At 60.8% G+C, this 57671-nt stretch carries 48 protein-coding genes (2 of these 48 running past the window's edge); 22 read left to right on the forward strand and 26 right to left on the reverse strand.

Annotation, left to right across the window (positions count from 1 at the left end; genetic code table 11):
• A protein-coding gene (locus ACODTD_RS24400; RefSeq protein WP_011334995.1) for a substrate-binding domain-containing protein crosses the window boundary here: on the reverse strand, positions 1-1026 show its 5' portion. It extends 309 nt beyond the left edge of the window; only the first 1026 of its 1335 coding nucleotides appear in the window; the start codon lies at positions 1024-1026; its stop codon lies off the left edge, out of view.
• 115 nt (positions 1027-1141) lie between these two features.
• Positions 1142-1954 (reverse strand): exodeoxyribonuclease III, encoded by an 813-nt coding sequence (gene xthA / locus ACODTD_RS24405; protein WP_011334994.1) that lies wholly within the window; start codon positions 1952-1954, stop codon positions 1142-1144.
• A gap of 174 nt (positions 1955-2128) precedes the next feature.
• On the opposite strand from xthA, the gene ACODTD_RS24410 reads away from it, so the two are divergent.
• From ACODTD_RS24410 to ACODTD_RS24440, 7 genes are all read left to right on the forward strand, one after another.
• Positions 2129-2779 (forward strand): GNAT family N-acetyltransferase, encoded by a 651-nt coding sequence (locus tag ACODTD_RS24410; protein ID WP_011334993.1) that lies wholly within the window; start codon positions 2129-2131, stop codon positions 2777-2779.
• Positions 2780-2845: 66 nt separating this feature from the next.
• Positions 2846-4573, forward strand: a complete 1728-nt coding sequence (locus ACODTD_RS24415; protein ID WP_011334992.1) for an autotransporter assembly complex protein TamA — start codon at positions 2846-2848, stop codon at positions 4571-4573.
• On the forward strand, positions 4570-8244 hold the full coding sequence (locus tag ACODTD_RS24420) for a translocation/assembly module TamB domain-containing protein (RefSeq protein WP_489105318.1): 3675 nt from the start codon (positions 4570-4572) through the stop codon (positions 8242-8244). Before ACODTD_RS24415 ends, ACODTD_RS24420 begins: the two co-directional genes overlap by 4 nt.
• A gap of 244 nt (positions 8245-8488) precedes the next feature.
• Complete coding sequence (locus ACODTD_RS24425) at positions 8489-8971, forward strand: MarR family winged helix-turn-helix transcriptional regulator (protein ID WP_011334990.1); 483 nt, start codon at positions 8489-8491, stop codon at positions 8969-8971.
• Positions 8961-10430, forward strand: a complete 1470-nt coding sequence (locus ACODTD_RS24430; protein ID WP_102687171.1) for an efflux transporter outer membrane subunit — start codon at positions 8961-8963, stop codon at positions 10428-10430. Before ACODTD_RS24425 ends, ACODTD_RS24430 begins: the two co-directional genes overlap by 11 nt.
• A 15-nt stretch (positions 10431-10445) precedes the next feature.
• Positions 10446-11648 (forward strand): HlyD/EmrA/EmrK family protein, encoded by a 1203-nt coding sequence (locus ACODTD_RS24435; RefSeq protein WP_201820069.1) that lies wholly within the window; start codon positions 10446-10448, stop codon positions 11646-11648.
• A gap of 92 nt (positions 11649-11740) precedes the next feature.
• Positions 11741-13270, forward strand: a complete 1530-nt coding sequence (locus ACODTD_RS24440) for a DHA2 family efflux MFS transporter permease subunit (RefSeq protein ID WP_011334987.1) — start codon at positions 11741-11743, stop codon at positions 13268-13270.
• 222 nt (positions 13271-13492) lie between these two features.
• Here the strand turns inward: ACODTD_RS24440 and lpxH are convergent, their stop codons facing one another.
• Entirely contained in the window at positions 13493-14239 is a 747-nt protein-coding gene (gene lpxH, locus ACODTD_RS24445; protein WP_085745960.1) for a UDP-2,3-diacylglucosamine diphosphatase, read from the reverse strand.
• Positions 14236-14742 carry a peptidylprolyl isomerase gene (locus ACODTD_RS24450; protein ID WP_011334985.1) on the reverse strand — a complete coding sequence of 169 codons (507 nt, stop codon included), beginning with the start codon at positions 14740-14742 and terminating at the stop codon, positions 14236-14238. Before ACODTD_RS24450 ends, lpxH begins: the two co-directional genes overlap by 4 nt.
• Positions 14743-14992: 250 nt before the next feature.
• Between ACODTD_RS24450 and ACODTD_RS24455 the strand changes: the two genes are divergently transcribed.
• The 3 genes from ACODTD_RS24455 to ACODTD_RS24465 all read left to right on the forward strand — a co-directional run bounded on the left by ACODTD_RS24455 (position 14993) and on the right by ACODTD_RS24465 (position 19609).
• A complete protein-coding gene (locus ACODTD_RS24455; protein WP_039767474.1) occupies positions 14993-16693 on the forward strand; it encodes a glutamine--tRNA ligase/YqeY domain fusion protein in 1701 nt (566 codons plus the stop codon).
• A 20-nt stretch (positions 16694-16713) separates the two neighbouring features.
• The gene (cysS, locus tag ACODTD_RS24460) at positions 16714-18096 is read left to right on the forward strand and encodes a cysteine--tRNA ligase (protein ID WP_011334983.1); all 1383 of its coding nucleotides are present in this window, start codon (positions 16714-16716) and stop codon (positions 18094-18096) included.
• A gap of 301 nt (positions 18097-18397) precedes the next feature.
• Positions 18398-19609: an MFS transporter gene (locus ACODTD_RS24465; RefSeq protein ID WP_221614381.1), complete on the forward strand. Its 1212-nt coding sequence runs from the start codon at positions 18398-18400 to the stop codon at positions 19607-19609.
• A 16-nt stretch (positions 19610-19625) separates the two neighbouring features.
• Here the strand turns inward: ACODTD_RS24465 and ACODTD_RS24470 are convergent, their stop codons facing one another.
• Entirely contained in the window at positions 19626-21476 is a 1851-nt protein-coding gene (locus tag ACODTD_RS24470; protein ID WP_489105319.1) for a sigma-54-dependent Fis family transcriptional regulator, read from the reverse strand.
• A gap of 270 nt (positions 21477-21746) precedes the next feature.
• On the opposite strand from ACODTD_RS24470, the gene ACODTD_RS24475 reads away from it, so the two are divergent.
• From ACODTD_RS24475 to ACODTD_RS24500, 6 genes are read left to right on the forward strand one after another with little or no spacing between them, the layout of a single operon-like run.
• Positions 21747-22841 carry an ABC transporter ATP-binding protein gene (locus ACODTD_RS24475; RefSeq protein WP_007951489.1) on the forward strand — a complete coding sequence of 365 codons (1095 nt, stop codon included), beginning with the start codon at positions 21747-21749 and terminating at the stop codon, positions 22839-22841.
• Positions 22841-23953: an ABC transporter ATP-binding protein gene (locus ACODTD_RS24480; RefSeq protein ID WP_007951488.1), complete on the forward strand. Its 1113-nt coding sequence runs from the start codon at positions 22841-22843 to the stop codon at positions 23951-23953. The genes ACODTD_RS24475 and ACODTD_RS24480 overlap by 1 nt, the downstream gene beginning before the upstream one ends.
• Positions 23950-24816 (forward strand): carbohydrate ABC transporter permease, encoded by an 867-nt coding sequence (locus ACODTD_RS24485; protein ID WP_007951487.1) that lies wholly within the window; start codon positions 23950-23952, stop codon positions 24814-24816. The genes ACODTD_RS24480 and ACODTD_RS24485 overlap by 4 nt, the downstream gene beginning before the upstream one ends.
• Before the next feature lie 9 nt (positions 24817-24825).
• Positions 24826-25626: a carbohydrate ABC transporter permease gene (locus ACODTD_RS24490; protein WP_011334979.1), complete on the forward strand. Its 801-nt coding sequence runs from the start codon at positions 24826-24828 to the stop codon at positions 25624-25626.
• A gap of 10 nt (positions 25627-25636) precedes the next feature.
• A complete protein-coding gene (locus ACODTD_RS24495) occupies positions 25637-25909 on the forward strand; it encodes a DUF2160 domain-containing protein (protein WP_039767461.1) in 273 nt (90 codons plus the stop codon).
• Positions 25910-25956: 47 nt separating this feature from the next.
• Positions 25957-27699, forward strand: coding sequence for an ABC transporter substrate-binding protein (locus ACODTD_RS24500; protein WP_007951484.1), 1743 nt, complete (start codon positions 25957-25959; stop codon positions 27697-27699).
• A gap of 43 nt (positions 27700-27742) precedes the next feature.
• On the opposite strand, the gene ACODTD_RS24505 is transcribed toward ACODTD_RS24500, so the two are convergent.
• From ACODTD_RS24505 to ACODTD_RS24530, 6 genes are all read right to left on the reverse strand, one after another.
• On the reverse strand, positions 27743-28621 hold the full coding sequence (locus tag ACODTD_RS24505) for an alpha/beta fold hydrolase (RefSeq protein ID WP_285354404.1): 879 nt from the start codon (positions 28619-28621) through the stop codon (positions 27743-27745).
• The gene (locus ACODTD_RS24510; protein ID WP_285354403.1) at positions 28618-29568 is read right to left on the reverse strand and encodes a class I SAM-dependent methyltransferase; all 951 of its coding nucleotides are present in this window, start codon (positions 29566-29568) and stop codon (positions 28618-28620) included. Before ACODTD_RS24510 ends, ACODTD_RS24505 begins: the two co-directional genes overlap by 4 nt.
• Positions 29565-30788, reverse strand: coding sequence for a YcaO-like family protein (locus tag ACODTD_RS24515; RefSeq protein WP_285354401.1), 1224 nt, complete (start codon positions 30786-30788; stop codon positions 29565-29567). The genes ACODTD_RS24510 and ACODTD_RS24515 overlap by 4 nt, the downstream gene beginning before the upstream one ends.
• 49 nt (positions 30789-30837) lie before the next feature.
• Entirely contained in the window at positions 30838-31170 is a 333-nt protein-coding gene (locus ACODTD_RS24520) for a hypothetical protein (protein WP_285354400.1), read from the reverse strand.
• 169 nt (positions 31171-31339) lie between these two features.
• On the reverse strand, positions 31340-32749 hold the full coding sequence (locus tag ACODTD_RS24525) for a heavy metal sensor histidine kinase (RefSeq protein WP_221614384.1): 1410 nt from the start codon (positions 32747-32749) through the stop codon (positions 31340-31342).
• Positions 32746-33420, reverse strand: coding sequence for a heavy metal response regulator transcription factor (locus tag ACODTD_RS24530; RefSeq protein WP_007951475.1), 675 nt, complete (start codon positions 33418-33420; stop codon positions 32746-32748). Before ACODTD_RS24530 ends, ACODTD_RS24525 begins: the two co-directional genes overlap by 4 nt.
• Positions 33421-33829: 409 nt before the next feature.
• On the opposite strand from ACODTD_RS24530, the gene ACODTD_RS24535 reads away from it, so the two are divergent.
• From ACODTD_RS24535 to ACODTD_RS24555, 5 genes are all read left to right on the forward strand, one after another.
• Positions 33830-35077 carry a TolC family protein gene (locus ACODTD_RS24535; protein WP_221614385.1) on the forward strand — a complete coding sequence of 416 codons (1248 nt, stop codon included), beginning with the start codon at positions 33830-33832 and terminating at the stop codon, positions 35075-35077.
• Between the two features lie 49 nt (positions 35078-35126).
• Positions 35127-36320: an efflux RND transporter periplasmic adaptor subunit gene (locus ACODTD_RS24540; protein WP_489105320.1), complete on the forward strand. Its 1194-nt coding sequence runs from the start codon at positions 35127-35129 to the stop codon at positions 36318-36320.
• 15 nt (positions 36321-36335) lie between these two features.
• Positions 36336-39488, forward strand: coding sequence for an efflux RND transporter permease subunit (locus ACODTD_RS24545; protein ID WP_285354399.1), 3153 nt, complete (start codon positions 36336-36338; stop codon positions 39486-39488).
• Between the two features lie 134 nt (positions 39489-39622).
• Positions 39623-39823: a co-regulatory protein PtrA N-terminal domain-containing protein gene (locus tag ACODTD_RS24550; RefSeq protein ID WP_201820100.1), complete on the forward strand. Its 201-nt coding sequence runs from the start codon at positions 39623-39625 to the stop codon at positions 39821-39823.
• Between the two features lie 79 nt (positions 39824-39902).
• Entirely contained in the window at positions 39903-40235 is a 333-nt protein-coding gene (locus ACODTD_RS24555; protein ID WP_285354398.1) for a DUF2790 domain-containing protein, read from the forward strand.
• 149 nt (positions 40236-40384) lie between these two features.
• Here ACODTD_RS24555 and ACODTD_RS24560 read toward each other — a convergent pair whose 3' ends face one another.
• From ACODTD_RS24560 to ACODTD_RS24570, 3 genes are all read right to left on the reverse strand, one after another.
• Positions 40385-41710, reverse strand: a complete 1326-nt coding sequence (locus ACODTD_RS24560) for an OprD family porin (RefSeq protein WP_201820102.1) — start codon at positions 41708-41710, stop codon at positions 40385-40387.
• Between the two features lie 161 nt (positions 41711-41871).
• On the reverse strand, positions 41872-42186 hold the full coding sequence (locus ACODTD_RS24565; RefSeq protein WP_007951468.1) for a helix-turn-helix domain-containing protein: 315 nt from the start codon (positions 42184-42186) through the stop codon (positions 41872-41874).
• Positions 42183-42527 carry a toxin gene (locus ACODTD_RS24570; protein WP_096822369.1) on the reverse strand — a complete coding sequence of 115 codons (345 nt, stop codon included), beginning with the start codon at positions 42525-42527 and terminating at the stop codon, positions 42183-42185. Before ACODTD_RS24570 ends, ACODTD_RS24565 begins: the two co-directional genes overlap by 4 nt.
• 368 nt (positions 42528-42895) lie before the next feature.
• On the opposite strand from ACODTD_RS24570, the gene ACODTD_RS24575 reads away from it, so the two are divergent.
• Entirely contained in the window at positions 42896-43369 is a 474-nt protein-coding gene (locus tag ACODTD_RS24575; RefSeq protein WP_201820103.1) for a GNAT family N-acetyltransferase, read from the forward strand.
• A 58-nt stretch (positions 43370-43427) separates the two neighbouring features.
• Here the strand turns inward: ACODTD_RS24575 and nuoN are convergent, their stop codons facing one another.
• The 12 genes from nuoN to ACODTD_RS24635 all read right to left on the reverse strand — a co-directional run.
• Positions 43428-44891 (reverse strand): NADH-quinone oxidoreductase subunit NuoN, encoded by a 1464-nt coding sequence (gene nuoN, locus ACODTD_RS24580; RefSeq protein WP_011334964.1) that lies wholly within the window; start codon positions 44889-44891, stop codon positions 43428-43430.
• Positions 44892-44898: 7 nt separating this feature from the next.
• Positions 44899-46431 (reverse strand): NADH-quinone oxidoreductase subunit M, encoded by a 1533-nt coding sequence (gene nuoM, locus ACODTD_RS24585; RefSeq protein ID WP_011334963.1) that lies wholly within the window; start codon positions 46429-46431, stop codon positions 44899-44901.
• Between the two features lie 39 nt (positions 46432-46470).
• Positions 46471-48324, reverse strand: coding sequence for an NADH-quinone oxidoreductase subunit L (gene nuoL / locus ACODTD_RS24590; RefSeq protein ID WP_221614391.1), 1854 nt, complete (start codon positions 48322-48324; stop codon positions 46471-46473).
• Positions 48321-48629, reverse strand: a complete 309-nt coding sequence (gene nuoK, locus ACODTD_RS24595; RefSeq protein WP_003180046.1) for an NADH-quinone oxidoreductase subunit NuoK — start codon at positions 48627-48629, stop codon at positions 48321-48323. Before nuoK ends, nuoL begins: the two co-directional genes overlap by 4 nt.
• Before the next feature lie 3 nt (positions 48630-48632).
• The gene (gene nuoJ / locus ACODTD_RS24600; protein WP_085690004.1) at positions 48633-49133 is read right to left on the reverse strand and encodes an NADH-quinone oxidoreductase subunit J; all 501 of its coding nucleotides are present in this window, start codon (positions 49131-49133) and stop codon (positions 48633-48635) included.
• A 9-nt stretch (positions 49134-49142) separates the two neighbouring features.
• On the reverse strand, positions 49143-49691 hold the full coding sequence (gene nuoI / locus ACODTD_RS24605; protein ID WP_011334960.1) for an NADH-quinone oxidoreductase subunit NuoI: 549 nt from the start codon (positions 49689-49691) through the stop codon (positions 49143-49145).
• 11 nt (positions 49692-49702) lie between these two features.
• The gene (gene nuoH / locus ACODTD_RS24610; protein ID WP_007951460.1) at positions 49703-50710 is read right to left on the reverse strand and encodes an NADH-quinone oxidoreductase subunit NuoH; all 1008 of its coding nucleotides are present in this window, start codon (positions 50708-50710) and stop codon (positions 49703-49705) included.
• Complete coding sequence (nuoG, locus tag ACODTD_RS24615; protein WP_011334958.1) at positions 50707-53421, reverse strand: NADH-quinone oxidoreductase subunit NuoG; 2715 nt, start codon at positions 53419-53421, stop codon at positions 50707-50709. The genes nuoH and nuoG overlap by 4 nt, the downstream gene beginning before the upstream one ends.
• Before the next feature lie 136 nt (positions 53422-53557).
• The gene (gene nuoF, locus ACODTD_RS24620) at positions 53558-54913 is read right to left on the reverse strand and encodes an NADH-quinone oxidoreductase subunit NuoF (RefSeq protein WP_007951458.1); all 1356 of its coding nucleotides are present in this window, start codon (positions 54911-54913) and stop codon (positions 53558-53560) included.
• On the reverse strand, positions 54910-55407 hold the full coding sequence (gene nuoE, locus ACODTD_RS24625; RefSeq protein ID WP_003223804.1) for an NADH-quinone oxidoreductase subunit NuoE: 498 nt from the start codon (positions 55405-55407) through the stop codon (positions 54910-54912). Before nuoE ends, nuoF begins: the two co-directional genes overlap by 4 nt.
• Positions 55408-55409: 2 nt before the next feature.
• Positions 55410-57194, reverse strand: coding sequence for an NADH-quinone oxidoreductase subunit C/D (gene nuoC, locus ACODTD_RS24630; protein WP_011334957.1), 1785 nt, complete (start codon positions 57192-57194; stop codon positions 55410-55412).
• Positions 57195-57263: 69 nt separating this feature from the next.
• On the reverse strand, positions 57264-57671 hold the 3' portion of the coding sequence (locus tag ACODTD_RS24635) for a NuoB/complex I 20 kDa subunit family protein (RefSeq protein ID WP_007951456.1). The gene runs 267 nt beyond the window's last position; the window shows 408 of its 675 coding nt (coding positions 268-675); the start codon falls outside the window, past its right edge — the gene reads right to left on this strand; it ends in the stop codon at positions 57264-57266.

Here is a 57671-nt window from a genome sequence, read left to right on the forward strand (position 1 = left end):
GCGGAAGTTCACCGTCAGACGCTGGGCGTGGCGGCTGAGGGATTGATAACCCTCGGGCATCAGCGCATTCGGCGTGACGGCGATAGCCTGCACGGTCTGGGCGATAAAACCGTTGGCCGCGACAATCGCCTGACCCTGGCGGCTCTGCGCAAACTCCACCAACGCCCTGGCCCAGGGATTGTTGCTGTCGGGCGGCAGATAGAAGAACAGCCGCCGCGACAGTGGATAGTCTTCGGTGGCGATCAGGCTGGCGAGCGGCAGCATTGCCTGGGACTGCCCGTCGACAATCGCCACGGCTTTGGCCTGACGCACATAGGGCAGGCCGATGAAACCGATGGCCTGCGGATCGGCACTGACTGCGTCGGACAACTGCTCGCTGGATTCAAACCGTTTCGCGGCATTGCTCAGGGATTTCCCACGACGACTGAGGACAAGTTCCTTGAACGTGTCGTACGTACCGGACTGATCATCCCGCGCATATAAATGAATCGTCCCACCCTTGCCGCCGACGTCTTCCCACGTCTTCGCCTCGCCGCTGAAGATTCGCGCCAGTTGTTCGGTGTTCAGTTGATTCAGCGAATTGTCGGGGTGAAGGATGATCGCCAGACCATCGATGGCGATGACTTGCTCGGCACCGGGGCTTTTCAGATCGCCCCGGGCTTGCAGGTTCAGCAGTTCGCTGTCCTTGATCGGGCGCGACGAGGCGGCCAGATCGGCGCTGGCGTTCTTGAGTGCAGTGAAACCGGTGCTCGAACCGTGGGCGGCGATCTCCACCACGACCCTTTGGCCTTGGGCCGTCAGGCCGACGATCCGTTGTTCGTTGGCGGTGTCCGGGGTTTCGCTGTGGACTTTCAACAGTCCCTGATCTTGCAACAGGCCTTCCACCAACGCCGGGCCGAGCGCCGCGCCAATGGTGTTGGAACCCTGGATGCGCAATACCGGGCCGTTCTCGGGAATGGGCAATGCCGCGGCCGAAACCTGCAGCCAGGCGCTCAGGAGAAAGACGAACAGAACACGCAGGGTCATGCCGGCACCGATTGCAGCCAAGGGGATTGCCGGGGAGATTAAGTCAGTGAGGTTGCTGAAAGATGACAGGACAGAAGATCACAACCGCCGGCTGTGATCTTCTGCTTCAAGCGGGTCAGCTCAATTCCAGCCAGATCGGCGCATGGTCCGAAGGCTTTTCCATCCCGCGCAGTTCATAGTCGACACCGGCGGCTTTCACACGCGGCAGCAAGCCATGAGACGCCAGAATCACATCAATCCGCAGACCACGCTTCGGCTCGTCTTCAAAACCACGGCTGCGGTAGTCGAACCAGCTGAACGTGTCGGTCACGTCCGGGTTCAGATGGCGGAAGCTGTCGGTCAGGCCCCAGTTTTTCAGGCGGGCCATCCACTCGCGCTCTTCCGGCAGGAAGCTGCATTTGCCGGTTTTCAGCCAGCGCTTCATGTTGTCCGGGCCGATGCCGATGTCGCAGTCTTCCGGGGAAATGTTGACGTCGCCCATCACCACCAGCGGCTGTTCGTTGTGGAACTGGCTTTCCAGCAGCGCTTGCAGATCGCTGTAGAAGCGCTGCTTGGCCGGGAATTTGGTCGGATGGTCGCGGCTTTCACCCTGTGGGAAATAGCCGTTCATGATCGTCACCGGCACGCCGTTGGCGTCGGCGAACGTGCCCCAGATAAAGCGCCGCTGTGCGTCTTCTTCATCGGTGGCAAAACCTTTGTGTACGGCAATCGGTTCCTGGCGCGAGAGCAGGGCAACGCCGTAATGACCTTTCTGACCGTGGAAATACACGTGATAACCCAGGGCCCGCACTTCTTCCAGCGGGAACTGGTCGTCGTGGACCTTGGTTTCCTGCAGGCCGATCACGTCCGGCTGATGCTTCTCGATCAGCGCCGCCAGCTGATGCGGACGGGCCCGCAGTCCGTTGATGTTGAAGGAAACGATCTTCATGGTCGGCAGTCCTGGCAAAAGGGCGATGCTAGCTGACATGTAGGATCTGGGCCAGCGTGGCGGTAGTCCATATGCGCTGCTAATGTCTTTCGGGTGTGGGAACGATCCCTTCAGCCCAAGGCTCGTATAACAAGAACGGGGCCTCTTGAGTCCCGTCCAGGGAGAATCACCGTCATGCCTGAAACCCAATCCGCCATCGCCGACATTCATATGCTCGACCGCGGCTATTCCCGCGAAGCGCGATCCCTTCTTTATCAGGCCTATCGTCACGAGCCGACCTTCGCCTACCTGTTCGAAGCAGAGCGTCCGGGTTATGAACAAAGGGTACGGGCCACGGTGCGGGAGTTGGTCAAACAGCATTTCCTGCAGGATCTGCCGGCCATCGGCCTGTTGGTCAACGATCGCCTGATCGGTATCGCCCTGATTGCACCGCCGCAACGGCGCCTGGGTGTTACCGAGAGTTGGGCCTGGCGTTTGCGCATGGTGCTGAGCACCGGTTTTCGCTGCACCCGGCGTTATCTGGAGTATCACGCTGCCGTTGAAGCTTGCGTGCCGACCGACTCGGTGCACATGCTGCCGCTGCTCGGCGTGCATCCACAATTTCAGGGCAAGCATTTCGGCGAGCAACTGCTGCAAGCGGTGCACAACTGGTGCGCGGTGGACGAAACCTCCCAAGGCGTGATCCTCGACACCGGCAACCCGCGTTACCTGGAGTTCTACAAGCGTCAGGGTTACGAGGAAATCGGTGAAGTGGCGGTCGGCCCGGTGCGCGAGCACGTGTTTTTCCACGCCAACCCGCAGGTGTTACAAACAGCAACGGGATGACCGTCGAACTTTTGGGGGAATTTCCTGTTCTATCACGCTCCCAAGCCCGTGATAGCATCCGCGCCTATGAAGTTTCCAGGAAGATTTACCAGTGGCGTGCTCATGCTGTTAACCAGCTGCGCGGCGCTGGCGCAAAGTGAATTGGATGTGCGGATCAAACCGTCCAACGATGAACTGAAAGCCAATATAGAAGGCTATATCGGCAGCCTCGGCGATCGTGACGAAGAAGCCTTGCAGCGCTTCAGTCGCGGCGCCGAAGAACAGGCGCGCAAGGCCGCCCAGGCCTTGGGTTATTACCAGCCGCAGATCGAAAGTGACGTCAAGGGCGGTGAAAAACCGCGTCTGGTGCTGAACATCGATCCCGGCGAGCCGATCCGCCTGCGCAACGTAACCGTGCGGGTCGACGGCCCGGCGGCCTCTCTCAAATCCTTTCGAGTCCCGAAAAGTGACGTGCTCAAGCCCGGCGCGGTGCTCAACCATGGGCGTTATGAAGACGCCAAGCGCCTGATCCAGAACCAGGCTTCGCGCTATGGGTTCTTCAGTGGCCGCTTCACCAGCCAGAAATTGATGGTCGATCCACGCGCCGGGGTCGCCGACGTCGAATTGATCTACGAAAGCGGTCCGCGTTATGCGCTGGGCAAAGTCAGTTTCGAGGGCGACACACCGTTCGACGAAGACCTGCTGCAACGCATGGTGCCGTTCAAGGCCGGCGAGCCGTATGACTCCGAGCTGATCGCCGAACTCAACCGCGACCTGCAATCGAGCGGCTATTTCGAGGGCGTGCGGGTCGACGCCGCACCGACCGCCGCAAATAACGACGTGATCCCGGTGGACGTCAAACTCGACACCCGCAAGCCGCGCACCATGGGCCTGGGTCTGGGTTATTCCACCGACGTCGGCCCGCGCATCAAGGCCAACTGGACCCGTCACTGGGTCAACCCGCAGGGCGACAGTTATGGCTGGGAGGCCGAACTGTCGGCGCCACGGCAGAACGTCGGTCTGTTCTACGACATCCCGCTGGACCCGCCGCTGACCGACAAACTGCGCTGGGCCGGCGGTTATCAATACGAGGACATCGACGGTTCCGACACCTTGAGCAAGCTGTTGACCTTCGGCCCGGAATGGCACAGCAAATTGCCCAGCGGCTGGCAGCGGGTGATCTCGCTGAAATGGCAGCGCGAGGAATACCAGCTCGGCGACGACTCCGGTCTGAGCACCTTGCTGATGCCCGGCGTCAGCTATTCCTACCTCAAGAGTGACAACCGCATCGACCCGCACAATGGCTATCGCCTGACCTTCGAAAGCAAAGTGGCGAAAGAAGGCCTCGGCTCGGACAACAACCTGCTTTATGGCACGGCGCTGATCAAGGGCCTGACCACCGTGTTCGACAAGCACCGTTTGCTCGGTCGGGTCCAGGTCGGCGGCAGCGCCACCAACGGCTACAAATCGGTGCCGCCGTCGCTGCGTTTCTTCGCCGGTGGCGATCAGAGCGTGCGCGGCTATGACTATCAGAGCCTGTCCCCGGAGAACTCCGAGGGCGACCGCATCGGCGGGCGCTACATGGTGGCCGGCAGCGTCGAGTATCAATACTCGATTGCCGAGAAGTGGCGCGTGGCGACTTTCGTCGATCAGGGCAACTCCTTCAACAAACTCGAACTGCCGAACCTCAAGACCGGGGTCGGTATCGGTGTGCGCTGGGTCTCACCGGTGGGGCCGATCCGCCTCGACCTGGCCCACGCGCTGGACGACGATGGCGGCATCCGGCTGCACTTTTCCATGGGGCCTGAGCTGTGAAGCGTGGTTTGAAAATATCGGCGCTGGCGTTGTTGTCGCTGGTGCTGCTGATTGTATTGAGCATTACCGCTGTGCTCGGAACTCAGGCCGGCAGCCGTTGGGTGCTGGGTCTGGTACCGGGCCTGAGCGTCGACAATTTCCAGGGTCGCCTCGGCGGGCAGTGGAGCGCCGATCATCTGCTGTGGCAGCAGGACAGCAGCCGCGTCGAACTGAGCAAACCGATCTTCGAGTGGTCGCCGCTGTGCCTGACGCGCATGACGTTGTGCATCGAACAGCTCAAGGCCGATACCGTCAGCCTGCAATTTCCGCCGAGCGAGGACGTCACCGAAAGCGGTCCGATCACACTTCCTGATCTGCAATTGCCCGTGGCCATCGAGCTGGGCGACGTTCAGGTCGGCAACCTGTTGTTCAACGGCAGTGAAGAGTTGAAAGGCCTGCAACTGGCGGCGCATTGGACCGCCAAGGGCCTGCAGATCGACAGTGTGAAACTGCAGCGCGACGAGTTGAGCCTGAACCTGTCCGGCCTGTTGCAACCGACCGGCAACTGGCCGCTGAACATCGCCGGTGATCTGACCTTGCCGTCGCCGGCACCCGAACCGTGGACGCTGGCGCTGAAAGTCGACGGCGACCTGCTGAAAACCCTCAACCTGCACGCCGACAGCCGTGGCTACCTCGACGGCCAGTTGAGCGGCGAGCTGCAACCGCTGGTAGAAGACCTGCCGGCCAAAGTGCGGATCACCTCGGAGGCTTTCAAGCCGAGCGCCGATCTGCCGGATACCCTGCAATTCAATCAACTGGTATTGACCGGCGAAGGCGACCTGAAGAACGGTTACCAATTGCTCGGCAATGCGACACTGCCTGCCGAAAAAGGCCCGGTGGCGTTGCTGCTCAAAGGCAAGGTCGACGCCAAAGGCGCGCAGATTGCCGGCCTCGATCTGACGGCCAACGACAAGCAAAGCCTCAAGCTCACCGGCAATGTCGACTGGAGCAAAGGCCTCAGTGCCCAGGCCAATATCAACTGGCTGGATTTTCCGTGGCACCGGCTCTATCCGGAGATCGACGAGCCGCAGATCACGTTGCGTACCTTCACCGGCGAAGTCTCCTACACCGACGGTCAGTACATCGGTAATTTCGCCGCCGCTGCAGATGGTCCGGCGGGGGCGTTCACCCTGAGCAGTCCGTTCAGCGGCAATCTCAAGCAGATCTTCCTGCCACAACTGAAACTCGAAGCCGGGCAGGGCAAGGCCGAAGGCCATGTGAACGTGCAGTTCGCCGATGGCATCGCCTGGGACACCGCGCTGGAATTGTCGGCGCTCAACCCGGCGTATTGGGTCGCGGAGCTGCCGGGCACCCTGGCCGGTCCGTTAAAGAGCAAGGGCGAAATGAAAAACGAGCGCCTGAGCCTGAACGCCGACCTCGATCTGAAGGGCAAATTGCGCGGGCAACCGGCGATCCTGCAAGCCAAGGCCGACGGCGCGGGCGAGCAGTGGAATCTGAATGCCCTGCAAATCCGCCTCGGCGACAACAGCATCAACGGCAAGGGCAGCCTGCAACAGAAACTCACGGGACAGATCGACATCAAACTGGCGCGTCTGGCCCAGCTTTGGCCGCAACTGCGCGGGCAGATCAATGGTCGGGTCGATGTCGCCGGCACGCTCAAGGCGCCGCAAGGCAAGCTCGGCCTGCAAGGTTCGCAACTGGCGTTCCAGGACAATCGCCTGCAAAGCCTCAACCTCGACGCCACCCTCGACAGCGCGCAACGGGCGAAAATCGACCTCAAGGGCAGTGGCATCCAGGCTGGCGATACGTCGCTGGGCACCCTGACCGCCAGCGCTCAGGGCGATATCAAAAACCAGAAACTCAACCTCGACCTGCTCGGGCCGAAGCTGAAACTGGCGCTGGGCCTGGACGGCAATCTGGACAAAGGCAACTGGCGCGGGCGTCTGGCCAGTGGTGATATTCAGGCCGGCGGCCAGGACTGGAAACTGCAGAACCCGGCCAAGCTCGAGCGTCTGGCCGACGGCAAGATCAACTTCGGCGCCCATTGCTGGATGTCCGGCAATGCCAGCCTGTGTGGCGAAGACCAGCGCCTGATGCCGGAGCCGAAGCTGCGTTATCACCTCAAGCAATTCCCGATCGAAAGCCTGGCGCAATGGCTGCCGAAGGATTTCGCCTGGCAGGGCAAGCTCAACGCCGACCTGCAACTGGATCTGCCGGCCAGCGGCCCGAACGGCGTGGTCAGCATCGATGCCAGCGGCGGCACCTTGCGCATGAAGGAAAAGGATCAGTGGGTCGACTTCCCGTACCAGACCCTCAAGCTCACCAGCAAACTCACGCCCAAGCGCATCGACACCGACCTCAACTTCGTCGGTGGCAAGCTCGGTGAATTGATGGTGCAGGCGCAGCTCAACCCGCTGCCGAAGAACAAGCCACTCAGCGGTACATTCCGCCTCAGCGGACTGGATCTGTCGGTGGCGCGGCCGTTTGTGCCGATGGTCGAGAAACTCACCGGGCGGCTGAACGGCAGCGGCACGATTTCCGGTGGTCTGCTCGCGCCGCTGGTCAACGGTACGGTGCAACTCAGCGACGGCGAAGTGTCCGGGCCAGAGTTGCCGATCGAACTGCAAGCGTTGCAACTGCAAGCGGTGATCGCCGGTGAAGCCGTGCAATTGAACGGCGCCTGGAAAAGCGGCAAGAGCGGGCAGGGCAGCCTGAACGGCAACATCGCCTGGGGCCAGGCGCTGGTGGTGGATCTGGCGCTCAAGGGCACGCAATTGCCAGTGACGGTCGAACCCTACGCCAAACTGGAAGTGGCGCCGGACCTGAAGATTTCCATGGCCGGCGATGAGCTGGCGATTGCCGGCAAGGTGCTGGTGCCGACAGGCGAAATCACAGTGCGCGAACTGCCGCCATCGACGGTGAAAGTCTCCGATGACACGATCATCGTCGGCGCGCAGACCGAAGAGGGCAAGCCGCCGCTGGCGATGAAAATGGACATCGACGTGGTGGTCGGCCAGGACAAGTTGAGCTTCGCCGGATTCGGCCTGACCGCCAACCTGCAAGGCCACGTGCACATCGGCGACAACATGGACACCCGTGGCGAACTGTGGCTCAACGACGGGCGTTATCGCGCCTACGGCCAGCGCCTGACGGTGCGTCGCGCGCGTCTGCTGTTTGCCGGGCCGATCGATCAGCCGTATCTGGACATCGAAGCGATTCGCCAGACCGATGACGTGATCGCCGGCATTCGCTTGAGCGGCAGCGCCGAGCAGCCGACCACGCAGATCTTCTCGGAGCCGGCGATGAGTCAGGAACAGGCGCTGTCCTATCTGGTGCTGGGGCGTCCGCTGAGCACTACCGGCGAAGACAACAACATGCTCGCGCAGGCGGCGCTCGGTCTGGGCCTGATGGGCAGTTCCGGGGTCACCAGCAGTCTGGCCAGTGATTTGGGCATTCAGGACTTCCAGCTCGACACCCAAGGCAGCGGCAACACCACCAGCGTGGTGGCCAGCGGCAACATCTCGGAAAAACTCAGCCTGCGTTACGGCGTCGGCGTGTTTGAACCGGCCAACACCATCGCCTTGCGTTACAAACTGAGCAAGAAGGTCTACCTCGAAGCCGCCAGCGGCGTGGCCAGTTCGCTGGACATCTTCTACAAGCGGGATTTCTAGCCCGCTTTTCCCTCCCTTATACCGAGCTGGTTCAATCGCCAGCAGGCTGACTCCCACAGGGTTTTGTGATGTTCACAACTCTGAGGGAGCGAGCCCGCTCGCGATGGCGTCTGCATGGACAACAGAAAACCCAGCCCACTGGTCAACTAATTACAAAGCAACCTAACTATTACGTTGACATTCGCTGCCTAGGCAGTAACATCTCGACATACATTCACTGCCTAGGCAGTTATTAGGTGAGCACATGAAGCATTTCACCCCCGACGAATTCCAGCATTGCCATCTCGGCCTGTTGCTCGGCCGTGCCGCCTTGCTCAAGGACAAGATCATCGACACCCACATGGAACCCCACGGCATCACCGCCGCGCAGTTCAAGGTGTTGATCATCATGGCCCAGTTCGGCGTCGACACCCCGGCCGAGCTGTGCCGGCATCTGTCGCTGGACAGCGGTTCGATGACTCGCATGCTCGACCGTCTGGAGCAGAAAGGTTTCCTGGTTCGCCAACGCAGCGAAGGCGATCGCCGTCAGGTGCAACTCAAACTCACCGAGCAGGGCCAGCAACTGGCCGATCGCCTGCCGCACATCGGCGCCGACGCCATGAATGAGCTGGCCGGCGCCGTGACCCCGGACGAGTTGAAAACCCTGGAATACATCCTCAAGAAAATTTTGCTGGCAGCCGGTGACCCGATCACCATCCAGCGGTTAGGTGAACACAATGAGCGGTAAAACCTTGCGCAGCAGCCTGACACTGGTGCTGTCGGCGATGATTCTCGCCGGTTGCGCCAACTACAGCGGCCTCGATACCCAGGGCACCAGTCTCGATGCGAAAACCCTGCAGACCGGGCAATCGCTCAACGGCGTGACCCTTTCCCAGGCCGCGTGGCCGAAGAGCGACTGGTGGACCAGCCTCGGCGATCCGCAGCTCGACGGTCTGATCCGCGAAGCGCTGAAAGACAGCCCGGACATGCAGATCGCCGACGCCCGCGCCCATCAGGCCAGCGCCGCCGCGTACGCCGCCGATGCCGAGCGCTATCCGACCCTCGACGCCAGCGCCGGCATCAGCCGTTCGCGTCTGGCCCGGGATCAGGATCCGTTGGGGCAGGGTGGGGCTTACTCCACCGTGCGCAACATCAGCGCCGGCTTCAATTACAACTTCGACCTGTGGGGCGGTCAGCGTGACGCCTGGGAAGCCGCACTCGGTCAGGCCCGCGCCGCCGAGGTCGACCGTCAGGCCGCACAGTTGACCCTGGCTGCTGACGTGGCCCGGGCCTACAGCGATCTGGGTCAGGCGCACATCGTTTATGACCTGGCCAACGAAGACCTCAAGCGCACCAAACAGATGCTCGACCTGAGCCAGCGCCGCCTGAGTTCCGGGATCGACAGCCAGTATCAGTTCCAGCAGACCCAAAGTCTGGAAGCCAGCTCCGAAGCCAGCCTGATCGACGCTGAAAAGCGCCTGAACAGCGCGAAAATCGCCCTGGCCGTATTGCTCGGCAAAGGCCCGGATCGCGGTAACGAAATCGCTCGGCCGAAAGTCCTGCAAGCCAGCGCTGTCGCACTGCCATCGGTGCTTCCCGCCGAACTGCTGGGCCGTCGTCCGGATCTGGTCGCCGCGCGCTGGCGTGTCGAGGCGGCGAGCAAGGACATCGACTCGGCCAAGACCCGCTTCTATCCCAACCTGAACCTGTCGGCTTCCGCTGGTGCCGAATCCTTGTTGGGGGACGCGATGTTCGGTTCCGCCAGTCGCTTCTTCAACATTGCCCCGACGATTTCGGTGCCGATCTTCGATGGCGGACGCCTGCGCGCCAACCTCGATGCCCGCGACGCCGATTACGACCTCGCCGTGGCGCAGTACAACAAAAGTCTGGTGAAAGCCCTGGGCGATGTCAGCGACACCATTAACCAGCTGCGTGACATCGGCCGGCAGATCGGCGCCCAGCAGCACGCAACCGAGATTGCCCAGGATTCTTACAACACCGTCGTCCAGCGTTACGGTTCCGGCATCGGCAACTACCTGGACGTGCTCAGCATCGAGCAGCAATTGCTGCAGGCCCAGCGTCAGCTGGCCAACCTGAATGCCGAGCAGATCGACCTGTCGATTCAACTGATGCAAGCGCTGGGCGGCGGCTTCCAGGGGCAAACCCTGACCGCAGCCAACGCCACCCCAGCCACGCCGCACAACTAATTCAAGGTACTTGTCATGGCCACTGCCGAAAACACACAAGCTCAAGACAACGCCCAGGACACTGGCAATCCGCGCAAACGCAAGGTGATGCTGCTGGTGCTGGCCGTTGTGGTTGCCCTCGCCGGTGCCGGCGTCTGGGCGTATCACGAATTCATCGGGCGCTGGAGCGAAAGCACCGACGACGCCTACGTCAACGGCAACGTGGTGGAAATCACCCCGCTGGTGACCGGCACCGTGGTCAGCATCGGTGCTGACGATGGCGATCTGGTGCATGAAGGCCAGGTGCTGATCAACTTCGACCCGAATGACGCCGAAGTCGGCCTGCAAAGTGCCAAGGCCAATCTGGCCCGCACCGTGCGTCAGGTGCGCGGCCTGTACAGCAACGTCGACGGCATGAAGGCCCAGGTCAATGCGCAACAGGCCGAAGTGCAGAAAGCCCAGGACAACTTCAACCGCCGGAAAAACCTCGCGGCCGGCGGGGCGATTTCCCAGGAAGAACTGTCCCACGCCCGCGATGACCTGACCTCGGCGCAGAACGCCCTGGCCAACGCCAAACAGCAACTGAAAACCACCAGCGCGCTGGTCGATGACACCGTGGTGTCCTCGCACCCGGACGTGATGGCCGCCGCCGCGCAACTGCGTCAGGCCTACCTGACCAACGCTCGCAGCACCTTGATTGCGCCGGTCACCGGTTATGTCGCCAAACGCACCGTGCAACTTGGCCAGCGTGTGCAGCCGGGCACCGCGCTGATGGCGGTGATTCCGCTGGATCAGCTGTGGATCGACGCCAACTTCAAGGAAACCCAGCTGCGTGACATGCGCATTGGCCAACCGGTGGAGATCGAGTCGGACATCTACGGCAGTGACGTCAAGTTCAACGGCACCGTCGACAGCCTCGGCGCGGGCACCGGCAGCGCGTTCGCCCTGTTGCCGGCGCAGAACGCCACCGGTAACTGGATCAAGATCGTGCAGCGTGTGCCGGTACGGATTCACGTCAACGCCGAAGAGCTGGCCAAACACCCGCTTCGCGTCGGCCTGTCGACCAATGTCGAGGTCAATCTGCACGACCAGAGCGGCCCGGTACTGGCCCAGCAACCGCCGCAAAAGGCCTCGTTCAGCACCAACGTCTACGATCGCCAACTGGCCGAAGCCGACGCGATGATCACCCAGTTGATCCACGACAACAGCGCGGCGGTCAGCAAGACTGCGCAACGCTGATCTCTTTCCCCCTGTGGGAGCGGGCTTGCTCCCACAAAGGGCAGCTGTGTCCGTAACAGACACGGCGCCAACCCGGCTTCATAGGATTCGCGATGAGCAATAACGCCTCTTTCACGCCGCCCAGCCTGTTGCTCAGCACCATCGGCCTGTCGCTGGCGACCTTCATGCAGGTGCTCGACACCACGATCGCCAACGTGGCGCTGCCGACCATTTCCGGCAACCTCGGCGTGAGTTCGGAGCAGGGCACCTGGGTCATCACCTCGTTCGCCGTGAGCAACGCCATTGCGCTGCCGCTCACCGGCTGGCTGAGCCGTCGCTTCGGCGAGGTGAAGCTGTTTCTGTGGGCGACCATTCTGTTTGTGCTGGCTTCGTTCCTCTGCGGTATTTCCACATCGATGCCGGAACTGATCGGCTTCCGCGTGCTGCAAGGCCTGGTGGCCGGGCCGTTGTACCCGATGACCCAGACGCTGCTGATCGCGGTCTATCCACCGGCGAGGAGGGGCATGGCCCTGGCGTTGCTGGCGATGGTTACGGTGGTGGCGCCGATTGCCGGGCCGATCCTCGGCGGCTGGATCACCGACAGTTACAGCTGGCCGTGGATCTTCTTCATCAACGTGCCGATCGGAATTTTCGCGGTGATGGTGGTGCGCCAGCAGCTGGCCAAACGCCCGGTGGTCACCAGCCGTCAGCCGATGGATTACGTCGGGCTGATCACGCTGATCATCGGCGTGGGTGCGTTGCAGGTGATCCTCGACAAGGGCAATGACCTGGACTGGTTCGAGTCAAACTTCATCATCATCGGCGCGGCGATTTCGGTGATCGCGCTGGCGGTATTCGTGATATGGGAAATGACCGACCAGCATCCGGTAGTCAATTTGCGCCTGTTCGCCTATCGCAACTTCCGCATCGGTACGCTGGTGCTGGTGTTGGGTTACGCCGGGTTCTTCGGCATCAACCTGATCCTGCCGCAGTGGTTGCAGACCCAGATGGGCTACACCGCGACCTGGGCCGGACTGGCGGTGGCACCGATCGGTATTCTGCCGGTGCTGCTGTCACCGTTTGTCGGCAAGTACGCGCACAAGTTCGACCTGCGTCTGCTCGCCGGGCTGGCGTTCCTGGCGATCGGCCTGAGCTGCTTCATGCGTGCGGAGTTCACCAACGAGGTGGACTTCCAGCACATCGCTCTGGTGCAGTTGTTCATGGGGATTGGCGTGGCGCTGTTCTTCATGCCGACCCTGAGCATTCTGATGTCGGACTTGCCGCCGAACCAGATTGCCGATGGTGCGGGTCTGGCGACGTTCCTGCGGACATTGGGTGGCAGTTTTGCGGCGTCGTTGACCACGTGGATCTGGATTCGCCGGGCGGATCAGCATCATGCCTACATGAGCGAGAGTATCAGCACCTTCGAACCAGCGACTCGCGAGACCTTGCATTCGCTGGGTGGCGCGAGCCAATCGGCCTATGCGCAGATGGATCAGATCCTCACCAGTCAGGCGTACATGCTCTCCACCGTGGATTACTTCACGCTGCTGGGATGGGGGTTTATGGGGTTGATTCTGATTGTGTGGCTGGCCAAGCCGCCATTCGCAGCCAAGGCAGGGCCGGCGGCTTCCGGGCACTAAGATCAAGAGCTTTCCCTCACCCTAACCCTCTCCCGGAGGGAGAGGGGACTGACCGAGGTGGATATTCGGGTTACACCGACCTGAAAGTCCGAGTTGAACTCAGGCCTTGAAGTGCAGACTTGCGAAACAGAGTCGAGCTCAGATTCTGAAAACTACGAATATCGGCTCCCTTTCCCCCTCGCCCCCTTGGGGGAGAGGGCTGGGGTGAGGGGGTAGCGATCTTCAGCCGTGCGGCAATGCCAACGGTGGCGCAAAATCAAACGGCGCTAACGCAAACCCGTTCTCATCCACCTGCAACGCCCAACCCTGACGATCCCAATCCCCCAGCACAATCCGCTTCGCCGCCTGATCGCCGATCTGCAACTTGTGGATCGCCGGGCGATGGGTGTGCCCGTGAACCAGGGTTTTCACCCCGTATTCCTGCATGATCCGCGGAATTTCCTCCGGCGTGACATCGACGATGTCATTGGCCTTCATCCGCGTCTGCGCCCGGCTTTCGCTGCGCAGTTTGCGCGCCAGTTTGTGGCGGGTGCGCAAGGGCAGGTGGCGCAGGATGAACAGGCTCAGCGGGTTGCGCAGGTAGCGGCGCAGCTTCATATAGGCTTCGTCGCGGGTGCACAGGCTGTCGCCGTGCATCAGCAGCACCGGTTCGCCGTAAAACTGCACGACACTCGGGTCCTTCAACAGCGTGCAGCCGGCCTGCTTGCAGAAGGCCTTGCCGAGCATGAAGTCGCGATTGCCGTGCATCAGAAAAATGGCCGTGCCGCTGTCGCTGAGTTCGCGCAGGGCCTGGCAGATGGAACGCTGGAAGGGGGTCATGGCGTCGTCGCCAATCCACGCCTCGAAAAAGTCGCCCAGAATGTACAACGCACTCGCCGAGCGGGCGCGTCCGGCGAGCAAATCCAGAAACGCCCGGGTAATGTCCGGGCGCTCCTCTTCCAGATGCAAGTCTGAAATCAGCAATATCACGCTTCGATGATCTCGGCTTTCTCGATGATCACGTCGTCTGCGGGTACGTCCTGGTGGCCTGCCTTGGACGTGGTGGAAACGCCTTCGATCTTGTCGACAACGTCGGTGCCCGCAACCACTTTACCGAACACGGCATAACCCCAGCCCTGGGCGGTCTTGGCGGTGTGGTTCAGGAAGCTGTTGTCGGAGGCGTTGATGAAGAACTGCGCCGAAGCCGAATGCGGGTCCATGGTACGGGCCATGGCGATGGTGTACTTGTCGTTCTTCAGACCGTTGTCGGCTTCGTTCTGGATGCTCGGGCTCTTGTCTTTCTTTTCTTTCATGCCTGGCTCGAAACCGCCGCCCTGGATCATGAAGCCTTTGATGACGCGGTGGAACACGACGTTCTCGTAGTGACCTTTCTTGACGTATTCGATGAAGTTGGCGGTGGTGAGAGGCGCCTTTTCAGCGTTCAGTTCGATGACGATGTCACCGAAGTTGGTGGTCAATTTAACTTGAGTCATGATCGATGCTCTTTATAAGGAATTCGTGGGTATTGGGACATTTGGGCCCCGTACCGGTTCAGCCCGTGAGGGCCAAGGTGCGCAGTTTAGCGTGACAGGCGCGAATTTCGAGGCTGTTTTTCAAAACCCGGCGATTAAATGCATTCCTTTTAAGCCCTGCTCTGTCAGGGGCTTGACAGCATCGGCTATGATAGCGGCTTTGTTTTGTCAGGCCCGTGTCCCGGCCGCGCACTGTACGTTCAAGGATCCTATGAGCAAGCCCACTGTCGACCCTACCTCGAATTCCAAGACCGGCCCCGTTACGCCGGTCAATTTCCTGCGCCCGATCATCCAGGCGGACCTGGACTCGGGTAAGCACACGCAGATCGTCACCCGTTTCCCGCCTGAGCCCAACGGCTACCTGCACATCGGCCACGCCAAGTCGATCTGTGTGAACTTCGGCCTGGCCCAGGAGTTCGGCGGCGTTACCCACCTGCGTTTCGACGACACCAACCCGGCCAAGGAAGACCAGGAATACATCGACGCGATCGAAAGCGACGTCAAATGGCTGGGCTTCGAATGGTCCGGCGAAGTGCGCTACGCCTCTCAATATTTCGACCAGTTGCACGACTGGGCCGTCGAGCTGATCAAGGCCGGCAAGGCCTACGTCGACGACCTGACGCCCGAGCAAGCCAGGGAATACCGCGGCAGCCTGACCGAGCCGGGCAAGAACAGCCCGTTCCGCGACCGTTCGGTGGAAGAGAACCTGGACTGGTTCGCCCGCATGCGCGCCGGCGAATTCCCGGACGGTGCCCGCGTGCTGCGCGCCAAGATCGACATGGCCTCGCCGAACATGAACCTGCGCGACCCGATCATGTACCGCATCCGCCACGCTCATCACCACCAGACCGGTGACAAGTGGTGCATCTACCCGAACTACGATTTCACCCACGGTCAGTCGGACGCCATCGAAGGCATCACCCACTCGATCTGCACCCTGGAGTTCGAAAGCCATCGTCCGCTGTACGAGTGGTTCCTCGACGCACTGCCGGTGCCGGCGCACCCGCGTCAGTACGAATTCAGCCGTCTGAACCTCAACTACACCATCACCAGCAAGCGCAAGCTCAAGCAACTGGTTGACGAGAAACACGTCAATGGCTGGGACGATCCGCGCATGTCCACGCTGTCGGGTTTCCGCCGTCGTGGCTACACCCCGGCGTCGATCCGCAACTTCTGCGAGATGATCGGCACCAACCGTTCCGACGGCGTGGTCGACTTCGGCATGCTCGAGTTCAGCATCCGTCAGGACCTGGACGCGAACGCCCCGCGCGCCATGTGCGTGCTGCGTCCGTTGAAAGTCGTGATCACCAACTACCCGGAAGATCAGGTCGAGAACCTCGAACTGCCGCGTCATCCGCAGAAAGAAGAACTCGGCGTGCGCCAGCTGCCGTTCGCCCGTGAAATCTACATCGACCGCGATGACTTCATGGAAGAGCCGCCAAAAGGCTACAAGCGCCTGGAGCCGAACGGCGAAGTGCGTCTGCGCGGCAGCTACGTGATCCGTGCCGACGAAGCGATCAAGGACGCCGACGGCAACATCGTCGAGCTGCGTTGCTCGTACGATCCGGACACCCTGGGCAAGAACCCTGAAGGCCGCAAGGTCAAGGGCGTGATCCACTGGGTGCCGGCCGCTGCCAGCATCGAGTGCGAAGTGCGTCTGTACGATCGCCTGTTCCGTTCTCCGAACCCGGAGAAGGCCGAAGACAGCGCGAGTTTCCTGGACAACATCAACCCTGACTCACTGCAAGTGCTGACCGGTTGTCGTGCCGAGCCTTCGCTGGGCAATGCACAGCCGGAAGACCGTTTCCAGTTCGAGCGCGAAGGCTACTTCGTCGCGGATATCAAGGACTCGAAACCAGGTCAGCCGGTATTCAACCGTACCGTGACCCTGCGCGATTCGTGGGGCCAGTGATCAAGTCTTAAGGAAACACCGTGCTTACGATCTACAACACGCTCACCAAGAGCAAAGAAGTCTTCAAGCCGCTGGATGGCAACAAGGTGCGCATGTACGTCTGCGGGATGACCGTGTACGACTACTGCCACCTGGGCCACGGCCGCAGCATGGTCGCGTTCGACCTGGTGACCCGCTGGTTGCGGTTCAGCGGTTATGACCTGACCTACGTGCGCAACATCACCGACATCGACGACAAGATCATCAACCGGGCCAACGAGAACGGTGAATCGTTCGAAGCGTTGACCGAGCGCATGATCGCGGCGATGCACGAAGACGAAGCGCGCCTGAACATCAAGAAGCCGGACATGGAGCCGCGCGCCACGGATCATATTCCGGGCATGCACGCGATGATCCAGACCCTGATCGACAAAGGTTACGCCTACGCCCCGGGCAATGGCGACGTGTACTACCGCGTCGGCAAGTTCATGGGCTACGGCAAGCTCTCGCGCAAGAAGATCGAAGACCTGCGCATCGGTGCGCGGATCGAGGTCGACGAAGCCAAGGAAGATCCGCTGGACTTCGTGCTCTGGAAAGGCGTCAAGCCTGGCGAGCCGAGCTGGGAATCGCCGTGGGGCGCCGGGCGTCCGGGCTGGCACATCGAGTGCTCGGTGATGTCCACCTGCTGCCTCGGCGAGACTTTCGACATTCATGGCGGCGGCAGCGACCTCGAGTTTCCGCACCACGAAAACGAAATCGCCCAGAGCGAAGCGGCCACCGGCAAGACCTACGCCAACGCGTGGATGCACTGCGGCATGATCCGTATCAATGGCGAGAAGATGTCCAAGTCCTTGAACAACTTCTTCACCATTCGCGACGTGCTCGACAAGTACCACCCGGAAGTCGTGCGTTACCTGCTGGTGTCGAGCCACTACCGCAGCGCGATCAACTATTCGGAAGACAACCTCAAGGACGCCAAGGGCGCACTGGAGCGTTTCTACCATGCGTTGAAAGGCTTGCCGAAAGTGGCACCGGCGGGTGGCGAAGCCTTCGTCGAGCGTTTCACCCAGGTGATGAACGACGACTTCGGCACGCCGGAAGCCTGTGCGGTGCTGTTCGAGATGGTTCGCGAGATCAACCGTCTGCGCGAGAGCGATCTCGATGCGGCGGCCGGTCTGGCGGCGCGCTTGAAGGAACTGGCCAGCGTGCTAGGTGTGTTGCAGCTTGAAGCCGATGACTTCCTGCAGGCCGGTGCCGAAGGGCGGGTCGATGCGGCTGAGGTTGATGCACTGATCCAGGCGCGCCTGACTGCCCGTGCCAACAAGGACTGGGCCGAATCCGACCGCATCCGCGACCAGCTCACCGCCATGGGCGTGGTGCTGGAAGACGGCAAGGGCGGCACGACCTGGCGTCTGGCTGACTGATTGCTGCGCCTGTTACAAACAAAACCCGCCTTGTGCGGGTTTTTGTTTTTCTGTCCGATTGATCGATCTCACGCAGACAGTTGATCGTTCCCACGCTCCGCGTGGGAATGCAGCCCGGGACGCTCCGCGTCCCATGCCGAAGCGGACGCGGAGCGCCCATTGAGGCGTTCCCACGCAGACGGTTCGACGCCTCGACGTGGGAACGATCCAGACAATGTGTGATTGCTTTTGGTATTCGCATAGGTCTTGATAGCGCACGCGGCAGGATGCTCATCAGCGGCGAATCCGGAAGGGAGGAATCATGGCTAATCACTATCGCGAACTGGTATCGACACCCGGCGCCACCGGGCTGATCCTCGCGAGCTCCATCGCCCGACTGCCCCAGGCAATGATCGGTATCGGCATCATCACCATGCTGGTGCAGCAGACTGGCGTTTACTGGCTGGCGGGCGCAGTCGCCGGTACGTTTACCCTGGCTAATGCGCTGCTCGGTCCGCGCATCTCGAAACAGGTTGATCGGCGTGGCCAGAGTCGTGTGCTGCCCGTCGTTACGGCCTTCAGTATCGTCATGCTGCTGGCGCTGATTGTTGCCGTGCACCTGAGGGCTCCGGCCGCGTTGTTTTTTGTGCTGGCGGCTCTGGCGGGGACGATGCCGAGCATGCCGTCCATGATCCGCGCACGCTGGACGCAGCTGTTTCGTGGCAAGCCGCAACTGCACACCGCGTTCTCGCTGGACACAGTCCTCACTGAACTGGCTTACATCATCGGCCCGCCACTGGCGATCGGTTTGAGTGTGAGTTTCTTCGCAGAAGCCGGGCCGCTGGTGGCGGTAGGGTTGCTCGCTGTCGGCGTGACGGCGTTTCTCATGCAGCGGCAGACCGAACCGAAAGTGGTGGCGGGCAACCGGAAAAACAGCGGTTCGACCCTGCTGATTCCCGGCGTTCGCACCATTGTCCTGGCGTTGCTGGCGATGGGGGGTATTGGCGGAGCGATCGATGTTGCCGTTGTGGCCTTCGCCAATGCGCAAGGCTGGCCATCGGCTGCCACCTTCATTCTTGCCGCCTATGCATTCGGCTCGCTGGTGGCGGGTCTGACCTTCGGCGCGCTGCGGGTTTCGCTGGCGATTGAAAAACAGTTCTTTATCGGGATCCTGGTCACGGCAGTCACCGGCGTATTGCCGGTTTTCTCACCGGACGTTTATGTCCTTACCGCGATGCTGTTTATCGCCGGCATCTCGTTTGCGCCGACCATGGTGGTGGTGATGAAGCTGGGGTCGATCATTATCCCGGCGGCGAGGATGACCGAAGGACTGACGTGGATGACCACCGGGATCAGCATCGGCGTGGCGCTCGGCGGCATGCTGGCGGGGCTGGTGATTGATGCCTGGGGCGCACGGGCAGGGTTCGGCGTTGCGATAGCCGCAGGTCTGATGATGATGGTTGTGGTGTTGATGGGCCTGCGGACGTTGGCGGCCGCATCGGCTGCGCCTGTTGAGCCAGCCGTTTCAGTCTGATCCGCTATGGAGGCGCTCAGCTTTCAATCTGCCGCAATCGCTTGTACAGCGTATTGCGGCTCACCCCCAATCGCCGCGCCAGGTGGGAAATATTCCCGCCGGCCAGCTGCAACTCACGGTTCAACGCCTCGGCATCGTTCAGGTCGATGCCCAACGGCTCGGCCATTTCCACGGGCTCCATCTCCAGATCGACAAAAAAATCCTCCGGCAAATGCTCGGGTCGAATCGGTTGTTCCTCGGCCATCGCCAGTGCCACCTGCATCACGCTGCTGACCTGACGCAGATTGCCCGGCCACGGGTGCCGCTCGAACAGCTCCAGCACCTCACGACTCAATCCCGCCCACTGCGACGGCTCGCGATGTTGTTCCCACAGCCGTTTGAACAGCGCCTGCTTGTCGCTGCGCTCGCGTAGCGGTGGCAATTCCAGGGTCAGACCGCCGATGCGGTAGTACAGATCTTCGCGGAAGCGCCCCAGTTGCACCTGTTCCCTGAGCGAGCGGTTGGTGGCGGAGATGATCCGCAGATCCACCGGAAACAGCTCGCTGCTGCCCACCGGTTGCACGCAGCGCTCCTGCAACACCCGCAACAGCCGGGCCTGAGTCGGCAGCGGCATGTCGCCGATTTCATCGAGGAACAGCGTGCCTTTGTCGGCCTTGCGGATCAGGCCGATGCTGCCTTTCTGGTTGGCGCCGGTGAATGCGCCTTTCTCATAGCCGAACAGTTCGGACTCAACCAGTTCGGCTGGGATCGCCGCGCAGTTGACGGCGATGAACGCCTGTTTACTGCGGGAGCTGGCCTGGTGCAGGGCCTTGACGAAGACTTCCTTGCCGACCCCGGTTTCCCCGTGAATCAGCAGCGGGATGTCCTTTTCCAGCAAGCGTTCGGCCTGGCGCACGGCTTTTTCCACGCGGCTGTCACCGAAGTGCAACGTGCTCAGGCTGATGGCCGTGGGTACGGCGACTTTCGGTTCGGTGGGTCTGGCTTCAGTGAAGACCCGCGCCTGAATCTGTGCTTGTTTAGGTCGTTTCAACAAACACTGGAAACGATTGCGCCCGGAAGTCTGCAAGGCAAACGGCAACCCATCCGGCTGATTGATCAACTCCAGCAACGACACCTTGAACAGGCTCTCAACGCTGACCCGCGACAAGCGCACACCCAGCAAATTGTCGGCCCGGCGGTTGGCCGACAACACCTGACCGCTCTCATCAAAGATCAGCAGCCCGGCCCACTGGCTGTCGAGGTTGTTCAACCCGGTGTTGAAGGTCAGTTGAAAGTGCTGGCCATGGAACAGGTTGAGGATCAGCCGGTTTTCCACGGTCTGACTCATCATCTTGACCATGCCGAGGGTGTGCGAGGGCGGCAGATAGCTGTCGCTGGACACATCAAGTACGGCGATGACCTTGCGCTCGGCATCGAAAATCGGCGCGGCGGAACCGGTCATGAAGCGGTTGGCCTTGAGAAAGTGTTCATCGTGTTCGATGTGCACCGCCTGCTCGCAGGCCAGCGCCGTGCCGATGGCGTTGGTGCCGCTGGCGCGTTCGACCCAACTGGCGCCGGCCTGAAAACCGCGCGCCAGATTCGGCTCGATAAAGCGCTGGGTGCCCCAGGACGTCAGCACCTGGCCCTGATTGTCGGCCAGCATGATCAGGCAATTGGAATTGCTCAGGATGTTCTCGTAATACGGCAGCACTTCCTGGTGAGTGGTCTGCACCAGCGAATGATGGCGGTCGAGCAACTGCGCAATGCCGGCGGCGGGCAACTGATCGAAGGCCGGGGCGCTTTGATGATTGAGACCGAAGGCGCGGCAACGGGACCAGGAGTCCTGGACGATCGCATCGTGGGAAAGCGGCGGGGCAGGTGCGGCCATGATTGGCAGTCTCTGAAAGGTGCTTTGTTGTTTTTGTTATGGCTCGTTCGACGAGCAAAAAGCATCCATAGAGTGTTGTTCACTATTGTTCATTGTCAATCGCCCGACTGTTCAATTGTTCAGTAGCAACTGTTCACTTGTGTTCAGCTACGAACCCCGGTTTGCCTGGCCTCCAGCGAATTTTTCGGGAAATCAACAGCTTGCCGTTTCTGGCACGAATGTCGCTCTACAGGAAAGGTCGCTTGACTCCAATAATAAAAAGGCCGAGCCATGTCACTCACCCTGGAGCACGTCAGCCGTACCGTCGAGGGCCAGACCTGGATCGACGATGCGAGCCTGAAATTCGAACCCGGATCCTTCAACGTTTTGCTCGGGCGCACGCTGTCCGGCAAGACCAGTCTGATGCGTCTGATGGCCGGTCTGGACAAGCCCGACAGCGGCCGCATCCTGATGAACGGCGTCGACGTCACCCAGCGCCCGGTGCGTTTGCGCAACGTGTCGATGGTCTATCAGCAATTCATCAATTACCCGACCATGACGGTGTTCGAGAACATCGCCTCGCCGCTGCGCCAGGCCGGGATCTCCAACGAGCAGATCCAGAGCAAGGTTCAGGAAACCGCGAAGATGCTGCGCATCGAGAAATTCCTGAAGCGCTATCCGCTGGAACTGTCCGGTGGCCAGCAGCAGCGCACCGCGATGGCGCGGGCGCTGGTCAAGGATGCCGAACTGATTCTGTTCGACGAGCCGCTGGTCAACCTCGACTACAAACTGCGCGAAGAATTGCGCCAGGAAATGCGCGAGCTGTTCAAGGCGCGCCACACCATCGCCATCTACGCCACCACCGAGCCCAATGAAGCGCTGGCGCTGGGCGGCACCACCACCATTCTTCATGAAGGCCGGGTGATCCAGAGCGGCCCTTCGACCGAGGTCTATCACCAGCCGCAAACGGTGCTGGCCGCCGAATTGTTCTCCGAGCCACCGATCAACCTGATGCCGGGGCGTATCGCCGGCAACGAAGTGAGCTTCGCCAACTTCGTGCACTTTCCGTTGAACGTCGATCTGCGACCGGTGGGCGAGGGCGAGTTCCGTTTCGGCGTGCGCCCGAGTCATATCTCGCTGGTGCCGAGCAACGACGACGACCTGGAACTGGCGGTGACCGTCGAGGTGGCGGAGATCAGCGGTTCGGAAACCTTCCTGCACGTGCGCAACGAGCATTTCCTGCTGGTGCTGCATTTGCCCGGCGTTCACGAATACGACGTCGATGCGCCGATCCGCATCTATATCCCGACCCATAAACTGTTTGTGTTCGATGCGCAGGGCCGTCTGGTGCAGGCACCGGGCCGGCGCGTCGCGAGGGTTGCCTGATGGCCGAAATCCGTTTGCAGCACCTCGCCCACAGCTACAGCAAAACCCCGAGCGGGCCCGAGGATTACGCGATCCGCGAGATGGACCACATCTGGGAGCAGGGCGGTGCCTATGCCTTGCTCGGCCCTTCGGGCTGCGGCAAGTCGACCTTGCTCAACATCATTTCTGGCCTGCTCAGCCCGTCTCAGGGTCATGTGCTGTTCGACGGCAAAGCGGTCAACGACCTGACCCCGGAGAAGCGCAACATCGCCCAGGTGTTCCAGTTCCCGGTGGTGTACGACACCATGACCGTGTTCGACAACCTGGCCTTTCCTTTGAGAAATCAGGGCCTGGCCGAGGCGAAAGTGCACAGCAAGGTGCAGGAAATCGCCGAAGTCCTCGACCTGCAGAACCTGCTGAGCAAAAAGGCGCGCAACCTCACCGCCGACGAAAAACAGAAAGTCTCCATGGGCCGTGGTCTGGTGCGCGATGACGTCTCGGCGATTCTGTTCGACGAGCCGCTGACGGTGATCGACCCGCACCTGAAATGGAAACTGCGGCGCAAGCTCAAGCAGATCCACGAGCAGTTCAACATCACCATGGTCTACGTCACTCACGATCAGCTGGAGGCCTCGACCTTCGCCGACAAGATCGCGGTGATGTACGGCGGCCAGATCGTCCAGTTCGGCACGCCACGGGAATTGTTCGAGCGGCCAAGCCACACCTTTGTCGGCTACTTCATCGGCAGCCCGGGGATGAACCTGATCGAAGTGCAGCCGCAACCGGGCGGGGTCGGTTTCAACTCGACCCATCTGCCGCTGTCCGACGGCTTGCAGCGCCATATCGAACACGGTCAGTGGAAAAATCTGAAGGTCGGCATCCGTCCCGAGTTCATCCATGTGTGGGATGAGCCGTTCGATGACGCGATGCAGGCGCGAGTCGTACACGTCGAAGACCTCGGCACCTACAAGATCATGACCCTGGATCTGGACGGCGCACCGCTGAAAGTGCGCCTGGCCGAGGACAAACCGGTGCCGCAGGGCACGGCGTACATCAGTTTTCCGGCGCAATGGCTGATGGTCTATGCCGACGAATTTCTGTTGGATGCCACCGACAGCGAGGTACAGCCATGAACAAGGTGCAGAACAACAAGGCCTGGTGGCTGGTGTTGCCGGTATTCCTGCTGGTGGCCTTCAGTGCCGTGATTCCGATGATGACCGTGGTCAACTATTCGGTGCAGGACATCTTCGACCAGTCCAGCCGCTACTTCGTCGGCGCCGACTGGTACAAACAGGTGCTGCTTGACCCGCGCCTGCACGATTCGCTGCTGCGCCAGTTCATCTACTCGGCGTGTGTGCTGCTGATCGAAATCCCCCTCGGCATCGCCATTGCGCTGACCATGCCGACCAAGGGTCGCTGGTCGTCGGTGGTACTGATCGTGCTGGCGATCCCGCTGCTGATTCCATGGAACGTGGTCGGCACCATCTGGCAGATTTTCGGCCGCGCCGACATCGGCCTGCTCGGGTCGAGCCTCAACGCCATGGGCATCAGCTACAACTACGCGGCGAACACCATGGATGCCTGGGTCACCGTGCTGGTGATGGACGTCTGGCACTGGACTTCGCTGGTGGCGCTGCTGTGTTTCTCCGGCCTGCGGGCGATTCCCGATGTGTATTACCAGGCCGCGCGTATCGACCGGGCCTCGGCCTGGGCCGTGTTCCGGCACATTCAGTTGCCCAAGTTGAAAAGCGTGCTGTTGATCGCGGTGATGCTGCGCTTCATGGACAGCTTCATGATCTACACCGAACCGTTCGTGCTCACCGGTGGCGGGCCGGGTAACTCGACGACCTTCCTCAGTCAGACCCTGACCCAGATGGCCGTAGGCCAATTCGACCTGGGGCCGGCGGCGGCATTCTCGCTGGTGTACTTCCTGATCATCCTGCTGGTGTCCTGGCTGTTCTACACCGCCATGACCCACAACGATGCCAACCGCTGAGGCCCGGCCATGAGCAAAAGAAAGCTGATTCCCCTGCTGCTCTACATTTTTTTCCTGCTGGTGCCGATCTACTGGCTGCTGAACATGTCGTTCAAGAGCAACACCGAAATCCTCGGCGGACTGACCCTTTTCCCACAGGATTTCACGCTGGCGAACTACAAGGTGATCTTCACCGACCCGAGCTGGTACACCGGCTATATCAACTCGCTGTACTACGTCAGTCTGAACACGATCATTTCCCTGACCGTGGCGCTGCCGGCGGCGTATGCGTTTTCCCGTTACCGTTTTCTCGGCGACAAGCACCTGTTCTTCTGGCTGCTGACCAACCGCATGGCGCCACCAGCGGTGTTCCTGCTGCCGTTCTTCCAGCTGTATTCGTCGATCGGCCTGTTCGATACCCATATTGCCGTGGCGCTGGCGCACTGCCTGTTCAACGTGCCGCTGGCGGTGTGGATCCTCGAAGGTTTCATGTCCGGGGTGCCGAAGGAAATCGACGAAACCGCCTACATCGACGGCTACAGCTTTCCCAAGTTCTTCGTGAAGATCTTCATCCCGCTGATCGGCTCCGGCATCGGCGTGACGGCGTTTTTCTGCTTCATGTTTTCCTGGGTCGAACTGCTGCTGGCGCGCACGCTGACTTCGGTGAACGCCAAACCGATCGCGGCGGTGATGACGCGCACGGTGTCGGCATCCGGGATTGACTGGGGCGTACTGGCGGCAGCGGGGGTGTTGACTATTCTCCCCGGCATGCTGGTGATCTGGTTCGTTCGCAACCACGTGGCCAAGGGCTTTGCCCTGGGCCGGGTCTGAGGAACTGATGATGGAATGGATGAGCTGGACCGTCCCGACGGCGGCGTTTTTCATCGTGATCGGGTTGATCCTGGTGGGCATGACCACCTGGGAATTGCGCTCGCCGAGCATCTTGCGGCGAGGGTTTCTGCCGATTGCCACCACCCGTGGCGATCGCTTGTTCATCGGTCTTCTCGGCAGCGCCTACCTGCATCTGCTGGTAATCGGCGTGACCGACTGGAGCATCTGGGTAGCGTCCGCGTTGTCCCTGGTGTGGCTGTTGGCTGTGATGCGTTGGGGCTAGTCGAATCGCTCGGCAATCGTGCTCCGAAAACCTAACAGGAGGTCTCTATGTTCGATAAGAAAAATAAGCTGCGACATAGCATTTCATTGGCAGCCATGCTGGCACTCAGCGGTTTGAGCGCGTCCGCCTGGGCCGACGCCTACGAAGATGCCGCAAAAAAATGGATCGGCAGCGAGTTCAAACCGTCGACCCTGACGGCCGAGCAGCAATTGGAAGAACTGAAGTGGTTCATCAAGGCGGCCGAGCCGTTTCGCGGGATGGACATCAAGGTCGTCTCGGAAACCCTGACCACCCACGAATATGAATCCAAGGTGCTGGCCAAGGCCTTCAGCGAAATCACCGGCATCAAGCTGACCCACGACCTGCTGCAGGAAGGCGACGTCGTGGAAAAAATGCAGACGGTGATGCAGTCGGACAAGAACATCTACGACGGCTGGGTCAATGACTCGGACCTGATCGGTACGCACTTTCGCTACGGCAAGACCGAATCGATCACCGACCTGATGGCCAACGAAGGCAAGAACTTCACCTCGCCGACCCTCGACATCAAGGACTTCATCGGCATCTCCTTCACCACCGCGCCGGACGGCAAGATCTATCAATTGCCCGACCAGCAGTTCGCCAACCTGTACTGGTTCCGCGCCGACTGGTTCGAACGCGCCGACCTGAAAGCCAAGTTCAAGGAAAAGTACGGCTACGAACTGGGCGTACCGGTGAACTGGTCGGCCTATGAAGACATCGCCAAGTTCTTCAGCGAAGACGTCAAGGAGATCGACGGCAAACGCATCTACGGGCACATGGACTACGGCAAGAAAGACCCGTCCCTGGGCTGGCGCTTCACTGATGCCTGGTTCTCCATGGCCGGTGGCGGCGACAAGGGCATTCCCAACGGTTTGCCGGTGGACGAGTGGGGGATTCGCGTCGAGGATTGCCACCCGGTCGGTTCCAGCGTGACCCGCGGCGGCGACACCAACGGCCCGGCGGCGGTGTTCGCCACCACCAAATACGTCGACTGGCTGAAAAAGTACGCGCCACCGGAAGCGGCGGGCATGACCTTCTCCGAGTCCGGCCCGGTGCCGTCCCAGGGCAACATCGCCCAGCAGATCTTCTGGTACACGGCCTTCACCGCCGACATGACCAAACCGGGCCTGCCGGTGGTCAACGCCGACGGCACGCCGAAATGGCGTATGGCGCCGTCGCCGCGAGGACCGTACTGGGAAGAGGGGATGAAACTCGGTTATCAGGACGTGGGCTCGTGGACCTTCATGAAATCCACGCCTGAGAAACAGAAACTCGCGGCCTGGCTGTACGCGCAGTTCGTGACCTCGAAAACCGTGTCGCTGAAGAAAACCATCGTCGGCCTGACGCCGATTCGCGAGTCGGACATCAACTCGCAGGCGATGACCGATCTGGCACCGAAACTCGGTGGTCTGGTCGAGTTCTATCGCAGCCCGGCCCGCGTGCAATGGACGCCGACCGGCACCAACGTGCCGGACTATCCTCGCCTGGCACAACTGTGGTGGAGCCACATCGCCGAGGCCGCCAGCGGCGAGAAGACCCCGCAACAGGCCCTTGACGGTCTGGCCAAGGATCAGGACGCGATCATGACCCGTCTGGAACGCTCCAAGGCCCAAGCGGTGTGCGCCCCGAAAATGAACCCCGAGCGCGACGCGCAATACTGGTTCGACCAGCCGGGCGCACCAAAACCGAAACTGGCCAACGAGAAGCCGAAAGGCGAAACCGTGAGCTACAACGAACTGCTCAAGTCGTGGGAGGCGGCACGCAAGTAAGGGTTTTTGAGGAATGGGACGGCACCTTCGGGTGCCGTTTTTCTTAGCCCTCGATTTCACGTTTCACCGCCCGACGCACTGCTTTGAGGATCGCATTTTCAAAGGCGTTGTGCCCGGCATGCAGCAGTCGGCAGTGGATGTTCATGCGTTGCCTGAGCCAGCGCACGCTGGCCATGCCATGGGTGTCGCGGATGCCCTGGATCAGCAGGGTGTTGTCGTCGAGGGTCAGGTATTCGTCCTTTGGGGTGAAGCAATAGTTCTGCAGGTGGTAATGCAGTTCCAGACGGATCGCAAGCACGGCTTCCTGATCGACGAAACGCTCCAGGGTGTCGGGGCAAATCGTCTGCCCTGAGCGACGTAGAACAGCGTTCAACCATTCGATGGCGGCGCGGTGCTGCTGCGATGGACAGCCTTCGCCGAGGATCCGGTAGATGTCGCTGGCCCGTTGGCCGGGCGACATTTGAGGCGATTGCGCCAACCCGTCATTGAGCGCCTGATCGTAGGCCCGGACATTGGCGGCAAACGGCACGAATAACGAAACCAGTGTGCTTTTCAGCAGGTGCTGCGGATATCGCTGCTGGTACTGGATCGCCAGCCAACTGCCCCATGACACGCCCAGCACGCTGATTTTTTCGAAGCCGAAATGCTGGCGCAGGGCATCGATGTCTTCGACACACAGCCCGGTAGTGTTGTCCCGCAGCTCGCCGTAAGGCGTCGAGCGCCCGCAACCCCGTTGGTCGAACAGGATGATGTCGAACCGGCCCTGGTCGAAGAACTGCAAATGGTGGCGGCTGAAACGTCCGCCGGGGCCGCCATGGAGGAAAAACACCGGTTCGTGTCCCGGAACACCATGCCGTTCCCAATAGAGTTGATGGCCGTCGCCGGTCGGGTAATAACCTCGGCTGTGCAGGGAAAAACTCATGGCGCCGAAACCGTCAGACGATAGAACTGGAACAGCTCGACCTGCCCCGACCGTGCCGCGACACTGGATTCAAGTTTCAGGTGGTGGATGGAGGCAAGCCAGGTGACCGGAATCAGTACCGGGGTGTGACCGAAGACGAGGATCGTGCCGCCGGGCTTGACGCAGCGGATCAGCGACTCGAATGCGGTTTGGGCCTCACGACGGGTCAAGACTTCGGCGTTGAGGAAACGCAGGATCAAGACATCGCAGCGAATCCCGGCATCGAAAGCTTCACTCGCCTCCAGCACATCGAACTCGACGGATGTCCCGCTGTGACATTGCCTGGCGTGTTCGATCATCGAGGCCGAACGGTCACTGCCCAGGCACAGACAGTCTGGCAGGGCGCGGGCGAGGTGGGCGATGAACGCGCCGGTCGAACAGGCCGGGTCGTAAATCAGTGCGCCTTTTCCAGTGATGGCCTGGAGCAGCCCGGCGCAGTATTCGCGCAAGTGCTGCTCGTCAGTGTTCAGCTGTTCGGCCAGTGATGCGTTGCATTGCCAGAAATCTGCCGGGCAGACCGCTTCCCGACCTGTCTCATCCAGCAGCGGAAAGGGAAACAGGATCTCACTGTCAGCCTGATGCAAGGCGTGCTCGAAGGCCTGCGTCTTCTCTGCGGGGGAAGCGGTCCGATAGCCGATCGACAACCCGTCATCTCCCCACAATGAATGGAGATGCGGGCCAAACAGCATGCCGGGTTTGAGTGCGCTGCCGGCCTGCCACCGAAAATGCCGGTCACGTTGCAGGAGCTTGCGGCCGACCCAGAGCTCATCGTTCACCCGCAGGAAAAAAATGTAATGCAGTCCGCTGCCTCGTGGTTCGAGGTAGTGACCAACAGCGCCGTTCTCGTTGAGGTAAAGGCGCATGGATCGGGCCAGTGTCAGCTCCCGGTTGCGATCGGGTCGGTTCATGAGGCGGGCCTCTCCAGCGTAAGGCCCCGGGCTTGCGGGACGACGACGTTACCGCTGCAGACCACGAAGAAGCGTTCCAGTCCGGGGATCACCACGTTGAGCAGGGTGGTGCCGAGCTCGGTTCGCTGCAGGACGGCGGCACCGAGCGTACGGCCATGAATCCGCAGGTCTTGAGTCAGCAAGTGCAGTTGACTGTCCACCGACAGGTCTTTAGCGGAATCCGGCAGTTTCACCTCGTGTTGAACGCAGCGATGCAGCAGCGTTTGCGGCTCGAACTGCGCACAGCGCAGCAGGCGCGGGAAGGGTTGCAGGTTGCGCAGCGCATTGGCCAGTGTCTGGCGGTATTCAGGTTCGGCGGCACTCAGTTGCAACTGCACCAGTTCAGTAAGCGCCCGCCACGCAGCATGGCGCGGGTCGAGAGAGCTGCCGCTGCCGAATACCTGTGGATGAGGGCTTGGCTTCGTAGTGAAGGCCAGAAAGGTCCGCGTCTTGAACTCGGTGCTGATATCCACCAGCACGATTTCGCCGTCGATTTCCTGTTCGGCATCGGCCCATAGACGACCGAGTTCGTCGCTTTCAGTGAGACGTGCCACCCGGCGCAGTGGCGGATGGTTCTGGTAATAGAAATGATCGAGCAGAAACAACGACACGGCGTCGCGCTCGATGCACTCGTTGGCGGCGTGCAGCAGCGCTTCGTTGTAAGTGGCGCCAATCGCGGTGCCGCTGTTGCTGGCGTAGCGCTGTACGGCGCGGCAGTCCGCCATGCCCGGTGACGAGGGCAAACGTGAGCCGTTCGGCGAGGTCAGCGCAATCGGATAGAAAAACCGGTCATGCCACGGCGGACAGACATAGGTTCGGCAGGTGATGCGCACGTTTTGCTGGCTGGTGAGCCTGTGCAGAAGCGAGTCATCGGCAAACATCGGCGTGTCTTTGAAATAGCGTTCAGTCTCTTCGTGAACATCGCAGGTGCAGAGCTTATCCGTCCAATAGTGCTCGAGCGCTTCATAAAGCGCGCCCAGGTGCGCCTGATCTGCATAGCCCTTGCCGGAGCCGCAGGCATGGCGGTTATCGCTGCCCTGAAGACTCGCCTGGACGGCAACGACTTTGCTGCCGAAGGTGCGGGTGTGTGGCGTGAGGCCCAGGCATGAAAGTTCGACATGAATACGCCGTTCTGCCTGATCGGCTGTGAGCTCACGCTCGGCCAACGTTGTCTTGTGCATGATTTCCTTCCTGGAAAACCCGCGAGGGCGCAAGCCCCCGCGGGTTCTGTCACTCGGCGTTGAGTTCCGCTCGTTCTTCCTCGGTCAGTTGCAGCGCTTCGATCTGCTCTGCCGAGGGCGCTTCCTGCTCTTCCAGTTCATCAATAGGGTTTGCGTTCCAGCTGCCCATGTAGCCCATGATGTTGCTCCTTGGTTGTTGTTTGGGAGTGCTGTTGCAAGCACGGGCCGAATCTAAAAGGGCGGTGACGGCGGGGTCAAAAATGTCCGGACGTTTCCAGTCGCGGGTTTCAGCGGTATCGAAATACGTACTGATAAAGCGTGAATTGACGCCGCGAGGACGTGTTTCTGAGGGGGCAGCACTGCGTTGCAACGGGCGAGCCACGCGAAAGGAATCAGCGGTTTGAGGCGTTCTGTCTTTTGCCGCTGTCAGACATTTCAGCGCAGGGACGACGCAAATTCGTGATGAAGGATTTACGGGGATGTATGCAGCACTTGTGCGGTGATTTTTCCCATGAGGTTTGAGAAAACACCGCACAAATCGGCTTGAAGGTTTAGTGCCGTTCCGGGTGCGTCACGGGAAACACCAGGCTGAATATTGTCATCGCTCCCGGTCGGCTTTGAACCTGCGCAGAGCCCTGATGCAGGGTCATGATCGAGTGCACGATGGCCAGTCCCAGACCGGTACTGCCCTGTGACCGGGTGCGGCTGCTGTCGATCCGGTAAAAACGGTCGAACAGATACGGCAGGTGCTGCGCTTCGATGCCCGCACCCGGATTGCTCACCCGCAATGACACCTCGTTCGGCGCCTGTTCGATGAACAGCGAAACGGTCTTGCCGGACGGGCAGTGGCGCAGGGCATTGGACAGCAGATTGGAAATCGCTCGCTGAATCATCAGCCGGTCCCCCGACACCTGCGCGCTGCCGATGACCTTCAGATCGATCTGTTTGTCCTGTGCCGTCAGGGAAAACAGATCCACCACCCTGGACGCCTCTTCTTCCAGCGCAATCGGCTCGAACGAGGCGTGCGCCGCAGGCTGGCTGGCCTGGGCCAGGAACAGCATGTCCGAGACAATCCGCGCGACCCGTTCCAGCTCTTCGGTGCAGGACACCAGAACGTTGGTGTATTCCTCGACCGAGCGCTCGCGCGACAGCGTCACCTGAGCCTTGCCCATCAGGTTGTTGATCGGCGTGCGCAGCTCGTGGGCCAGGTCATCGGAGAATTGCGACAACTGCTGCACGCCGCTGTCCAGGCGATCAAGCATCACGTTGATGCCCTGCGCCAGTTCGCTGAGTTCCTGGGGCATGTTCAGCACCGACAGGCGATGATCGAGATCCTGCGTCGTCACTCGCGCTGCCACTTTGCGAAATTCCCGCAACGGTGCCAACCCTCGCTGCACGGCGCCCCAAGCGGTCAGGCCGATGAATACCAGCAGCAACGGCAAAGCCATCAACGTCGAGCGCAAATAAGCACTGAGCAAGGCCTGATCGTGGGCGTTATCCATCGACAGCAGGACTGGTACGCTGCTGCCGTCCTTGAGGCGAATCAGCTTGGAGACGGTGAGAAACTTCGCACCTTCGGCATCGGCGCTGTCGGTGTGGGTCAACTGATCGGTTGTCGCCCGTACCGCCTTCAGTTCAACGCGCGGATCGGTCAGACCCGAACCGGACTTGAGCAGCGGGGTGCGCAGATTGTTCAGGTCATAAATAGTCAGGGTCAGGTTGTCGTGCCCCATGACCTGATCGAGCAGAATGTGCGGCTTGGCACTGATCTCTCCGGTGTCGAAGTACAGCGTCAGGCTGTGCTCGACTTGTTCCAGCTTCTTTTCCAGGCTGTCCCGGGATAGCGCGTTCAGCTCGTGGGTCAGGGCGAAATACGCGAGGATCGCCAGGAACACCACCAGCAATGCGCCCAGAATGCTGACCGTCAGACCCAGCCGCAGCGACAGGCTGGCCGGCTTCATTCCCGCGCCTCCAGCACATAGCCGACGCCGCGCAAGGTGTGGATCAGTTTGCTGTCGAACGGGTCGTCGATCTTCGCCCGCAAGCGGCGGATCGAGACTTCGACCACGTTGGTGTCGCAGTCGAAATTCATGTCCCACACCAGCGAGATGATCTGGGTGCGGGTCAGCACTTCGCCGGACTGGCGCATCAGCAGGTGCAGCAGGGCGAATTCCTTGGTGGTCAGGTCGATGCGCTGGGTGCCACGAAACGCCCGGTGACGGCCCGGATCGAGTTCCAGATCGGCAACCTTGAGCACCTGCGGCACCGGGATGTTCTCGCTGCGCCGCATCAACGTGCGCACCCTGGCCAGCAGCTCCGGGAACTCGAACGGCTTGACCAGATAATCATCGGCGCCCAGATCCAGACCCCGGATCTTGTCCGCCAGCCGCCCGCGTGCGGTGAGCATCATCACCCGGGTGGAGTGAGTGCGACGCAGTTGTTCCAGCACGCTCCAGCCGTCGAGTTCCGGCAGGTTCACATCGAGGATGATCAGGTCATAAACCTGTTGTTGCGCCAGGTGCAAACCATCCGCGCCATTGACCGCGTGATCAACGATATAACCACTTTCGGTCAGGCCCTGATGCAAGTATTCGGCAGCTTTAAGCTCGTCCTCGACGACAAGGATTCGCATGATGTTTCACCACTTTTAATGAATGGGTATTTAACTAAGTGAGTCTGGAAGTTGCAGTTTTTTGTAGGGACTTCCTGACGGACTTCGTAACTGAGTGGCGTGCACGGTAAAGGCTGTAGTGGCTACAGAGTCAACGTCTGAGCCCTTTAAATCGGCCATCCGCGACAGCCTTTCGCAGCGAAATGGTCGGTTTTTGATGACTTCCATTTCGGCAAGTGCTGTTCGGCGGATAACTAACGCACATTTGTTTCTATCTATTGCAACAAACTCATTCGAACTTCGAATCCTAGAGCAAAACAACTTCGATAAACCGTGGATAACGGATTTGTAATGTTCACGTCACCTTGTCGATAAGTTCAAAACCCTACCGTGGCGCCATCAACGATTCTTGATTGAAGGAAGCCTTCCATTGCCCGGTTTAATTGAACTGACGGCGCGATCACGCCTGAAAAAAACCGCCAGCGGCCTGTTGTTGCTGGCTTGTACCAGCCTTGCCAGCGCATCGACTTTGACGCTGGATCAGGCGTTGCAAACCGCCTTCGCCAGCAACCCGGAGCTGGCCGCCGCGCAGTGGGAAATCGGCATTGCCGAAGGTGACCGCAAGCAGGCCGGGCTGATCCCCAACCCCGAGGTGTCGTGGGAGGCCGAAGACACCCGGCGTGAATCGCGCACCACCACGGTGATGCTCAGCCAGCCGATCGAGCTGGGCGGCAAGCGCGGCGCGCGGATTGATGTGGCGAGTCGTGCCCAGGACGCCGCCGGCATCGAGCTGGAGCGCAAGCGCAACGTCCTGCGCGCCGACGTGCTTCAAGCGTTCAACGGTGCGCAAACCGCGCAGCAACGTTTGCAACTGGCCCGGCAGTCGCTGCAACTCGCCGAGCACGGTGTGCGTGTGGCGCAGGGGCGGATCGAGGCGGGCAAGTCGTCGCCGGTGGAAGGCACGCGGGCGCAAGTGCAGCTTTCGGAAGTGCGCCTGGAATTGAGCCGCGCCGAGCGTGATCAGGCCAATGCGTACCAGCAATTGGCACAGGTCATGGGCGCACCGTTGCCGACGTCGACCACGGTGCAGACCGCGACTCAAAGTCTGCCCAGCGTACCGCCGCCCACCCGTTTGCTTGAGCGTCTGAACGAGACTGCGGAGCTGCGGCTGGCCAGGTTGCAGATCGACCAGCGCGAAGCGTCGCTGGGGCTGGAAAAGTCCCAGCGGATTCCCGATCTCACCGTCAGCATCGGCAGCCAGTACAGCGAAACCGAGCGCGAGCGGGTCAACGTGGTCGGGCTGTCGATGCCGATTCCGCTGTTCAACCGCAATCAGGGCAACGTGCTGGCGGCGGCGCGGCGTACCGATCAGGCGCGGGACCTGCGCAACGCCACCGAACTGCGCTTGCGCACGGAAATCCAGACCACGCTGGCGCAATGGCAGACCGCCAACGGCGAAATCCAGGCATTCGACCGGACCATCCTGCCCGCCGCGCAAAGTGCGGTCGACAGCGCCACTCGCGGTTTCGAAATGGGCAAGTTCGGCTTCCTCGACGTGCTCGACGCCCAGCGCACATTGATCGCCGCTCGCAGCCAATACATCCAGGCGGTGAGCGAGGCGACCGACGCCCGGGTCCGCATCGAACGCATCTTCGGCGACCTCAGCGCCAACCCTTGAATTTCAACGTTCTGATGACTGCGCGATGGTTTGGCGCAGAGGAGTTTCCATGGATAAAAAACTGATCGTGGTCGCTGCGGCGACCTTGGCGCTGGGCATTGGCATCGGCTCGATGTGGAGCGGCAATGCGTCTGTCGATGCGCATGCCGATGAAGCGGCGGAACACGCCGACCATGCCGAAGAAGGCGCCGCCGCTGACGGCGGGCACGACGAAGAAGGGCACATCGAACTGACGGCCGAGCAGATCGCGGCGGCGGGGATTCAACTGGCCGCCGCCCAGGCGCATAACTTCAGCCTCGGTCTGTCGTTCCCCGGCGAAGTGCGCTTCGACGAAGACCGCACCGCGCATGTGGTGCCGCGCGTGCCGGGCGTGGTCGAGTCGGTGTCGGTCAACCTCGGACAGTCGGTGAAGAAAGGCCAGTTGCTGGCCGTGATCGCCAGTCAGCAGATCTCCGATCAGCGCAGCGAGCAGGCGGCCGCGCAACGCCGTCTGGCCCTGGCCCGCACGACGTTCGAGCGCGAGAGGAAACTGTGGCAGGACAAGATCTCCGCCGAGCAGGATTTCCTCCAGGCACGTCAGGCCCTGGAAGAAGCCGAGATTGCGGTGAGCAACGCCCGGCAAAAGATCAGCGTGCTCAGTGGCAGCGTGGTTGCCACCGGAGGAAATCGCTATGAACTGCGCGCGCCGTTCGACGGTGTGGTGGTGGAAAAGCACCTGACGCCGGGGGAGGTGGTCGACGAAACCACGGCAGCGTTCACGCTCTCGGATTTGTCGCGGGTGTGGGTCACGTTCGGCGTTTCGCCCAAGGACCTGAACAAGGTGCAAGTGGGCAAACCCGTCACCGTCAGCGCGGCGGAGTTGAACGCCGAAGTCAGCGGCACCGTGGCTTACGTCGGCAGCCTGCTCGGCGAACAGACCCGTACCGCGACCGTGCGCGTCACCCTGGAAAACCCGCAAGGCTCATGGCGCCCGGGCCTGTTTGTCACCGCGCTGGTCGCCACCGACAGCCGCCAGGCCAAAGTCGCCGTACCGGAAACCGCAATCCAGACCGTCGAGGACAAGCCCACGGTGTTTGTGCGCACCGACGACGGCTTCAAGGCGCAAGCCGTGGAGCTGGGCAGTCGCGCGGCAGGCCAGGTGGAAGTCATCGCCGGACTGGAACCGGGCGTGCAAGTCGCCAGTGCCGGCAGCTTCGTCCTCAAATCGGAGCTGGGCAAAGCCTCGGCCGAGCACAGTCATTAATCGCGGAAGACTCCCATGTTCGAACGCCTCATCCAGTTTGCCATCGAGCAGCGCATCATCGTGCTGCTCGCCGTTCTGCTCATGGCCGGCCTCGGCATCGCCAGTTATCAGAAACTGCCGATCGACGCCGTGCCCGATATCACCAACGTCCAGGTGCAGATCAACACCGGCGCGGCCGGGTTCTCGCCGCTGGAAACCGAGCAGCGCATCACCTTTCCGATTGAGACCGCGATGGCCGGCCTGCCCGCGCTGGAGCAAACCCGCTCGCTGTCGCGCTCGGGCTTGTCCCAGGTCACGGTAATCTTCAAGGACGGCACCGATCTGTTCTTCGCCCGGCAATTGGTCAACGAGCGGTTGCAGTCGGCCAAGGAGCAGTTGCCCGAAGGTGTGGAAGCGGTGATGGGGCCGATTTCCACCGGACTCGGCGAGATCTTTTTGTGGACGGTCGAGACCAAGGACGGCGCGCTGAAAGATGACGGCACGCCCTACACGCCGACCGACTTGCGGGTGATCCAGGACTGGATCATCAAGCCGCAACTGCGCAACGTTCCCGGCGTGGCCGAGATCAACACCATCGGCGGTTTTGCCAAGGAATATCAGATCGCGCCCGATCCGAAAAAACTCGCGGCCTACAAACTGACCCTCACCGATCTGGTGACGGCGCTGGAGCGCAACAACGCCAACGTCGGCGCCGGGTACATCGAGCGCAGCGGCGAGCAATTGTTGATTCGCGCACCGGGCCAGGTGGCGAGCACCGAGGACATCGCCAACATCGTCATGGCCAATGTCGACGGGACGCCGATCCGGATCAAGAACGTCGCCACCGTGGACATCGGCCGCGAACTGCGCAGCGGCGCCGCCACGGAAAATGGCCGGGAAGTGGTGCTCGGCACGGTGTTCATGTTGATCGGTGAAAACAGTCGCACGGTTTCCCAGGCCGTCGCCGCCAAGCTCGAACAGATCAACAAGTCGTTGCCCACCGGCGTGATCGCGGTGCCGGTGTACGACCGCACGCATCTGGTCGACAAGGCCATCGCCACGGTGAAGAAGAACCTCGTCGAAGGCGCGATTCTGGTGATCGCTATCCTGTTTCTGTTCCTCGGCAATATCCGCGCTGCGCTGATCACGGCGATGGTGATTCCGCTGTCGATGCTGTTCACCTTCACCGGCATGTTCAGCAACAAGGTCAGCGCCAACCTGATGAGCCTCGGCGCGCTGGACTTCGGCATCATCGTCGACGGCGCGGTGGTGATCGTCGAAAACACCCTGCGCCGGCTGGCCCATGCGCAGCAGCATCACGGGCGACTGCTGACGCGATCCGAGCGTTTTCATGAAGTGTTTGCGGCGGCGAAAGAGGCGCGGCGACCGCTGATTTTCGGCCAATTGATCATCATGGTCGTGTACCTGCCAATCTTCGCCCTGAGCGGCGTCGAAGGGAAAATGTTCCACCCGATGGCGTTTACCGTAGTCATCGCGTTGCTTGGCGCCATGCTCTTGTCCGTGACCTTTGTGCCGGCGGCGATTGCGCTGTTCGTGACCGGCAAGGTCAAGGAAGAAGAGGGCGTGGTGATGCGCGGTGCCCGTCGCGTTTATGCGCCGGCGCTGGACTGGGTCATGTCCCATCGGACGATGGCGGTCGGCGCAGCGTTGGGTGTGATTGTGCTCAGTGGCGTGGTCACCAGCCGCATGGGCAGCGAGTTTGTGCCGAGTCTCAGCGAAGGCGATTTTGCCTTGCAGGCGTTGCGCGTGCCGGGCACCAGCCTGACGCAATCGGTGGACATGCAGCAGCGGCTGGAAACGTTGATCCTCAATAAAGTGCCGGAAGTCGAGCGCGTGTTCGCCCGCACCGGTACTGCGGAAATCGCCTCTGACCCGATGCCGCCGAACATCTCTGACAGCTACGTGATGCTCAAGCCCAAAGAGCAATGGCCGGACCCGGACAAGTCCCGCGAAACCCTGATGGCCGAACTGCAGCAGGCCGCGGCAACGTTGCCGGGCAGCAACTATGAACTGTCGCAGCCGATCCAGTTGCGCTTCAACGAACTGATTTCCGGCGTGCGTAGCGACGTGGCGGTCAAGGTGTTCGGTGATGACATGGACGTGCTCAACGCCACGGCGGCGAAGATTGCCGCCGCGATGCAGAAGGTCAACGGCGCGTCCGAGGTCAAGGTCGAGCAAACCACCGGTCTGCCGGTGCTGACCATCAACATTGATCGCGACAAGGCCGCGCGTTACGGGCTCAACGTTGGCGATGTGCAGGACACCATCGCGGTGGCCGTCGGCGGGCAGAAGGCCGGGACGCTGTACGAAGGTGATCGTCGATTCGACATGGTGGTGCGCTTGTCCGACGCCATGCGCAAGGACATCGACGGGTTGTCGGCACTGTTGATTCCGGTGCCGGCGGCAGGTGGCGATGCTTCCAGTCAGATCGGCTTCATTGCGCTGAAGGACGTTGCCAGCCTCGATCTGGTGCTGGGGCCGAATCAGGTCAGCCGCGAGAACGGCAAGCGCCTGGTGATCGTCAGCGCCAACGTGCGCGGGCGTGACATCGGTTCTTTTGTCGCCGAGGCGGGCGCAGCGATCGAGCGTGATGTGCAGGTGCCGGCGGGTTACTGGACGACCTGGGGCGGCCAGTTCGAGCAACTGCAATCGGCGGCCAAGCGCTTGCAGATCGTGGTGCCGGTGGCGTTGCTGCTGGTGTTCGGGTTGCTGTTCATGATGTTCAACAACCTCAAGGACGGCTTGCTGGTGTTCACCGGGATTCCGTTTGCGCTGACCGGCGGGGTCATGGCGTTGTGGCTGCGGGACATTCCCCTGTCGATCTCGGCGGGTGTCGGTTTTATCGCGCTGTCCGGTGTGGCGGTGCTCAACGGGTTGGTGATGATCGCGTTTATCCGCAACTTGCGGGAGGAAGGGCGCTCGCTGTCCGAAGCGATTCACGAAGGTGCGCTGACGCGATTGCGCCCGGTGTTGATGACGGCGCTGGTGGCGTCCCTGGGCTTCATTCCGATGGCGCTTGCGACCGGCACCGGGGCCGAGGTGCAGCGCCCGCTGGCGACGGTGGTGATTGGCGGGATCCTGTCCTCGACCATTCTCACGTTGCTGATTCTGCCGGCGTTGTATCAGCTGGCGCATCGTCGGGACGAGGAATCGCCCGCTGCTGTTTAGTCACTTCGGGGTTCAAAAACAGGCCCGCCATTGCGGGCCTTTCTACATAACGGATATGTAATTTCGGCGCCACCGTCACGAAAGGTTCTGATTGTTACCTTGATCCCGTCAGTGACTTGAATGAGGAATCAACGATGAAACTTGCACAGATTGGCGCGTTTGCCGTGGCTCTGATGATGTCTTCCCTGGTGTTGGCCGAAGGTGGCGGCGACCGCACTTTCGACCGAATGATGGCCGCCAATGACCGCTCGATGGAGATTTTTGCTGCGAAGGAAAAGGCCCGTGATCCGGTCGTCGTGAATGACAAGAAGGACGACAAGACCCAAGACCTGTAAGCGTGCTGCCAGTGAATGAGCCCGTCATCGCGCATCGATGGTGGGCTTTTTTATGAGTCGTGTTTTGAAGGAGCTGGATATGAAATTTCTTAAGCTGTTGGCGTTCACCGCTGTCATGGCAATGTCCTTGAATGCGCTGGCCGAAGGCGGTGGCGACAGAACGTTCGACCGGGCGCTCAGCGCCAACACCAAAGCCATGGAACAGTACGCGGCCAGTCAGGGCAAAGCGGCGCCGGTGGTCAAGGAATACGAGTATGGAATGAAGCTGGATGTGAAGAAGGTGGTGAGCGTTGTCCGGCCAAAGAATGAATGCGCGGTCGTGCCGGCTGCGATGACTTACGAGGACTCCAAGGGGCAGCTCAATACGGTCACTTACAACGTGATGGGGAATTGTCGTCAGCAGGGTGGCTGACGCTAATCCCGGCTGAAACGCCCGGTTCATGTTCAGTGAGTCGGGCTTTTTTTCATCCATAAAAAAGGCGCCCCGAAGGACGCCAAAGATTCACCTCTTACCAAAGGAGCAAGGAGCTTCTAAAGGTGAATGGGCATTGCTCGTGAAACTCAGAGAATCGCCAGCGGGTATTCAACGATCACCCGCACTTCATCCAGATCCGATTCGAACGCGGTGGCGCGGGTAGTGGCCTGGCGCAGACGCAGCGACAGATCCTTCATCGAACCGCTTTGCACCACGTATTTCACTTCGATATCACGCTCCCAACGCTTCTGGTCAGTCAGCGGATTGCCCTCGGCATCGCGGCGCATGTACACGGCGTTGGCGTTGGAGTAATCGGCGTCGGTGCCGCGTGCGTAACGGGTCATGAACGACAGACCGGGCATGCCGTAGGCGGTCATGTCGAGGTCGTAGCGCACCATCCACGAACGCTCTTTCGGCGAGTTGAAGTCGCTGTACTGAATCGAGTTGTCGAGGAAGATCGAGTCGGACTGACGCAGGTAATCGAAGTCGTCGTTGCCGTTGTTGCGCTGGTGGGAAATGGCGACGGAGTGGGCGCCGAGTTTCACGCCGACGCGGCCGCTCCAGATGTTGTTGTCGAACTCGCCGAGCAATTGTTTGCCTTCGTCGATCGCCTTGTAGTAGTTCAGGCCGCCGAACAGCGACAGGTCATCCGACAGCGGATACGTCCAGGCGGTGCCGGCGTAGTACTGGTTCCAGGCGTCTTTCAGGCGACTGGAATACAGGCTGAAACTGAGGTTTTTGTTCAGCGCGTAATCGCCGCCGCCGTAAGCGATCCACGGCGAATTGACCGGGCCGGCATAGAAGGTCGCGAAGTTCTCGCGCAGGTCGCTGGACACCGGTTGACTCATCGCATGCAACCGGCCGCCCTGAATCGACAGACCTTCAATGCTGGTGTTGGTCGCCGTCACACCGCGAAAGCTTTCCGGCAGCAATCGCGAATCGCCTGCCGCGACCACCGGGTTGGCCGGGAACACATCACCGACTTTCACCACCGTATCGAAGGCCCGCAGTTTGGCGGCGCCACCGACCTTGGTGTATTCGTCCCGTGCTTCACCGTCGCTGTTGACCGGCAACACATCGAACGAACTGCGGCCACCGTTGCGGCCGTCGCCGGTGTCGAGCTTCAGACCGATCATCGCAAACGCGTCCACCCCGACCCCGACGGTGCCCTGGGTGAAACCGGATTCGAACTTGCCGATGATGCCGTGGGCCCAGGCTTCGGAATAACCATTGCCCGTGGGGCTGGACTGGCCGTTGCGGTGGTCACGGTTGAAGTAAAGGTTACGGTTGAGCACCGTCAGACTGCTGCCTTCGATAAACCCTTCGGGTTTTTCTTCTGCAAACACCGTGGACGGCCCGGCGCCGACAACCACTGCCAGAGCAGCCATCGACATTTTTGTGTTGTTAACCATCAATCACTCCTTGGGTTCGGCAGAACGGGAACGAGCTTCGGCGTGGGTTTTATTGTTCGAACGGGCAAGGGCCCGCCGGGAGAGTCGCCGGGTGACATCGTTGCAGGCTGCGGATAACGCGGAGGTGATTGGGGAATTACAATTTTGTTAGATCCCGGAAGTCAGGTCAGAGCCGCAAGGTGGTCGATCGTTTGTGGAAAACGCTCGACTAGTCGAATGAGTGTCGTCGCTTGGGCATTTGGCGTTGCTCGACCTTGTTCCCAGTTTTCGAGGGTTCGAGTGTTGGTTCGCAGGTACATGGCGAAAACTGACCGGGAGAGGTTGAGTTGCTGGCGGATCGCAACAACTTCCTCGGCAGTGATCGGCAATAGTTTGGGTAACTGGACTTTGTGGGTGCGAAGGGTGACCTTGCCTTGGCGCTCGTCGGCCAAAGCCTCAAGGCCCTCCATCAGTTCGGAAAAAATGTCACGTTTCATATTTGGGTTCTCGTGTTGATTTCTGTATCCAGCGCCTGTTTGAAGACTCTTTTCTGAGAAGGCAACAGATCGTCTTGCTCGTTTTTGCTGTACACGGTGAATAGCCAGAACTGGTCGAAACCAGACCACCAGTAATAAATCACTCGTAATCCGCTGCGCTTGCCCTTACCGCGTCGTTGGTCGCAGAAGCGAATTTTGCGCAGCCCGCCCGTGCCTTCGATGAGGTCGCCTGCTTCAGGATTTTTCAGCAGCTCCAACTGAAAGCTGCGAAACAGGTCATCATCCAGGTAATCGTCCCGGTGCTTCTGGAACGCGGGTAATTCGATAAAAAGAGCATCCATTTTCTGTACGTTACCTGCGTATAGTTTTGTCCCGATGATCGAATTGGTCAAGGCCTCCAGGCCATCCTTTTCGCCCCCTTTTCAACGGTAGTCACCAATAGTAAAAACACCTGTAGGACGAGTCGGCCACTGTGGTGGGAGCGCTCGACTGTTTAGGGAAGAGCCTTGCGATTGACTCGTCGGAACAATCCGCAGCACTATCCAGCCATGACTGCCCAACACCGAATGATCATGATGTGCTCCTCTATGACCGCTTCCGGCGGGCCATAAGGTCATGCATGTCTGGTCAATGACGTGTTACCCAAAGCCCCGCCAGAAATGGACGGGGCTTTTTCATGCCCGTCCGCACATGGCTCAAGGAGAGAGAAATGTTCGAAATGAAAAGAGCCGACCCGGACGATGCCGGGATAGCGTTCGAGATTCGGCGACTGGCTATCCGGCATCAATGCATCGGTGCCTACAGTGAGCAGCAAATGCTCGACTGGACAATGGGCTCGGCGGCAGACGGTTATGACACGCTCATGCAAAAGCATTTCTATCTGGGTTGCGTTGAGGGTGAACCCGTGGCAACCGGCATGCTCGATCTGGAGCACCGTGAAATCGGTGCAATCTTCATCCATCCGGATTTCATGCAGCGTGGGCTTGGTAAACGCGTGCTGCACTTTCTGGAAGCGCTGGCACAGGATCTGGGGCTGGCAGAGGTTTGTCTGGATGCGACGTTGAATGCCGCTGATTTTTATCGGCGCTGCGGTTACGTCGGGGAGGAGAGGGCGATCTATCAATCGCCTTCAGGTCTGCAACTGGTTTGCGTGCCGATGGTGAAAAAACTCAAGACGGTCTAGACGCAAAAACGGCACCCGAAGGTGCCGTTTCTGTTTCTAGCCAACTATCGCTGAGCGATCAGCCCGCCAGGCCCGATTGCTGAACCAGGGTCAGCAGCGGTTGTGGGTAGACGCCGAGGAAGAACGCAACCACAGCGATCGCCAGCAGCATCACGCCGCCTGCTTTCTGTTCCCAGTGCAGTTGGGCGTCGTGGCGGCGCAGGTTCGGTTCGATCAGGTACAGGGTAACCATCACGCGCAGGTAGTAGAACACGCCGATGGCGCTGCCCAGTACCAGGGAACCGACCAGCCACCATTGGTGCGACTCGACACCGGTGGCGATGATGTAGAACTTGCCGATGAAGCCAGCAGTCAGCGGGATACCGGCCAGGGACAGCATCATCACGGTCAGGACGGCGGTCAGGTACGGACGGCGCCAGAACAGGCCGCGGTATTCGTACAGCGCGTCTGCGTCACGGCCGTTGTACGGCGAGGACATCAGGGTGATCACACCGAAGGCGCCGAGGCTGGTGATCACGTAGGTGACCAGGTACACGCCGATGGCCTCCACCGCCAGGCCCTTGCTCGCCACCAGCGCGATCAGCAGGTAGCCGAAGTGCGCGATGGAGGAGTAACCGAGCAGACGCTTGAGGTTGCTCTGGGTCAGGGCCAGCAGGTTACCGAACAGGATCGAAGCGATGGCGATGATGGTCAGCACGTTGCTCAGTACGCCACTGCTTGCGGCAGGGGAGATCTGGAACAGGCGAACCATGACCGCGAACACAGCCACTTTCGAAGCGGTCGCGAGGAACGCGGCCACCGGTGCCGGAGCACCTTCGTACACGTCCGGCGTCCACAGGTGGAACGGTACCAGCGACAGCTTGAACGCCAGACCGATCAGCATCATGCCCAGGCCCAGTTGTGCCAGCGAGCTTGGCAGACCGGTCGCGGCCAAAGCCTGACCGATACCGACGAAGCTCAGCGAACCCGAGTCGGCGTACAGCAGCGCCATACCGAACAGCAGGAACGCGGAACCGGCGGCCGACAGCACCATGTACTTGATGCCGGCTTCCAGCGAACGCTTGTTGAAGAAGGCGTAGGCCACCAGACCGTAGACCGGCACCGACAGCAGTTCCAGACCGATGAACAAGCCGGCCAGGTGCTGCGCGCTGACCAGAACCAGGCCACCGGCGGCGGCCATCAGGATCAGCAGGTACAGTTCTTCACGGTTGCCCGGGTAACCCGAACCGCCATCGCCGAGGTAGGCGTGGGCGAGGGTGACACAGGCGAGAGTGGCGACCAGGATCAGCGCCATGTACAGGCAGGCAAAGGTGTCGATCTGCAGCAATGGGGTCACGGCCAGAGGCGCGACTTTCAGGGCCGGCAGGATCGACAGCAAGGCCAGGTTCAGACCGGCCACCGAAATCAGGAAGGTCTGCGAGTGGTTGCGGCGCCAGGCGATTGCCAGCATCACCACGATAATGGTGAGGCTGGTGATCAACAGTGGCGCAAGCGCAATAAAGTGTTGAATCGTGAATTCCATAGCGCTCTTACCGGGCCGAAGCGAGTTGAGTGAAGGCGGTGCCGAGCCACTGCTGCACGCCATGCATCGTGGCGGCAGAAGTGTCGAGGAACGGTTGCGGGTAGACGCCGAGGTAAATCAGCAGTACCGCAAGGCCCAGCACCATGATCAGTTCGCGACCGTCCATGCCGTGCAGGATCGAATCCGATTTGGACGGACCGAAGTAAGCGCGGTGGATCATGATCAGCGAGTAGACCGAACCGAACACCAGACCGGAGGTGGCAATCGCGGTGATCCATGGAGCACTGGCGAACGTACCGATCAGGATCAGGAATTCACCGACGAAGTTACCGGTACCCGGCAGACCCAGAGAAGCGGCTGCGAAGAACAGGCTGATCGCCGGCAGGTAAGCGATGCGCGACCACAGACCGCCCATCTCACGCATGTCACGAGTGTGCAGGCGCTCGTACAGCTGACCGCTGAGGATAAACAGTGCTGCGGCCGACAGACCGTGGGCCAGCATCTGGATCACAGCACCTTGCAGGGCCAGTTGGCTGCCGGAGTAGATGCCGATCAGTACGAAGCCCATGTGGGAAACGGACGAGAAGGCGATCAGACGCTTGATGTCGGTTTGCGCGAAAGCGAGGAACGCACCGTAGAAGATCCCGATCAGACCGAGGGTCATGGCGATCGGCGCGAACTCGGCCGAGGCGTTCGGGAACAGCGGCAGGGCGAAACGCAGCAGACCGTAGGCCGCGGTTTTCAGCAAGATACCGGCGAGGTCGACGGAACCTGCAGTCGGCGCCTGGGCGTGAGCGTCAGGCAGCCAGGAGTGGAACGGAACCACTGGCAGCTTGACCGCGAAGGCGATGAAGAAGCCGAGCATCAGAATGTACTCGGTGGTCATCGACATCTTGGTCTTCAACAGATCGGCGTAGTTGAAGGTGATCACGCCGGTGCTGTTGTAGTTGACCAGGACCAGACCGAGGATCGCCACCAGCATGATCAGGCCGGAAGCCTGAGTGAAGATGAAGAACTTGGTCGCTGCGTAGATCCGGGTTTTCTTGCCGTCCGAAGAACTGTGACCCCAGAGCGCGATGAGGAAGTACATCGGCACCAGCATCATTTCCCAGAAGAAGAAGAACATGAACAGGTCGAGGGCGAGGAACACGCCGACAACGCCGCCCAGGATCCACATCAGGTTCAGGTGGAAGAAGCCAACGTGACGCTGGATCTCTTTCCACGAGCAGAGTACCGACAGGATACCCAGCAGGCCGGTCAGCAGGATCATCAGCAGCGACAGGCCGTCGAGGGCCAGGTGCACGTTGATGCCGAAGCGCTGGATCCAGACGTGCTTGAACTCAAGCGCCCAGGTCGGATCGGCGCCTGGCGCCGGTGCAAATGAATAGTCACCGTGGGCCCACAGCCAGAGGCCGAGGGCGAGTTCCAGGGTCATGGTCAACAGCGCAATCCAGCGGGGGAGGGTGGCGCCGAAGCGCTCACCCAGCCAGCACAGCAGGCCGCCGATGAAGGGGATCAGGATTAGCCAAGGCAGAATCATGACGGGCTCGTTTCCTTTCGCAAATTCGCAAGGTTCATATCAGACCGCTACCAGCACGACAGCGCCGATGACCAACACGGCACCAGCAGCCATCGAAGCAGCGTACCAACGCAGTTGACCGGTTTCGGTACGGCTCAGGGCGGTGTGACCACCCTTGGCCATGCGCGGGATCAGACCGATGGTCTGGTCGAGCGGGTCTTTGCGCAGCATGTGGCTGATCGCAAGGTACGGCTTCACGAACAGTTTGTCGTAGATCCAGTCGAAGCCCCAGGCAGCGAACCACCAGGCCGAAAGGAGACGGCCGATGCCGCTGTTGGCGATTGCGGTCACGAAGCGGCGCTTGCCGAGGAACAGCAGGGCCGCCAGCAGGATACCGGCCAGGGCGATGGCGCCCGAGGCGATTTCCAGACTGTGCTTGGCTTCGCCACCGGCATGGCCAACGCTCTCGGGCAGTACGCCGTGCAGCGGTGGAACGATCATGGCGCCGACGAAGGTCGACAGCACGATCAGCACCGACAGCGGCAGCCAGTGAGCGATGCCGTGACCGGCGTGGGCTTCGGTCTTGGCTTCACCATGGAACGCGATGAAGATCAGGCGGAAGGTGTACAGCGAGGTCATGAATGCGCCGACCAGACCTGCGTAAAGCAGACCGTGGTTGCCGCTGGCGAACGCTTCCCAGAGGATTTCGTCCTTGGAGTAGAAACCTGCGGTCACCAGTGGCAGGGCAGCCAGAGCGGCACCACCGACGATGAAGCTGGCGTAGGCCAGCGGCAGTTTCTTCCACAGGCCGCCCATCTTGAAGATGTTCTGCTCGTGGTGGCAGGCAACGATCACCGCACCGGAAGCAAGGAACAGCAGGGCCTTGAAGAAGGCGTGGGTCATCAGGTGGAAGATCGCGCCTTCCCAGGCGCCAACGCCCAGCGCCAGGAACATGTAGCCGATCTGGCTCATGGTCGAGTAGGCGAGGATACGTTTGATGTCGGTTTGCACCAGTGCGGCGAAACCGGCCAGCACCAGGGTCACACCACCGACGATGCCGACCAGGTGCAGGATGTCCGGCGCCAGGGCGAACAGGCCGTGGGTACGGGCGATCAGGTAGACACCGGCAGTCACCATGGTTGCGGCGTGGATCAGTGCCGAAACCGGGGTAGGGCCGGCCATCGCGTCCGCAAGCCAGGTTTGCAGCGGCAGTTGCGCCGATTTACCGACCGCACCACCCAGCAGCATCAGGGTTGCCAGCACGATCCAGAAATCGCCGACCTTGAAGTGCTCAGGCGCCTTCACCAGCAGTTCCTGGACGTTCAGCGTGCCCAGTTGCTGGAACAGGATGAACAGGCCGATTGCCATGAACACGTCGCCGATACGGGTGACGATGAAGGCTTTCAGTGCGGCGTTACCGTTGTTGCGGTTGCTGTAGTAGAAACCGATCAACAGGTACGAGCACAGGCCCACGCCTTCCCAACCGAAGTAGATGAACAGCAGGTTATCGCCCAGGATCAGAAACAGCATGCTGGCGATAAACAGGTTGGTGTACGAGAAGAAGCGCGAGTAACCGGCTTCACCGCGCATGTACCAGGAGGCGAACAGGTGGATCAGGAAACCCACGCCGACCACCACACCGAGCATGGTCACGGACAGACCATCGAGGTACAGGGCGAAGTTCGGCTGGAAGCCTTCCACCGACATCCAGCGCCACAGCACCTGGGTGTAGACGCCACCTTCCGGTGGCGCGACGTTGAACTGCCAGATCACGTAGGCCGCGACGATGGCAGACAGGCCGATGGAGCCGACACCGATCAGCGCCGACAGGTTTTCCGAGAAGCGGCCGCGCGAGAACGACAGCAACAGGAACCCGATCAGAGGGAATACGAAAGTCAGAAAGAGTAGGTTCATCCGCGCATCTCACTGGCAGCGTCGATATCGAGCGTGTGGAAGCGGCGATACAGTTGCAGCAGGATCGCCAGGCCAATACTGGCTTCGGCGGCTGCAAGGCTGATCACCAGGATGAACATGATCTGTCCATCCGGTTGCGCCCAGCGGGCGCCCGCAACGATGAAGGCCAGTGCAGAGGCGTTCATCATCACTTCCAGACTCATCAACACGAACAAAATGTTGCGGCGGACCATCAGGCCGACCAGACCAAGGCAGAACAGGATGCCGGCAACGGCCAATCCATGCTCGAGAGGGATAGCAGGCATGTCTTACTCCTTCGCCTCGTTACGGCCCAAATGGAACGCCGTGACGGCTGCAGCGAGCAGCAGCATCGAGGCGAGTTCGACCACCAGCAGGTACGGACCGAACAGGCTGATGCCCACGGCTTTCGCGTCCACGGTGGTTTGACCGATGGCCTGACCGCTCTGGTGAGCGAACAGCACATACAGCAGTTCGGCCAGCAGCAGGGCGGCGAGAATCACCGGCCCCGCCCAGATCCCGGGCTTGAGCCAGGTGCGTTCCTGCTGAACCGAGGCAGGCCCCAGGTTCAGCATCATCACCACGAACACGAACAGCACCATGATGGCGCCGGCGTAGGCGATCACTTCCAGCACGCCGGCGAACGGTGCGCCGAGTGCGAAGAAGGTCATGGCCACGGAGATCAGCGAAATGATCAGGTAGAGCAGGGCGTGCACAGGATTGGTGTTGGTGACCACACGCAGTGTGGACACAACAGCGATACCCGATGCGAAATAGAAAGCGAATTCCATCGTTCTTCCTTAAGGCAGCAAGCTCTTCACGTTGATCGGCTCGGCTTCGTTTTGTGCGGCGCCTTTCGGCTTGCCCGCAACGGCCATACCTGCAACACGATAGAAGTTGTAATCAGGGTTTTTGCCGGGGCCGGAGATCAAAAGATCTTCTTTCTCGTACACCAGGTCCTGACGTTTGAACTCGGCCATCTCGAAATCCGGGGTCAGCTGGATCGCGGTGGTCGGGCAGGCTTCCTCGCAGAGACCGCAGAAAATGCAGCGCGAGAAGTTGATACGGAAGAAGTCCGGGTACCAGCGACCGTCTTCGGTTTCAGCTTTCTGCAGCGAGATGCAACCCACCGGGCAGGCCACGGCGCACAGGTTGCAGGCTACGCAGCGTTCTTCGCCATCGGGGTCGCGGGTCAGGACGATGCGGCCACGATAGCGTGGCGGCAGGTAGACTTGCTCTTCCGGGTATTGCAGGGTGTCGCGCTTGCGAAAGCCATGGCCGAAGACCATGACCAGGCTGCGCAACTGGGTACCGGTACCCTTAACGATGTCGCCAATATATTTGAACATGGGGCAAATCCTCACTGAACCGCAACCGCAGGCGTGTTCCACAACACGATTGCAGCGGTCACCAGCAAATTGATCAGGGTCAGTGGCAGGCAGAATTTCCAGCTGAAATCCATCACCTGGTCATAACGCGGACGCGGGATGGAAGCGCGCAGCAGGATGAACAGCATGATGAAGAACGCGGTCTTCAGTGCGAACCAGACGAAGGACAGTTGCGGCAGGATGCCGAACGGACCGTGCCAGCCACCGAAGAACAGGGTGACCAGCAGTGCCGAGATCAGGATGATGCCGATGTATTCACCGACGAAGAACATGCCCCATTTCATACCGGCGTATTCAATGTGGTAACCGTCGGCCAGTTCCTGTTCCGCTTCCGGCTGGTCGAACGGGTGACGGTGAGTCACGGCCACGCCAGCGATGAAGAAGGTACAGAAGCCGAAGAACTGCGGAATGATGAACCACAGGTTCTGCGCCTGGTACTCGACGATGTCGCGCATGTTGAACGAGCCGACCTGCACCACGATGCCCATCAGGGCCAGGCCCATGAACACTTCGTAGGACACGGTCTGCGCCGAGGCACGCAAGCTGCCCAGCAGGGCGAACTTGTTGTTACTCGACCAGCCGGCGAACAGCACCGCGTAGACCGAAAGACCGGCCATGGCGAAGAAAAACAGCAGGCCGATGTTCAGATCCGCCACGCCCCAGGTCGGGGTGATCGGGATGATCGCGAACGCGATCAGCAGGGCGGACATGGCCACCACCGGCGCCAGGGTGAAGATCACCTTGTCGGCAAACGGAGGGGTCCAGTCTTCCTTGAAGAACATCTTCAGCATGTCGGCCGCGATCTGGAACATGCCGAACGGACCAACGCGGTTCGGACCGTAACGGTCCTGCCACCAGCCCAGCAGGCGACGCTCGACAAAGCTGAGCAACGCGCCTGCGACCACCACGGCCAGCAGGATCACGATGGCCTTGATGACCGTCAGGATCACATCGATCACTTCAGGGGTGAACCAGGTCATTGCGCTGCCTCCTGCAGACCATCAACGGATACGCCAGCGAATGCCGGTGGAATGCCGGCGATGCCTGCAGGCAATGCCACCAGACCTGCGCCCAGTTCTTCATTGATGCGCAGCGGCAGACGCAGGGTCTGGCCGGCAACATTGAGGCTCAGCAGTGCGCCGTCGTTCACGCCCAGGCGATCCGCTTCGGACTTGGCCAGTGCAACGTAGGCGGCCGGGATGCGTTCCTGGACCGGAGCGGCTTTCGACGAGTTCTCGTCGCTGCCGAACAGGTGGTAGAACGGCACGGCTTGCCAGGTGCCCTGGGCCGGGTTGAACGCGCGCGGAACACTGGCGAACCAGTTCAGCGAATCACCGGTGCTTTCGATCAGGCGGGTGCCCGGATCGCCAGCGCGCAGGTGACCACCGACTTCGTCCTGGAACTTGTTCCAGGCTTGCGGCGAGTTCCAGCCCGGCGACCAGGCGAACGGCACTTGCTGACGCGGTTCGGCGGAGCCCGAGTAACCTTCCATCGAGAAGGCGAACGCGGTGTCTTTGTCTTGCGGGGTGCGTGGTTCGTGAACGCTGATGTCGGCGCGCATCGCGGTGCGACCGGAGTAACGCAGCGGCTCACGCGCCAGTTTCAGACCCTTGATGCGGAACGAGGCGGACGGCGCGGCGTCGACAATACGGGCCAGTTGCGGCGTGCTCGACGCAACGGCAGCGGTCACGTGGTCGAGTTGCGTCCAGTCGATCGGCTGGTTCAGCAGGGTAGCGCGCAGGGCGTGCAGCCAGCGCCAGCCTTCGTGGACCAGAATGCTCGCGTCCATGTATTGCGGGTCGAAAACCTGGAAGAAGCGCTGGGCACGACCTTCCTGGCTGACCAGTGTACCGTCGCCTTCAGCGAAGCTGGCGGCCGGCAGAACCAGATGCGCGCGGTCGCTGGTGGCGGTCTTTTGATGGTCGGCAACGATCACCACTTTCGCAGCGTTCAGTGCCGCATCGACCTTGGCCTTGGCGGTACGGGTGTACAGATCGTTTTCCAGCACGACGATGGCGTCGGCCTTGCCGTCGATGACCGCTTGCAGCGCGGCATCGACCGATTCGCCACCGAGCATGGCCAGGCCGAGGCTGTTGGCTTCCGGCACGATCAGGCTGATCGAACCGTTCTTCTCGCGCAGCTTCAGGGCCTTGGCGATGTTCGCAGCGGCTTCGATCAAGGCTTTGGAGCCCAGCGAAGTACCGGCGATGATCAGCGGACGCTTGGCCGCGAGCAGAGCATCGGCGATGCGCTTGGCCAGTTCCAGGGCTTCGGCGTCCAGACCTTCAACGGCCGGCGCGCTGGCGTCCAGGGCGTGAGCCACGGCGAAACCGATGCGCGCCAGATCGTCGGGAGCGGCGTGTACGCATTCTTCGGCGATGTCATCGAGCTTGGTTTCAGCCAGGCTGGCGATGAACAGCGGGTTCAGTTCATGCTGACCGATGTTCTTCACCGCAGCGTCGAGCCAAGGCTGAACGCGCATGGCTTCGGCCATGTCTTCGGCCTTGCCTTTGACCGACTGACGCAGGGCCAGGGCCATGCGGGCGGCGGTCTGGGTCAGGTCTTCACCGAGGACGAACACAGCGTCGTGGTCTTCGATGTCGCGCATGTTCGGCACTGGCAGCGGGCTGTCTTTCAGCACTTGCAGGACCAGACGGATGCGTTCCAGTTCGGAGGCTTCGATACCGGAGTAGAAGTGCTCGGCGCCCACCAGTTCACGCAACGCGTAGTTGCTTTCCAGGCTGGCACGTGGCGAACCGATACCGACGATGTTGCGACCGCGCAGCAGGTCGGCGGCTTTGTCCAGCGCAGCATCCAGTCCAAGCTTGGTGCCGTCGGCCAGCAGCGGCTGACGTGGACGGTCGGTGCGGTTGACGTAGCCATAACCGAAACGGCCACGGTCGCACAGGAAGTACTGGTTCACCGAACCGTTGTAACGGTTTTCGATGCGACGCAGTTCGCCGTAACGCTCGCCCGGGGAAATGTTGCAACCGCTCGAGCAGCCATGGCAGATGCTCGGCGAGAACTGCATGTCCCACTTACGGTTGTAGCGCTCGGAGTGAGTCTTGTCGGTGAACACACCGGTCGGGCAGACCTCGGTGAGGTTGCCGGAGAACTCGCTTTCGAGGGTGCCGTCTTCAACGCGACCGAAGTACACGTTGTCGTGGGCGCCGAATACACCGAGGTCGGTGCCGCCGGCGTAATCCTTGTAGAAACGCACGCAGCGGTAGCAGGCGATGCAGCGGTTCATCTCGTGGGAAATGAACGGGCCCAGTTGCTGGTTCTGGTGGGTGCGTTTGGTGAAGCGATAACGGCGCTCGTTGTGGCCGGTCATCACGGTCATGTCTTGCAGGTGGCAGTGACCGCCTTCCTCGCACACAGGGCAGTCGTGCGGGTGGTTGGTCATCAGCCATTCGACGACACTGGCGCGGAACGCCTTGGATTCTTCATCGTCGATGGAGATCCAGGTGTTGTCGGTGGCCGGGGTCATGCAGGACATGACGATGCGACCACGGGTGTCGTTTTCGTCGGTGTACTGCTTGACCGCGCACTGGCGGCAAGCCCCGACGCTACCAAGCGCGGGGTGCCAGCAGAAATAAGGGATGTCGAGGCCCAGCGACAGACATGCCTGTAACAGGTTGTCTGCCCCGTCGACTTCGAGCGCTTTGCCGTCTACGTGGATAGTGGCCATGGTTCAAAGGTCTTCGTTGGCCCGGTGTCAGCGGGCGTGGCTAATGGAATCTTGTTATCCGTCCGAATCCAGTCAGCCCCGAAAGGCGTCATCGGACGAAAGTCGAAGGGCACGGACCCTTCGCCTTTTTAAGCGTTTACGCGCCGACTACGATCGGCTTCGCCAGAGGCGGGACGGCGGCGCTTGCAGGCGCGATACCGGCTTCGAACTCTGGACGGAAGTATTTGATGGCACTGCCCAACGGCTCCACGGCACCCGGTGCGTGAGCACAGAAGGTCTTGCCCGGGCCGAGGAAGTTGACCAGACCCAGCAGGGTCTCGATGTCGCCTGGCTGGCCGCGGCCTTGTTCGATGGCCATCAGCAGCTTGACGCTCCATGGCAAACCATCACGGCAAGGGGTGCAGAAACCACAGGATTCGCGAGCGAAGAACTGCTCCATGTTGCGCAGCAGGGACACCATGTTGACGCTGTCGTCCACCGCCATGGCCAGGCCGGTACCCATACGGGTGCCAACCTTGGCGATGCCGCCAGCGTACATTTGTGCGTCGAGGTGTTCCGGCAACAGGAAACCGGTACCGGCGCCACCTGGCTGCCAGGCTTTCAGCTTGAAGCCGTCGCGCATGCCGCCGGCGTAGTCTTCGAACAGCTCGCGGCCGGTCACGCCGAATGGCAGTTCCCACAGGCCGGGGTTCTTGACCTTGCCGGAGAAGCCCATGAGCTTGGTGCCCATGTCTTCGCTGCCGTCGCGGGCCAACGATTTGTACCAGTCCACGCCGTCGGCAATGATCGCCGGCACGTTGCACAGGGTTTCAACGTTGTTCACGCAGGTCGGCTTGCCCCACACGCCGACGGCGGCAGGGAAGGGCGGTTTGGAGCGCGGGTTGGCGCGGCGGCCTTCGAGGGAGTTGATCAGTGCGGTTTCTTCGCCGCAGATGTAACGCCCGGCGCCGGTGTGGACGAACAGCTCGAAATCGAAGCCGCTGCCCAGGATGTTCTTGCCCAGCAGGCCGGCTGCCTTGGCTTCTTCCACGGCACGGTTCAGGTGCTTGGCGGCGGTGGTGTATTCGCCACGCAGGAAGATGTAGCCACGGTAGGTTTTCAGCGCGCGGGCGCTGATCAGCATGCCTTCGATCAGCAGATGGGGCAGTTGCTCCATCAGCATGCGGTCTTTCCAGGTGTTCGGCTCCATTTCATCCGCGTTGCACAGCAGGTAGCGGATGTTGATGGATTCGTCCTTTGGCATCAGGCCCCACTTCACGCCTGTGGGGAAGCCTGCACCGCCGCGACCTTTGAGGCCGGCGTCTTTCACGGTCTGGACGATGGCGTCCTGATCCATGTCGGCGAAGGCTTTGCGCGCAGCGGCGTAACCGTTCTTGGCCTGGTACTCGTCGAGCCACACGGCTTCGCCGTCGTCACGCAGGCGCCAGGTCAGCGGGTGAGTCTCGGCCGAACGCTGGATGCGGTTGGCCGGACCGAAAGAAGTCAGGGTCATACGTAGCCCTCGAGCAGTTTGGCGACGCCGGCAGGCTGGACATCGCCAAAGGTGTCGTCATCGATCATCAGCGCCGGTGCCTTGTCGCAGTTGCCGAGGCAGCAGACCGGCAGCAGGGTGAAGCGACCGTCGGCGGTGGTCTGACCCAGGCCGATACCCAGGTTGTTCTGGATTTCGCTGACCACCGACTCGTGGCCACCGATGTAGCAGACCATGCTGTCGCAGACGCGAATGATGTGACGGCCGACCGGCTGACGGAAGATCTGGCTATAGAACGTGGCCACGCCTTCAACGTCGCTGGCCGGGATGCCGAGGATCTCGCCGATGGCGTACAGAGCGCCGTCCGGCACCCAGCCGCGTTCCTTCTGGACGATCTTCAAGGCTTCGATCGACGCCGCGCGCGGGTCTTCGTAGTGATGCAGCTCGTGCTCGATGGCCGAGCGCTCGGTTTCACTCAAGGTGAAACGGTCTGTCTGGATAAGCGTGCTGTTCATGCTTAGCGGTCCACGTCGGCCATAACGAAGTCGATACTACCCAGGTACGCAATCAGGTCCGCGACCATGCTGCCTTTGATCACCGAAGGGATCTGCTGCAGGTGGGCGAAGCTCGGAGTACGGATCCGGGTACGGTAGCTCATGGTGCCGCCGTCGCTCGTCAGGTAATAACTGTTGATGCCCTTGGTCGCTTCGATCATCTGGAAGGATTCGTTGGCCGGCATGACCGGGCCCCACGAAACTTGCAGGAAGTGCGTGATCAGGGTTTCGATGTGCTGCAGCGTGCGCTCTTTCGGCGGCGGCGTGGTCAGCGGGTGATCCGCCTTGTACGGGCCTTCCGGCATGTTGCGCAGGCACTGGTCGATGATCTTGACGCTCTGGCGCATCTCTTCGACGCGAACCATGCAGCGGTCGTAGGCATCGCCGTTGGCAGCCAGCGGCACTTCGAACTCGAAGTTCTCGTAACCGGAGTATGGGCGCGCCTTACGCAGGTCGAAGTCGCAACCGGTGGAACGCAGGCCAGCACCGGTAACGCCCCATTCCAGGGCCTCTTTGGTGTTGTACTGGGCAACGCCGATGGTACGCCCCTTGAGGATGCTGTTCTGCAGGGCGGCCTTGGTGTATTCGTCGAGGCGCTTTGGCAGCCATTCAACGAAATCTTTCACCAGTTTTTCCCAGCCGCGCGGCAGGTCGTGGGCGACGCCGCCGATGCGGTACCAGGCCGGGTGCAGACGGAAACCGGTGATGGCTTCGATCACCGTGTAGGCCTTCTGGCGGTCGGTGAAGGTGAAGAACACCGGAGTCATGGCGCCGACGTCCTGGATGTAGGTACCCAGGAACAGCAGGTGGCTGGTGATCCGGAAGAACTCGGCCATCATGATGCGGATGACGTCGACTTTCTCTGGCACCTTGATGCCGGCCAGCTTCTCGACCGAGAGCACGTACGGCAGGTTGTTCATCACGCCGCCGAGGTAGTCGATACGGTCGGTGTACGGAATGAAACTGTGCCAGGACTGACGCTCAGCCATCTTCTCGGCGCCACGGTGGTGGTAACCGATGTCCGGAACGCAATCGACGATCTCTTCACCGTCCAGCTGCAGGATGATGCGGAACGCACCGTGCGCCGAAGGGTGGTTCGGACCCAGGTTGAGGAACATGTAGTCCTCGTTCGCACCGGAACGCTTCATGCCCCAGTCTTCAGGACGGAAGCGCGCGGCTTCTTCCTCAAGCTGTTGCTTGGCCAGGTTCAGGCTGAACGGATCGAATTCGGTGGCGCGCGCCGGGAAGTCCTTGCGCAGCGGGTGACCTTCCCAGGTCGGCGGCATCATGATGCGCGACAGGTGCGGGTGACCTTTGAAGTCGATGCCGTACATGTCCCAGACTTCACGCTCGTACCAGTTGGCGTTCGGCCAGATGCTGGTGACGGTCGGCAAGCTGAGGTCGCTTTCGGACAAGGCGACCTTGATCATCACGTCACTATTACGTTCCAGCGACATGAGGTGATAGAACACGGTGAAATCGGCACCGCTCGGCAGCCCTTGACGCTTGGTGCGCAGACGCTCGTCCACGCCGTGCAGGTCATAGAGCATGACGTACGGTTTGGGCAAATTGCGCAGGAAGGTCAGGACTTCGACGAGCTTGGCGCGAGCCACCCACAGCACCGGCATGCCGGTGCGGGTCGGCTGGGCGGTGAACGCTTCGGCGCCAAAACGGTTGTTGAGTTCGACGACCACATCCTGGTCGTCTGCCTTATAAGGCGGGATGTACAGAGCACTGCCTGTAGTCATGGTTATTTTTTCGCTTTCGGTCAACGTAAAGAATGAAGCCAGCTTCTCGTTTCTTTGAAACAGACTGGATCAGACTTCGTCAGGGCTGCGCAGGTTGGTGACTGCGATTCGCTGTTCGCGGCGCTGTTCCTTCTGCGAAGGCATGTCGGCGCGATAAACGCCTTGATCGCCAACGACCCAGGACAGTGGGCGACGCTCCTGGCCAATGGATTCCTGCAACAGCATCAAACCTTGCAGAAATGCTTCTGGACGGGGCGGGCAGCCAGGTACGTAGACGTCAACGGGCAGGAACTTGTCCACCCCCTGAACCACGGAGTAGATGTCGTACATGCCGCCGGAGTTGGCGCACGAACCCATGGAGATAACCCATTTCGGCTCGAGCATCTGCTCGTACAGGCGCTGAATGATCGGCGCCATCTTGATGAAGCAGGTCCCGGCGATAACCATGAAATCAGCCTGACGCGGTGAAGCCCGGAT

The organism is Pseudomonas sp. FG35, assembly GCF_057809295.1.

Coding starts and splice junctions, on each gene's coding strand:
- xthA (WP_011334994.1), bottom strand. CDS start 1,954: ATGAAGATCGTTTCCTTCAACATCAACGGACTGCGGGCCCGTCCGCAT.
- ACODTD_RS24410 (WP_011334993.1), top strand. CDS start 2,129: ATGCCTGAAACCCAATCCGCCATCGCCGACATTCATATGCTCGACCGC.
- ACODTD_RS24415 (WP_011334992.1), top strand. CDS start 2,846: ATGAAGTTTCCAGGAAGATTTACCAGTGGCGTGCTCATGCTGTTAACC.
- ACODTD_RS24425 (WP_011334990.1), top strand. CDS start 8,489: ATGAAGCATTTCACCCCCGACGAATTCCAGCATTGCCATCTCGGCCTG.
- ACODTD_RS24430 (WP_102687171.1), top strand. CDS start 8,961: ATGAGCGGTAAAACCTTGCGCAGCAGCCTGACACTGGTGCTGTCGGCG.
- ACODTD_RS24435 (WP_201820069.1), top strand. CDS start 10,446: ATGGCCACTGCCGAAAACACACAAGCTCAAGACAACGCCCAGGACACT.
- ACODTD_RS24440 (WP_011334987.1), top strand. CDS start 11,741: ATGAGCAATAACGCCTCTTTCACGCCGCCCAGCCTGTTGCTCAGCACC.
- ACODTD_RS24450 (WP_011334985.1), bottom strand. CDS start 14,742: ATGACTCAAGTTAAATTGACCACCAACTTCGGTGACATCGTCATCGAA.
- ACODTD_RS24455 (WP_039767474.1), top strand. CDS start 14,993: ATGAGCAAGCCCACTGTCGACCCTACCTCGAATTCCAAGACCGGCCCC.
- ACODTD_RS24465 (WP_221614381.1), top strand. CDS start 18,398: ATGGCTAATCACTATCGCGAACTGGTATCGACACCCGGCGCCACCGGG.
- ACODTD_RS24470 (WP_489105319.1), bottom strand. CDS start 21,476: ATGGCCGCACCTGCCCCGCCGCTTTCCCACGATGCGATCGTCCAGGAC.
- ACODTD_RS24475 (WP_007951489.1), top strand. CDS start 21,747: ATGTCACTCACCCTGGAGCACGTCAGCCGTACCGTCGAGGGCCAGACC.
- ACODTD_RS24480 (WP_007951488.1), top strand. CDS start 22,841: ATGGCCGAAATCCGTTTGCAGCACCTCGCCCACAGCTACAGCAAAACC.
- ACODTD_RS24485 (WP_007951487.1), top strand. CDS start 23,950: ATGAACAAGGTGCAGAACAACAAGGCCTGGTGGCTGGTGTTGCCGGTA.
- ACODTD_RS24490 (WP_011334979.1), top strand. CDS start 24,826: ATGAGCAAAAGAAAGCTGATTCCCCTGCTGCTCTACATTTTTTTCCTG.
- ACODTD_RS24495 (WP_039767461.1), top strand. CDS start 25,637: ATGGAATGGATGAGCTGGACCGTCCCGACGGCGGCGTTTTTCATCGTG.
- ACODTD_RS24500 (WP_007951484.1), top strand. CDS start 25,957: ATGTTCGATAAGAAAAATAAGCTGCGACATAGCATTTCATTGGCAGCC.
- ACODTD_RS24505 (WP_285354404.1), bottom strand. CDS start 28,621: ATGAGTTTTTCCCTGCACAGCCGAGGTTATTACCCGACCGGCGACGGC.
- ACODTD_RS24510 (WP_285354403.1), bottom strand. CDS start 29,568: ATGAACCGACCCGATCGCAACCGGGAGCTGACACTGGCCCGATCCATG.
- ACODTD_RS24515 (WP_285354401.1), bottom strand. CDS start 30,788: ATGCACAAGACAACGTTGGCCGAGCGTGAGCTCACAGCCGATCAGGCA.
- ACODTD_RS24525 (WP_221614384.1), bottom strand. CDS start 32,749: ATGAAGCCGGCCAGCCTGTCGCTGCGGCTGGGTCTGACGGTCAGCATT.
- ACODTD_RS24530 (WP_007951475.1), bottom strand. CDS start 33,420: ATGCGAATCCTTGTCGTCGAGGACGAGCTTAAAGCTGCCGAATACTTG.
- ACODTD_RS24540 (WP_489105320.1), top strand. CDS start 35,127: ATGGATAAAAAACTGATCGTGGTCGCTGCGGCGACCTTGGCGCTGGGC.
- ACODTD_RS24545 (WP_285354399.1), top strand. CDS start 36,336: ATGTTCGAACGCCTCATCCAGTTTGCCATCGAGCAGCGCATCATCGTG.
- ACODTD_RS24550 (WP_201820100.1), top strand. CDS start 39,623: ATGAAACTTGCACAGATTGGCGCGTTTGCCGTGGCTCTGATGATGTCT.
- ACODTD_RS24555 (WP_285354398.1), top strand. CDS start 39,903: ATGAAATTTCTTAAGCTGTTGGCGTTCACCGCTGTCATGGCAATGTCC.
- ACODTD_RS24560 (WP_201820102.1), bottom strand. CDS start 41,710: ATGGTTAACAACACAAAAATGTCGATGGCTGCTCTGGCAGTGGTTGTC.
- ACODTD_RS24565 (WP_007951468.1), bottom strand. CDS start 42,186: ATGAAACGTGACATTTTTTCCGAACTGATGGAGGGCCTTGAGGCTTTG.
- ACODTD_RS24570 (WP_096822369.1), bottom strand. CDS start 42,527: ATGGATGCTCTTTTTATCGAATTACCCGCGTTCCAGAAGCACCGGGAC.
- ACODTD_RS24575 (WP_201820103.1), top strand. CDS start 42,896: ATGTTCGAAATGAAAAGAGCCGACCCGGACGATGCCGGGATAGCGTTC.
- nuoN (WP_011334964.1), bottom strand. CDS start 44,891: ATGGAATTCACGATTCAACACTTTATTGCGCTTGCGCCACTGTTGATC.
- nuoM (WP_011334963.1), bottom strand. CDS start 46,431: ATGATTCTGCCTTGGCTAATCCTGATCCCCTTCATCGGCGGCCTGCTG.
- nuoL (WP_221614391.1), bottom strand. CDS start 48,324: ATGAACCTACTCTTTCTGACTTTCGTATTCCCTCTGATCGGGTTCCTG.
- nuoK (WP_003180046.1), bottom strand. CDS start 48,629: ATGCCTGCTATCCCTCTCGAGCATGGATTGGCCGTTGCCGGCATCCTG.
- nuoJ (WP_085690004.1), bottom strand. CDS start 49,133: ATGGAATTCGCTTTCTATTTCGCATCGGGTATCGCTGTTGTGTCCACA.
- nuoI (WP_011334960.1), bottom strand. CDS start 49,691: ATGTTCAAATATATTGGCGACATCGTTAAGGGTACCGGTACCCAGTTG.
- nuoH (WP_007951460.1), bottom strand. CDS start 50,710: ATGACCTGGTTCACCCCTGAAGTGATCGATGTGATCCTGACGGTCATC.
- nuoG (WP_011334958.1), bottom strand. CDS start 53,421: ATGGCCACTATCCACGTAGACGGCAAAGCGCTCGAAGTCGACGGGGCA.
- nuoF (WP_007951458.1), bottom strand. CDS start 54,913: ATGACCCTGACTTCTTTCGGTCCGGCCAACCGCATCCAGCGTTCGGCC.
- nuoE (WP_003223804.1), bottom strand. CDS start 55,407: ATGAACAGCACGCTTATCCAGACAGACCGTTTCACCTTGAGTGAAACC.
- nuoC (WP_011334957.1), bottom strand. CDS start 57,194: ATGACTACAGGCAGTGCTCTGTACATCCCGCCTTATAAGGCAGACGAC.